Source organism: Thermodesulfobacteriota bacterium, assembly GCA_040753795.1.
In the GTDB taxonomy this organism is placed as follows: domain Bacteria; phylum Desulfobacterota; class Desulfobacteria; order Desulfobacterales; family Desulfosudaceae; genus JBFMDX01.
On record JBFMDX010000015.1, the window covers coordinates 1 to 57,671 of the forward strand.

General features: G+C 54.9%; 48 protein-coding genes, 1 tRNA gene and 2 pseudogenes (1 of these 51 running past the window's edge). 26 read left to right on the forward strand and 25 right to left on the reverse strand.

Features of this window, described 5'->3' with window-relative positions; genetic code table 11:
• Nucleotides 1–75: 75 nt before the first annotated feature.
• Nucleotides 76–669, forward strand: coding sequence for an RHS repeat-associated core domain-containing protein (locus tag AB1724_15285; GenBank protein MEW6079172.1), 594 nt, complete (start codon nucleotides 76–78; stop codon nucleotides 667–669).
• An 824-nt stretch (nucleotides 670–1,493) separates the two neighbouring features.
• On the opposite strand, the pseudogene AB1724_15290 reads toward AB1724_15285, so the two are convergent.
• Together AB1724_15290 and AB1724_15295 are read right to left on the reverse strand one after the other, a co-directional pair.
• A pseudogene (locus AB1724_15290) lies at nucleotides 1,494–1,673 on the reverse strand (transposase).
• A gap of 262 nt (nucleotides 1,674–1,935) precedes the next feature.
• Nucleotides 1,936–3,024, reverse strand: coding sequence for a Fic family protein (locus tag AB1724_15295; GenBank protein ID MEW6079173.1), 1,089 nt, complete (start codon nucleotides 3,022–3,024; stop codon nucleotides 1,936–1,938).
• Between the two features lie 100 nt (nucleotides 3,025–3,124).
• Here AB1724_15295 and AB1724_15300 point away from each other — a divergent pair.
• The 3 genes and pseudogenes from AB1724_15300 (at nucleotide 3,125) to AB1724_15310 (ending at nucleotide 5,712) form a co-directional block, all read left to right on the forward strand.
• Nucleotides 3,125–3,181, forward strand: a pseudogene (locus AB1724_15300) (hypothetical protein).
• 6 nt (nucleotides 3,182–3,187) lie between these two features.
• A complete protein-coding gene (locus tag AB1724_15305; GenBank protein MEW6079174.1) occupies nucleotides 3,188–5,191 on the forward strand; it encodes an RHS repeat-associated core domain-containing protein in 2,004 nt (667 codons plus the stop codon).
• Between the two features lie 14 nt (nucleotides 5,192–5,205).
• Entirely contained in the window at nucleotides 5,206–5,712 is a 507-nt protein-coding gene (locus AB1724_15310) for a hypothetical protein (protein ID MEW6079175.1), read from the forward strand.
• 267 nt (nucleotides 5,713–5,979) lie between these two features.
• On the opposite strand, the gene AB1724_15315 is transcribed toward AB1724_15310, so the two are convergent.
• Nucleotides 5,980–6,573 carry an integrase core domain-containing protein gene (locus AB1724_15315; protein ID MEW6079176.1) on the reverse strand — a complete coding sequence of 198 codons (594 nt, stop codon included), beginning with the start codon at nucleotides 6,571–6,573 and terminating at the stop codon, nucleotides 5,980–5,982.
• A 125-nt stretch (nucleotides 6,574–6,698) separates the two neighbouring features.
• Between AB1724_15315 and AB1724_15320 the strand changes: the two genes are divergently transcribed.
• From AB1724_15320 to AB1724_15330, 3 genes are all read left to right on the forward strand, one after another.
• Nucleotides 6,699–7,298 (forward strand): RHS repeat-associated core domain-containing protein, encoded by a 600-nt coding sequence (locus tag AB1724_15320; GenBank protein ID MEW6079177.1) that lies wholly within the window; start codon nucleotides 6,699–6,701, stop codon nucleotides 7,296–7,298.
• Between the two features lie 345 nt (nucleotides 7,299–7,643).
• Nucleotides 7,644–8,327 carry a transposase gene (locus AB1724_15325; protein MEW6079178.1) on the forward strand — a complete coding sequence of 228 codons (684 nt, stop codon included), beginning with the start codon at nucleotides 7,644–7,646 and terminating at the stop codon, nucleotides 8,325–8,327.
• A gap of 170 nt (nucleotides 8,328–8,497) precedes the next feature.
• The gene (locus AB1724_15330) at nucleotides 8,498–9,256 is read left to right on the forward strand and encodes a zinc ribbon domain-containing protein (GenBank protein MEW6079179.1); all 759 of its coding nucleotides are present in this window, start codon (nucleotides 8,498–8,500) and stop codon (nucleotides 9,254–9,256) included.
• A gap of 100 nt (nucleotides 9,257–9,356) precedes the next feature.
• On the opposite strand, the gene AB1724_15335 is transcribed toward AB1724_15330, so the two are convergent.
• Both AB1724_15335 and AB1724_15340 read right to left on the reverse strand, forming a co-directional pair.
• Nucleotides 9,357–9,432 (reverse strand) — tRNA-Phe (locus tag AB1724_15335).
• A 57-nt stretch (nucleotides 9,433–9,489) separates the two neighbouring features.
• Complete coding sequence (locus AB1724_15340) at nucleotides 9,490–10,251, reverse strand: 16S rRNA (uracil(1498)-N(3))-methyltransferase (protein ID MEW6079180.1); 762 nt, start codon at nucleotides 10,249–10,251, stop codon at nucleotides 9,490–9,492.
• A 350-nt stretch (nucleotides 10,252–10,601) separates the two neighbouring features.
• Here AB1724_15340 and AB1724_15345 point away from each other — a divergent pair, with 350 nt between their 5' ends.
• The 10 genes from AB1724_15345 to AB1724_15390 all read left to right on the forward strand — a co-directional run bounded on the left by AB1724_15345 (nucleotide 10,602) and on the right by AB1724_15390 (nucleotide 25,463).
• Nucleotides 10,602–12,656: a hypothetical protein gene (locus AB1724_15345; GenBank protein MEW6079181.1), complete on the forward strand. Its 2,055-nt coding sequence runs from the start codon at nucleotides 10,602–10,604 to the stop codon at nucleotides 12,654–12,656.
• 334 nt (nucleotides 12,657–12,990) lie between these two features.
• Entirely contained in the window at nucleotides 12,991–15,660 is a 2,670-nt protein-coding gene (locus AB1724_15350) for a valine--tRNA ligase (protein MEW6079182.1), read from the forward strand.
• Nucleotides 15,660–16,496 (forward strand): carboxylating nicotinate-nucleotide diphosphorylase, encoded by an 837-nt coding sequence (gene nadC, locus AB1724_15355; GenBank protein ID MEW6079183.1) that lies wholly within the window; start codon nucleotides 15,660–15,662, stop codon nucleotides 16,494–16,496. Before AB1724_15350 ends, nadC begins: the two co-directional genes overlap by 1 nt.
• Nucleotides 16,497–16,529: 33 nt before the next feature.
• Entirely contained in the window at nucleotides 16,530–17,456 is a 927-nt protein-coding gene (locus AB1724_15360; GenBank protein ID MEW6079184.1) for a rhomboid family intramembrane serine protease, read from the forward strand.
• Nucleotides 17,453–19,246, forward strand: a complete 1,794-nt coding sequence (gene lepA, locus AB1724_15365) for a translation elongation factor 4 (GenBank protein MEW6079185.1) — start codon at nucleotides 17,453–17,455, stop codon at nucleotides 19,244–19,246. The genes AB1724_15360 and lepA overlap by 4 nt, the downstream gene beginning before the upstream one ends.
• A 106-nt stretch (nucleotides 19,247–19,352) precedes the next feature.
• A complete protein-coding gene (locus AB1724_15370) occupies nucleotides 19,353–20,174 on the forward strand; it encodes a cytidylate kinase-like family protein (protein MEW6079186.1) in 822 nt (273 codons plus the stop codon).
• Nucleotides 20,175–20,354: 180 nt separating this feature from the next.
• Nucleotides 20,355–20,912 carry a CBS domain-containing protein gene (locus AB1724_15375; protein ID MEW6079187.1) on the forward strand — a complete coding sequence of 186 codons (558 nt, stop codon included), beginning with the start codon at nucleotides 20,355–20,357 and terminating at the stop codon, nucleotides 20,910–20,912.
• A gap of 62 nt (nucleotides 20,913–20,974) precedes the next feature.
• Nucleotides 20,975–22,450, forward strand: coding sequence for an SLC13 family permease (locus AB1724_15380; protein ID MEW6079188.1), 1,476 nt, complete (start codon nucleotides 20,975–20,977; stop codon nucleotides 22,448–22,450).
• 95 nt (nucleotides 22,451–22,545) lie between these two features.
• Nucleotides 22,546–24,018 (forward strand): ATP-binding protein, encoded by a 1,473-nt coding sequence (locus AB1724_15385; protein MEW6079189.1) that lies wholly within the window; start codon nucleotides 22,546–22,548, stop codon nucleotides 24,016–24,018.
• Nucleotides 24,015–25,463: a sigma-54 dependent transcriptional regulator gene (locus AB1724_15390; protein MEW6079190.1), complete on the forward strand. Its 1,449-nt coding sequence runs from the start codon at nucleotides 24,015–24,017 to the stop codon at nucleotides 25,461–25,463. The genes AB1724_15385 and AB1724_15390 overlap by 4 nt, the downstream gene beginning before the upstream one ends.
• Nucleotides 25,464–25,472: 9 nt before the next feature.
• Here the strand turns inward: AB1724_15390 and AB1724_15395 are convergent, their stop codons facing one another.
• The gene (locus AB1724_15395) at nucleotides 25,473–25,961 is read right to left on the reverse strand and encodes a response regulator (protein ID MEW6079191.1); all 489 of its coding nucleotides are present in this window, start codon (nucleotides 25,959–25,961) and stop codon (nucleotides 25,473–25,475) included.
• A 410-nt stretch (nucleotides 25,962–26,371) separates the two neighbouring features.
• Here AB1724_15395 and AB1724_15400 point away from each other — a divergent pair, with 410 nt between their 5' ends.
• From AB1724_15400 to AB1724_15420, 5 genes are read left to right on the forward strand one after another with little or no spacing between them, the layout of a single operon-like run.
• On the forward strand, nucleotides 26,372–26,779 hold the full coding sequence (locus AB1724_15400; protein MEW6079192.1) for a response regulator: 408 nt from the start codon (nucleotides 26,372–26,374) through the stop codon (nucleotides 26,777–26,779).
• A 10-nt stretch (nucleotides 26,780–26,789) separates the two neighbouring features.
• The gene (locus tag AB1724_15405; protein ID MEW6079193.1) at nucleotides 26,790–28,547 is read left to right on the forward strand and encodes an ATP-binding protein; all 1,758 of its coding nucleotides are present in this window, start codon (nucleotides 26,790–26,792) and stop codon (nucleotides 28,545–28,547) included.
• A complete protein-coding gene (locus AB1724_15410; protein MEW6079194.1) occupies nucleotides 28,544–30,589 on the forward strand; it encodes an SLC13 family permease in 2,046 nt (681 codons plus the stop codon). The genes AB1724_15405 and AB1724_15410 overlap by 4 nt, the downstream gene beginning before the upstream one ends.
• 43 nt (nucleotides 30,590–30,632) lie before the next feature.
• Nucleotides 30,633–31,100: a response regulator gene (locus AB1724_15415; GenBank protein MEW6079195.1), complete on the forward strand. Its 468-nt coding sequence runs from the start codon at nucleotides 30,633–30,635 to the stop codon at nucleotides 31,098–31,100.
• Nucleotides 31,097–32,056, forward strand: a complete 960-nt coding sequence (locus AB1724_15420) for a PAS domain S-box protein (protein ID MEW6079196.1) — start codon at nucleotides 31,097–31,099, stop codon at nucleotides 32,054–32,056. The genes AB1724_15415 and AB1724_15420 overlap by 4 nt, the downstream gene beginning before the upstream one ends.
• A gap of 24 nt (nucleotides 32,057–32,080) precedes the next feature.
• On the opposite strand, the gene AB1724_15425 is transcribed toward AB1724_15420, so the two are convergent.
• From AB1724_15425 to AB1724_15460, 8 genes are all read right to left on the reverse strand, one after another.
• Nucleotides 32,081–32,944 carry a GGDEF domain-containing protein gene (locus tag AB1724_15425; protein MEW6079197.1) on the reverse strand — a complete coding sequence of 288 codons (864 nt, stop codon included), beginning with the start codon at nucleotides 32,942–32,944 and terminating at the stop codon, nucleotides 32,081–32,083.
• Between the two features lie 141 nt (nucleotides 32,945–33,085).
• Nucleotides 33,086–33,844 carry a cytidylate kinase-like family protein gene (locus tag AB1724_15430; GenBank protein MEW6079198.1) on the reverse strand — a complete coding sequence of 253 codons (759 nt, stop codon included), beginning with the start codon at nucleotides 33,842–33,844 and terminating at the stop codon, nucleotides 33,086–33,088.
• Nucleotides 33,845–33,998: 154 nt separating this feature from the next.
• Complete coding sequence (locus tag AB1724_15435) at nucleotides 33,999–36,701, reverse strand: bifunctional acetate--CoA ligase family protein/GNAT family N-acetyltransferase (protein ID MEW6079199.1); 2,703 nt, start codon at nucleotides 36,699–36,701, stop codon at nucleotides 33,999–34,001.
• Nucleotides 36,702–36,728: 27 nt separating this feature from the next.
• Nucleotides 36,729–37,652: a universal stress protein gene (locus AB1724_15440; GenBank protein ID MEW6079200.1), complete on the reverse strand. Its 924-nt coding sequence runs from the start codon at nucleotides 37,650–37,652 to the stop codon at nucleotides 36,729–36,731.
• A 398-nt stretch (nucleotides 37,653–38,050) separates the two neighbouring features.
• Nucleotides 38,051–38,287, reverse strand: a complete 237-nt coding sequence (locus AB1724_15445) for a hypothetical protein (GenBank protein MEW6079201.1) — start codon at nucleotides 38,285–38,287, stop codon at nucleotides 38,051–38,053.
• A 77-nt stretch (nucleotides 38,288–38,364) separates the two neighbouring features.
• Nucleotides 38,365–38,694: a hypothetical protein gene (locus tag AB1724_15450; GenBank protein ID MEW6079202.1), complete on the reverse strand. Its 330-nt coding sequence runs from the start codon at nucleotides 38,692–38,694 to the stop codon at nucleotides 38,365–38,367.
• Between the two features lie 48 nt (nucleotides 38,695–38,742).
• A complete protein-coding gene (locus AB1724_15455; protein ID MEW6079203.1) occupies nucleotides 38,743–39,765 on the reverse strand; it encodes a sulfite exporter TauE/SafE family protein in 1,023 nt (340 codons plus the stop codon).
• A 35-nt stretch (nucleotides 39,766–39,800) separates the two neighbouring features.
• Nucleotides 39,801–40,118 (reverse strand): DVU0150 family protein, encoded by a 318-nt coding sequence (locus tag AB1724_15460; protein ID MEW6079204.1) that lies wholly within the window; start codon nucleotides 40,116–40,118, stop codon nucleotides 39,801–39,803.
• 187 nt (nucleotides 40,119–40,305) lie between these two features.
• Here AB1724_15460 and AB1724_15465 point away from each other — a divergent pair, with 187 nt between their 5' ends.
• Nucleotides 40,306–42,825 carry a sigma 54-interacting transcriptional regulator gene (locus tag AB1724_15465; GenBank protein ID MEW6079205.1) on the forward strand — a complete coding sequence of 840 codons (2,520 nt, stop codon included), beginning with the start codon at nucleotides 40,306–40,308 and terminating at the stop codon, nucleotides 42,823–42,825.
• A gap of 19 nt (nucleotides 42,826–42,844) precedes the next feature.
• Entirely contained in the window at nucleotides 42,845–45,448 is a 2,604-nt protein-coding gene (locus AB1724_15470; protein MEW6079206.1) for a PEP/pyruvate-binding domain-containing protein, read from the forward strand.
• Between the two features lie 10 nt (nucleotides 45,449–45,458).
• On the opposite strand, the gene AB1724_15475 is transcribed toward AB1724_15470, so the two are convergent.
• From AB1724_15475 to AB1724_15510, 8 genes are all read right to left on the reverse strand, one after another.
• Nucleotides 45,459–45,869 (reverse strand): response regulator, encoded by a 411-nt coding sequence (locus AB1724_15475; GenBank protein ID MEW6079207.1) that lies wholly within the window; start codon nucleotides 45,867–45,869, stop codon nucleotides 45,459–45,461.
• A 5-nt stretch (nucleotides 45,870–45,874) separates the two neighbouring features.
• Nucleotides 45,875–46,807, reverse strand: a complete 933-nt coding sequence (locus AB1724_15480; protein MEW6079208.1) for a universal stress protein — start codon at nucleotides 46,805–46,807, stop codon at nucleotides 45,875–45,877.
• 49 nt (nucleotides 46,808–46,856) lie between these two features.
• Entirely contained in the window at nucleotides 46,857–47,984 is a 1,128-nt protein-coding gene (locus AB1724_15485) for a response regulator (protein MEW6079209.1), read from the reverse strand.
• A 71-nt stretch (nucleotides 47,985–48,055) separates the two neighbouring features.
• Entirely contained in the window at nucleotides 48,056–48,466 is a 411-nt protein-coding gene (locus AB1724_15490; protein ID MEW6079210.1) for a response regulator, read from the reverse strand.
• A gap of 7 nt (nucleotides 48,467–48,473) precedes the next feature.
• Complete coding sequence (locus AB1724_15495) at nucleotides 48,474–48,911, reverse strand: response regulator (GenBank protein ID MEW6079211.1); 438 nt, start codon at nucleotides 48,909–48,911, stop codon at nucleotides 48,474–48,476.
• A 104-nt stretch (nucleotides 48,912–49,015) separates the two neighbouring features.
• Nucleotides 49,016–50,707 carry an ATP-binding protein gene (locus AB1724_15500; GenBank protein ID MEW6079212.1) on the reverse strand — a complete coding sequence of 564 codons (1,692 nt, stop codon included), beginning with the start codon at nucleotides 50,705–50,707 and terminating at the stop codon, nucleotides 49,016–49,018.
• 472 nt (nucleotides 50,708–51,179) lie between these two features.
• Nucleotides 51,180–53,180, reverse strand: coding sequence for a transglycosylase SLT domain-containing protein (locus tag AB1724_15505; GenBank protein MEW6079213.1), 2,001 nt, complete (start codon nucleotides 53,178–53,180; stop codon nucleotides 51,180–51,182).
• A 97-nt stretch (nucleotides 53,181–53,277) separates the two neighbouring features.
• Nucleotides 53,278–54,417, reverse strand: a complete 1,140-nt coding sequence (locus AB1724_15510) for an acyl-CoA dehydrogenase family protein (GenBank protein ID MEW6079214.1) — start codon at nucleotides 54,415–54,417, stop codon at nucleotides 53,278–53,280.
• A gap of 333 nt (nucleotides 54,418–54,750) precedes the next feature.
• On the opposite strand from AB1724_15510, the gene AB1724_15515 reads away from it, so the two are divergent.
• Both AB1724_15515 and AB1724_15520 read left to right on the forward strand, forming a co-directional pair.
• Nucleotides 54,751–55,587 (forward strand): cytidylate kinase-like family protein, encoded by an 837-nt coding sequence (locus tag AB1724_15515; GenBank protein ID MEW6079215.1) that lies wholly within the window; start codon nucleotides 54,751–54,753, stop codon nucleotides 55,585–55,587.
• 82 nt (nucleotides 55,588–55,669) lie between these two features.
• Nucleotides 55,670–56,320, forward strand: coding sequence for a hypothetical protein (locus AB1724_15520; GenBank protein MEW6079216.1), 651 nt, complete (start codon nucleotides 55,670–55,672; stop codon nucleotides 56,318–56,320).
• 32 nt (nucleotides 56,321–56,352) lie between these two features.
• On the opposite strand, the gene AB1724_15525 is transcribed toward AB1724_15520, so the two are convergent.
• From AB1724_15525 to AB1724_15535, 3 genes are all read right to left on the reverse strand, one after another.
• Nucleotides 56,353–56,748 (reverse strand): prepilin-type N-terminal cleavage/methylation domain-containing protein, encoded by a 396-nt coding sequence (locus AB1724_15525; GenBank protein ID MEW6079217.1) that lies wholly within the window; start codon nucleotides 56,746–56,748, stop codon nucleotides 56,353–56,355.
• Between the two features lie 110 nt (nucleotides 56,749–56,858).
• Nucleotides 56,859–57,287: a response regulator gene (locus AB1724_15530; GenBank protein MEW6079218.1), complete on the reverse strand. Its 429-nt coding sequence runs from the start codon at nucleotides 57,285–57,287 to the stop codon at nucleotides 56,859–56,861.
• Nucleotides 57,288–57,347: 60 nt separating this feature from the next.
• A protein-coding gene (locus tag AB1724_15535; GenBank protein MEW6079219.1) for a histidine kinase dimerization/phospho-acceptor domain-containing protein crosses the window boundary here: on the reverse strand, nucleotides 57,348–57,671 show its 3' end. 345 nt of this gene lie beyond the right edge of the window; only the last 324 of its 669 coding nucleotides appear in the window; its start codon lies beyond the right edge, outside the window — the gene reads right to left on this strand; the stop codon is at nucleotides 57,348–57,350.

Consider the following 57,671-nt stretch of genomic DNA (forward strand, 5'->3'; position numbering starts at 1 on the left):
TGCAAATGAGTTCTATCGGGGGGCAACAAAACAAGGGGGGTAAAAAAGAGGTCTTTATGGGGGACTCGCATCAGAATATATCCGGGCCAATACTACGATGCCGAGACGGGGCTGCATTATAACGGGTGGCGGTATTATGAGCCGGGGACGGGGAGGTATTTGAGGAAGGATCCGATAGGGATCAAGGGCGGGATAAATCTTTACATTTATGTAAAAGATAATCCCGTAAAGATTATTGACTTCAATGGGGGCTGGAGCGTTTCTGGAGGAGGATATGCTGGCGCTGGAGCTGAGTTCTCTTTTAATTATGACACTTGTTGCGAAGATGGAAAAACAAAAAAGGTCGCTTCTCTGACTTCATGTGTTGGATTCGGTGTTGGTACCTCAGCGAAAACGAAATTTGAATTGCCACCTATCCTCCCGTCTTTGCCACTATCTTCTAATGTTGGTAATAGGGGCAATAAATGCCCGAAGACCGGTGATGTCTATTTAGAAAAATCATTAGCATTAGGTTATTATATAGGCGCTGCAGGTGCAGTCCGAATTGGGCGAGATTTTGTGGAAGCTGAGGCATCAGCTGCTTTAGTAGTTGGAGCTGAAGTAGTTCCGATTAAAGCATGCGCTATTAATGTACTATGGAAAAAGACTATTAATGATTGTTGTAATTAGAATAGAAAATGGCGGAGGCGGAAACAATAATGGTAAAAAATGATGCGGGGAGTATTTATGGGCTATTCTTACTAAGCTATTCTGCTCTTTTGTTTTTGATATATTTAACTATGAGCGCTTTGGGGGTAATAGTTATTTCTGTTTTTAACTCAATGGTTGAGGTTGGTTTCTCAGAGATACTATTCAAGGCAGTATTTTATAGTGCAGTGATAATTTTCATAGTGTATCTCTTATCTAATATCATACTCAATATCTTTTATTATTATAAATACCTTAATAATAAGAAAAAAATGAGTAGTGGAGAAACATTCTTTTCAATAATTATTAAGCATCCTTTTTTTTGTAACACTTACTACTTCGATGAATTTTATGGACGGTATCTCCCATATATTCTATATCGATTTTTGGGGAAGTTCCTTATAGAATCTAGAAATAAGATCGTGAAATAGTTGGTGCGCGGGTGGCACCGGCAGTGTCCTAATCACCAGATCTTAACACAGGTAGTGTCCAGAATTTTTCGCACTTTCTAATGACCATATGATAGCCCAGCATTCTGTTGGGTTGGAGTTTCCAGAGAGCCCCAGGGTGTCATGACACCCTGGGGCTTCGCCGTCAGGCGGCGGCCTTGTCAATTTCCTGTAAACGATCCATATTCAGATATCGAGTGATTCCCCATTTACTCCCGGCAATGTAACGGAGCCGGGCCGCTGGTAGTGTCCAGAATTTTTCGCACTTTCTAATGACCATATGATAGCCCATCATTCTGTTGGGTTGGAGTTTCCAGAAAGCCCCTGGGTGTCATGACACCCAGGGGCTTCGCCGCGTCAGGCGGCAGCCTTTTCAATTTCCTGCAAACGATCCATGTTCAAATATCTTTTGGTTCCCCATTTACTCCCGGCAATGTAACGGAGCCGGGCCGCTACCAGCATCAAGGCTGATTGCCCGTCAGGAAACGCACCGACCACTCGCGTCCTGCGCCTAATCTCACGCATGATCCGCTCCAGAGGGCAAAGAGGATTTCCGGGTTTTCAATCAGAGATTTTGCTTTTGCAGGCAGGTTGAGGGCGGTCGCCGATGGTTTTTCGGATGAGTTGGCAAAGGCCGTCGGCGGTTATAGTTGTTTAGCGGATGTGCGGCTTTTTTTTATGGCGGCTGTTGTCAGGCCGCCTTTTTTACATGGTAGTTGTTGAGCAGGCCGCCGAGCCATGATTCACGGCAAACATCTTCCGGGTCGACAGGTCCCTGCCTCATGAAACGGAAGAGACGTCAGCCCGTTTCCGATCCATTCGGCATTTTTCCCGCAAACGGCCTTTTGCCAAAAGTATAGTAAGTTCCCTTGCCGGCGCCTTGCTGCCGCAGATAATCGTTCGCGACCAACTCGCGCAGCCTGACTTTAATCGTGTTCCGATTGGCCCGGGTAATTGCATGAAGGTCAGAAATCGATGCCCGACCTTGTTCCTTCACAATTTCCAAAATCCGGATTGAAAGCTCCAGCAACTTGCTCAGGGCTTCTTCCCGCTCAACCTTCTGCGCCAGGCTATCTTTCTGTTTCTTGAGGCACTTTAAAAAAAAGAGCAGCCAGGCCGAAAGCTCTGCGTCACCCTTGCCAATAGTTTTCTGGGCTTTCCGTAAAGCCAGATAATACCCTTCCTTGTTTTGTTCGATAACACTTTCGAGCGAGCTGTAAGGGACATAAAGATATCCGTTTTTAAGCAAGAGCAAGGTGGTAAGTATCCGTGCCAGTCTGCCGTTGCCGTCCTGAAAGGGATGAATCGCCAGAAAATGCACCACAAAAATTGCCGTTACCAGGAGCGGGTGCATTCGGTTCTCTTTAAAACAGCTTTTAGCCCATTGAACCAGGGCCTCCATTCTGGCAGGTGTTTCAAAGGGTGAGGCTGTTTTGAAAATGATTCCCAGACTTTTCCCGTTTTGATCAAAAGCTTCCACGTGGTTCGGCAGTTTTTTGTATTCTCCCCGATGCCGGATATCTTTTGAACTGAACTGCAAAAGAATCCGATGCAATTGTTTGATATGGTTCTCCGTCAGCTGTATGTCCTCGTAAGATTCAAAAACAAGGTTCATGGCCGCGGCATATCCGGCAACCTCCTCTTCGTCCCTGCTGCGAAAAGAACGGGTATCAAGCCCGGCCAGCAGGGCTTCGACTTCCTGATCGGTCAGCTTGACTCCTTCGATCCGGGTCGATGAACCGATCGACTCGATGGTGGCTATTTTTTTGAGGGTATTCAGCCGGTCCGGGGCCAGATTACCTATAGCTCGCCATGTCCCTTTAAACTCATCAATTTCAGAGATAAGCCGCAATATATCATTTGTGATATTAACGATCGGCTCTTTCATCTTGTCCCTTTCCAATACCCATAAAGATACCCGTATATACCCAAAAAAACGTGACCTGTCAATATGGCAATAACAACATAACAACCAGCCGGCCGGCAACCTGACGGCCATTGACGAGGCCGCCGGCCACCGCCGGGAATACACCTATGACGCGGCCTGCCAGATGAGCGCCGCCCGGTATTACGGCCCGTCCGACCATACCACCCCGGTCAAAACCGTGACGTTCACCTATGACGCCCTGGGCAACCTGCTCACCTGGGATGACGGCACCTGTTCCGGCGCTTACACTTATGACGCGCTGGGCCGCAAGCTGTCCGAGACCGTGGATTACGGGGCTTTTAGTCTCTCCTACGGCTACACTTACTACGCCAACGGCCTGAAAAAAACCTTCACCGGCCCGGACAACACCACCCACCAGTACACCTATGACGAGAACAACCGGCTGGTCAGCACGTTTATCCCGGGCCAGGGCTACATCACCGACACCTTTGACGCCGAGAACTGGAACAGCCCGGCGGCCACGGCCCTGCCCGGCGGGACCACCGCGACCTTCACCTATGACGGTCTCATGCGGATCAAGTCCATCACCGCCAACGACCCCACCGGCAACCCCCTGATGAGCCGGTCTTATGAATATTCTCCATCCGGCAACCTGACCGCAAAAACCACCGAGGCCGGCAGCCACGCGTTCCAGTACGACCTGCTGGACCGCCTGACCCAGGCTTCCTCGTCATCCTCCGGGGAAACCAGCATCGACGAAGCCTACACCTATGACGCCGACGGCAACCGCCTGACCTCGGCCGACCGGAACGGCGCCTGGGCATACAACGAAAACAACGAACTGTTGTCCATGCCGCCGTCATCTTCCTCCTCTACCGGGGGGGCCAGTTACACCTACGACGACAACGGCAACCTGACCGGCAAGACCGTGGACGGGGTCACCACCGGCTACGTCTATTCTCCGGACAACCGGCTGATCCAGGTCTGGAACGGCCAGCCCGGCTCCGGCACCCTGATCGCATCCTACGGTTACGACCCATTCGGCCGGCGCCTGTGGAAAGAGGTTGACGGGGTAAGGACCTGTTTCTTATACTCGGATGAAGGCCTCATCGGAGAGTACACCGCCGCCGGCGCGGAACAGAAAACCTACGGCTGGCGTCCGAACACCCTCTGGGGCACGGACCCGCTCTTTCTCAAGACAGGGGGCCAGTATTACTGGTTCCAGAACGATCACCAGGGCATCCCCCAGAAACTGGTCATGTCCAACGGGTTGGTGGCCTGGGACGCCCGGTACGACGCGTTCGGCAACGCCCAAATCACCGCCACGGGCCTGGTCAACAACCTGCGCCTGCCCGGCATGTACGCCGACACCGAAACCGGCCTGTACTACAACTACCAGCGCTACTTTGATCCGATCGCCGGCCGCTACATCACCGCCGATCCGTATCAGGACAGCCTCAACCTGTATGTGTACTGCTACAACAATCCGGGGAGATTGATCGACCCGTTCGGGCTGTGCGCGCTGAGGGGGCTGTTCGGTTCGTTTACGCTGGGTTTTATTGACGATGCATTAAACTTCATAATGCGTATCGGGGCAAGGGCCTGGGATTGGTGGAATGACCAGGCATTGATGATCGGCGAGTTTTGGCTTAGCAGGCTGGATAGTGTTCAAGCGTGGCTGGATGCAATTGGATGGTTCGACCCAACCGGTCTTGCGGATGCGACCAATGCGTTTATTTATTTGCTTCGGGGGCAATTTGGGTATGCAATAATATCTGGTATCTCCATTGTTGGCGGAGATATCGTCAAGGGGCTGAAATACGGGGGGAAGGCCGCTAGTGCTTCAAAGAGTGGAGGGCGTTTAGGAAGTCAAATAACCCGCCAGCATGTTTCTGATGTAGCAACAGAAATGGAATCAAGAGGATGGGAAATTACTCATGGCGGCGGACGTTATCCTGAGGAATATTTGCCCGGGCCTGGCGGTGCACGAAAAGGGTCCTCCTATCCTGATATCAGTGCAACAAAAGACGGGCGTACTCTCCGAGTCAATACAGTAGACACATACGCTGATGGTGTAACGCCGACAACGCGGGAAGCCACCAATGCTACTCGCATACGAGAACAAACCGGAGAACACCTGCTACTTGTGCCGAAACCCAAACCTTAATATTAGGTGACCTTATGGCAAAAAATCTTACTCCTTTTTTTGCTACAGAAAACGATTTGAACTCATTACTTGAACGAGTGTCGTCAAAGCGAGCTATTCAGATTATTCCATGTGGTTTATTTGATGCACCTGAGATTAAACCATCAACTGAAGTTTCAAAACTCAATCCGGGCTCGAATTATCTGGTAGCAGATCGTAATCTTTCTGTCGAAATAAGAGCTGTGCCTCAACGCAAAGGTGGAGAGAAGTATGCTGTTGATCAACTATCAAATCAAAAGACTGTAGTATTGCGACCTGGTGGATTAGTTGACGCTCGTTGTTTAATTGCCGGACAAATCGGAACCACAATCGAAGAAACGACTTCATTGGAAATCTACAAATTATTTGTGTCTGAGCTACGCAGGCAATTTATAAAGATTAAATCCTATTATGTCGGGCAGGAAGCTTCCAGTTTACTCGATAAAGGAATTAGGTTGACTGCAAACCCAAAGTCGCCGATGACATATGATCTTGTTCGTTAGTCGTTATTCCCTGTACTATACAAAAATTCATACGGACTAAAAATTAGGCCTATCAAGGGCTTAAGGCAGAAAATCAGATCAGAATCTCATCCGTTTTTGGAGGGCGTGGAGCAGGGCAAAGAGAATTTTCGGGGTTTCAGTCAGAGATTTTACTTTTGCAGTCAGGGCGAGGGCGTTTGCCGATGGTTTTCCAGATAAACTGGCAAAGACTGTCGGCGATTGTCGTTGTTTAATGGATGTGCGGCTTTGGTTATAAAGCGGCTGTCGTCAGGCAGCCTTTTTTACATGGTAGTGATTGAGCAGACCTCCGAGTAATGATTCACAGCAAACATTTTTCGGGTGGGCCGGTTTTTCCGGATAATCAAATCCCTCCGGTATGAGATTGTCGATGCCCTGGTGCGGCCGCTGCCGGTTGTGATGAGTTTCGATACAGCGCAGGACGTGACGAAAATGCTTTCCTCCCAGGGGGATGATGTTATCCAGGGTTTCTCTGGCTTCCCGGACAAACCGTTCCGCATAGGCGTTACACATGGGGGCATGGGGCGGCGTTTTGACGATTTTGATGCCGTCGGTCTTGATGATGAAATCAAACGGCAAAAAACTGGCGTCACGGTCGTGAATGATATAGCGGCAGGAGGCCTTGTCATCGGCAAATTTCATGGACAGGTTTCTGGCCTGCTGCTGCATCCAGGCGGAGTCCGGGTTGGGCGTACAGCCGGCAATATGGACGCGGCGGGTGCCAAGGTGGATGAAAAACAGCACGTAAAAAGTGACCAGCCCGGTTTTTGTCCAGACCTCTTCGGTAAAAAAGTCAGTGGCCCAGGCAACGTTCAGGTTGGATTGGGAGTTTCGGGGACACAATACTAAATTAAGCCCGGCCCGGGGGCGCCGTGCAGCTCTCCTGGGCGGCGGCTACCGGCTTTACCGGGGTACGGTCCACAACACGAATTCCAGTACAATTCCAGTACCAGTAACCGGAATTCCATATCCTAAAAAGTGAGACCGGGCTGCATTACAATAAGTATAGGTTCTATGATCCTGAGGTCGGGAGGTATCTGAGGAAGGATCCGATTGGGTTAGAAGGGGGGATGAATCTTTTTGTTTATGTTTCAAACAATCCAATGAACTTTATTGATCCGCAAGGGACTGAGTCACTAACAACTTACGATCCTATTACAGAACTTTTTATTAAACAAAATAAACCTGAACCGCTTTCACCTGCGCCATCGGCAGGCACCAGAATTCCGGGAGGTGAAGCAGGTAATGCATTGCAGTGCTTAGTAAAATGTTTAGGATACAGTGTCAGTCTAATGGTAACTGGTGGCTCAGAGTGCACACTTCAGGGATTTCATACACCAACCAGTAAGACGCCTAATAGCAAGCATTGTACTGAACAAGCATTTGACCTAAGTCCTAGCTCCGTTCGTGGCCCAGGGGAAAAGAGAGTATTGTGCTGTGCAATAACGTGTGGAATTAAGTATGCTAAGTATGAACCACGACCAGCCCACTATCATTTTCAGACTGTAAAAGAAAACACGCGAGGGATTTTGCCTAAAGAAGAAGAATGTTGTCCAATATATCGTTGAGATTAGTGCGTGATTATCGAAAACACATTGTCTTCAAATCTATTATTATAGGTCAATTCAGATAAGGTTGGTTTGAGAAACAAAAAGGTGAACTTAATATGAAAAAAACGGGGGGGCGATCTAAGGGTAATAGCTGTATTAAACTCTTATTTATTTTAATTCTACTATTGTTATGGATTGTCACTGTTAATGGAGAAACTTCAGATCTACCGAAGGTACCATATCACGACTGGGGAGCAACAGTTTCGGGGACACAATACTTAATTATTAAGCTTTTGCATGTCACCGTTTTTCCCGTTTTTCTTTGATTGACAGTGGCGGGGGCGTAAGGGTACTGTTCATTTCATGGCCAGGATGGCAAGAGTCATAGCGGTAGGGATGCCGCATCATATCACGCAGCGTGGCAATCGGCGCCAGCAAACTTTTTTTTCCAAGGAAGACTATACCGCCTACATCGAGCTGATGGCGGAGTGGTGCGTCCGGCATGCCGTGGATATATGGGCCTATTGTCTGATGCCCAACCATATCCATCTTATCGCCGTGCCTTCAAATTTGGAGGGCCTGCGGCGGGCCATAGGCGAGGCGCACCGGCGGTATACGCTCAGGATCAATTTTCGGAAAGGCTGGAAGGGGTATCTGTGGCAGGGCCGGTTTTCTTCTTTTGTGATGGACGAGCGCTATGTGCTGGCCTGCGCCCGCTATGTTGAAAACAATCCTGTCCGGGCAAGGCTGGTAAAGCAGCCGGAACAATGGCCTTGGAGCAGCGCGGCGGCTCATATCGCCGGGGAAAACGACCAGCTGGTGAATGTCGCACCGATGCTTTCGCTGATCCGGAGCGATTGGCGGCAATTCCTGGCCGGCGCTTTACTGACGGAGGAAATGAGGGAAATCCGGAAACATGAACGAACCGGCCGGCCTCTGGGCAATGCCGGGTTTGTCGAGGGGCTGGAAGAAAAGCTCGGTGTGGCCTTAAAGCCTGGTAAACGGGGGCCGAATCGGGGACATGGCACTTCATCCTCTGGTGACTAATTGGGTTGTCCTTTATATTTTCATATTTACAGAAAGGCCATGATGAACGTCATGAATACCAGGCAGAAATTCTGGCGCCAGGTTTTGAATATCTACGTCGAACAGAGAGTCACAAGAATCCAGGCAAGAGTTCGGCGTAATCATGGCACATAGTCGCCAAAGGTGTTTTGATGATTTGTCCCAAATGTCAGCATGAACAGGATGACGGCCATCGGGAATGCGTGAAGTGCGGCGTCATCTTTGAAAAATACGAGGCTTATCAGCAGGCCCTGCGCCGGCCCCAGTCGCCGTCCCGGGTCACCCTGAATCATCAAATCCAGGAGGAAAGGGACGGTTTCTTTTCCATTATCAACGAAATCCTGTTCCATGTTCCGGATGAGGTGAACGCTATTTCCTTCTGGGCGCGGGCGGTATTGCTGGCGGCGTTGTTTGTCTGGGGCTGGAAACTGATCCTGGCGCCCATTGCCGGCAACACGTCGGGCAATGCTTTCATGCACCTGGTCAATCTGCCGTTCCACGAGGCCGGGCACCTGATCTTCAGTCCCCTCGGCCGGATCATGCGTTCTCTGGGCGGCACCCTGGGACAGATACTGATGCCCGCGGTCTGCATGGTGGTGCTGCTGATCCAGACCCGGGACACTTTCGGCGCGGCGGTGGTGCTCTGGTGGATCGGCGATAATTTCCTCGATATCGCGCCGTATATCAACGACGCCCGGTCCCTGACCCTGCCGCTGCTGGGCGGCAATACCGGCCGGAGCGCCCCCTATGGGTTTCACGACTGGGAGTTCATCTTAAAGGAGCTCCATCTTGCCCAATACGATCATCTCCTGGCTAACACGTCCCATAAACTGGGCGCCCTGATCATGCTGCTGTCATTTGCCTGGGGGGCCGTTGTGCTGTTCCGGCAGTATAAGAATATGGGGCAATGAACAGAAGCGAAACGGGTATGTATTTGATATTAAAGAAAAAAGAACGAAAAAGGGGTTGCCCGGTGAACCGGATAACCCCTCAATCTGACATACTTTTATTTGGTGCCGAGGGACGGAATTGAACCGCCGACACAGGGATTTTCAGTCCCCTGCTCTACCTGCTGAGCTACCTCGGCTTGGCTTAATCGGACAAGTTTGGTTTTTAATCGAACAATTTATCCTTGTCAAGGGAATTAACGCGGAGAGTCTTTTTTTCCCATATCCCCGAACAGGGCCTGGACAATGGCGCAGGCCGCTACGGCGGCGGTGTCCGCTTTGAGAATGCGGGGGCCCAGTCCGGCGCAGAAAAACTCATTCTCCCGGGCCAGTTCGATTTCCCGGGGCGAAAACCCGCCCTCCGGGCCCAGCAGAAGCAGGATGGAAACCGGGGCGGTATGACGCACCCGTTCCCGGATGAGGTGGAGGGCGTCTCCGGCTCCGTCACTGAAGAGGATATTGAGGTCATGACGCCGGCGCAGAACCAGGGCTTCCGAGAACTCGGCCGCCGGGTAAATTTTCGGTATCCGTCCACGCTGGCATTGCTTGACCGACTCCTTAACGATGGTCTGCCAGCGGTCGGTTTTTGACGGTTCGTTTTGACGGTCGATTTTTATGACGGATCGTTCCGTCTGGAGGGGGATCCATCCGTCGATGCCGAGTTCGGTAAGCTGGCGGAGGACTGTGTCGGTTTTTTTGTTTTTTAACAGGGATTGTCCCACGGTGATGCGAACAGGCGAATCGTTCAGGCAGGAGAACGATTCCGTCACTTCAACCGTGACGGTGCCGTCGGATATGCCGGAGACATGGGCCCTGAACTCATGGTCCGCACCGTCAAACAGCCAGATTTCATCCCCCGGCTGCATCCGCAGCACATTGACGATGTGATTGGCGTCCGGATTTTCGATCACAACCACGGCTCCCGGTCCGGCCGGTTGGTTGATAAAAAAGCGTCTCATAAAAGCGCCTGAGATTTAAACGTCTGTTGCTCTTTTTGCAGGGTCCGTCCGAAAACCCATTTTTCTTCTTTCATATCTATCAGTTGTCAGCCGGAAATTCAAACCCATTGAAGACCGTCCTGACGAACGGGCAGGGGGATCCTGAAAGGTAAACACCTTGACATGTTTTGTAAGGGCTGATATTTATATTATATTAAGGTTTAATGGATAAAAATTCCGGTCCCGGGAGCAGCGGGGACGGTTTTTTAAAGAATGGTTTGGGATCAATGCCTTTTGATGGTTTCCGGGAAGGCGGAAAAGAATCAGAAGGCATGATAATGTTGATCACAACGTCGCCTTGAGGGGGAAGCATGGCAGACAAGAAAAAAGCGAATCAGGACGCCGGGTCCGATAAGGAAAAGCCGAAATCCGCAGGTAAGGCAACTCCACTCATGGCGACGGACGCGGACTTGGAAATTCTCGAAATGACGGAACGGACGCTGGTCATTCCCACAGGTGAGGATGAAGAAACCATCTGTCTCAATGATATCATGGATGATGATGAGGGGATCGATGCCGCTGAAGTGGCCGAAATCGCTGACGGTGGAGAAGACATGCTTGATCTGACCGGCTCGTCGAACGGATCCGCCGATGACGACATATTGGATTTAACGGATGAGGTGGAAAACGATGAAGCGGTCGTCGAATTAACCGAAACAGCCGACGATGAAAACGTGCTGGAACTCAGCGATACCGCGGACGGAGAGGACGTTCTTGATTTAACCGGTGATGAGGATGAAATCCTGGACCTGGAGGACGGGGAAGACGGAGACGCTATCCAGCTCGAGGACGCGGCGGACGAGGAAGCCGTTCTGGATTTGACCGATGAGCTGGCCGCGGAAGAGGATGCCCTGGAGTTGACCGATGAATTGATCGAGGGCGAGGATGTGCTGGAGTTGACGGAGGAAGCCGAAGAAGAGCCCCTGGAGCTGACCGCGGAAGCTGAACCGGATGAGGATGTGTTGGAGCTGACCGACACAGCCGAAGAAGATGAAGATGCTTTGGTGCTGACGGAAAACGCCGGAGAGATGGAAGCGGGAGCCGATGTTCTGGACCTGATGGATGAGGCCGAAGAAGAGCCCCTGGAGTTGACTGCGGAAGCCGAACCGGATGAGGATGTGCTGGAACTGACCGATGCCGAGGAAGCGGAGGGAGGTGTTTTGACCCTGACCGACGCTGTGGAAGAAGAGGGCTTGCTGGAGTTAACTGATACCGCTGAGGAAGACGGCCTCGATCAGGCGGGATCAGAAGACAAGACGTTACGCCTGCCCACCCGGGAAGGGGATGTGCTGGATTTGTCCAGTTTTGAGCAGGAGGACGGCGAGGTCCTGGAACTGACGGAGTCGGCCGGCGAGGCGGAAGGCCAGGCGGGTGAGGACGAGGACGGGGAGTTCCTTGACCTGGAAGAGATCGCCATCGATGCGGAAGAGATGGCGGATGAAGCGGTTGATGAGGGCGGGACAGACGAAGAGCTTCTGGAATTATCCGAGGAGGACGAAGACCTGCTCGATATGACCGAAGATGTCGATGATTTTGATGAAGACGAACTGATGGAGGAAGCTGACACTTCCGATGACGAACTTTTGAAAATGTCGGAGACCTCGGAAATATCTGTCGATGATATCGATGAACAGGTTGATAAAACCATCGAAATGGATGATATCGCGGGCGTTAAGGTGGAAGAGACGACTCCCGAAGAGGGCGTCCCCGTCGGAGAAATCCTTGACATGAATGAGGATAACCTGTTCTCGGAAGCGGCTGCCGAAGCATCTGACGATGACATCGGCGGCGTAGCCCTGGATATCGGCGGGGTTCCCCCCGAGGACCAGCCGCAGGAAGATATCGAAGAAAAAGCTCCGGTCGATGAAGAATTGCTGGAACTGGCGGACACGGTGGAGCTTGAGGATATCATGAGCGCCGGTCAGGAGAACCGGGTCGCTCCCAAGGAATGGAAAAAAGCGGTTCCTGTCACGGACCGCGCCCCCGGAAAAGAGGGCGAGGGCGAATTTTCCGAGTCCCTGGATACGGAGCTGGAATCCGCCCTGGATGTTTCCGAAGGGGAATCGGAAATCCAGAAGATTTTGAGTACCGGCAAAGTGTCGGCGCATGTTCACAACCGTCAGGAGATTGATATCCCCACCAATTTTGATTCCGCCACCATTCAGGCCTGGCATGAAGGCCTGCGCAAGAAGATTCTCGAGTCCGGCACGGGACTGCTCTCCGAAGAGCAGCTTGAAAACGCCCTGGTACGGGCGATCAAGGAGACATACGCGGAAAAGCTGGAGAAGCTGATTGAAAAAGCGGTGGAAAAAACCATTCGGCAGGAAATCGACAAACTGTCCAGGCTGTTGTCAGGAGACGATTAATCCCACCATCATGTAGCCGTTCATTGAGCCGCTGCCGGACAGACGGATTATTTCATTTAACCCACATAAAAGAATTGAAAAACAAGAGGGATTTTTTAATAATCCCTCTTTTGTTAATAACGCCCTTTGGAATTAAGGGCATTTCTAAAAATTAGAATCTGGGTTCGAGGTCAAGGCGTGCGAAAATTTTAACCGGAGGAATACCTTGAAGTGTTTCGAGGCTTAAAATTTGAGCACAACGCCGACATCGAGCCAAAGGTCAATTTTTAGAGGTGCCCTTGAGTAAAGGCGAGGGGCGTTTGCTTGATAACATGTCTTCATGGAGTTTTGAAAAATGGAATCCAATGCGTTGGATAAAGGATACGACCCCAACGGAGTGGAACAGCGATGGTATGACTTCTGGGAGCGGGAACATCTGTTCGCGGCGCCTGAAGAAGGCGGCGGGGCCGCCCGGTACGCCATCGTCATTCCTCCGCCCAATGTTACCGGTATGCTTCACATGGGGCACGCCCTCAATGTCACGCTCCAGGATATCCTCTGCCGATATCGGCGGCTGCGGGGGGACAGTGTCCTGTGGATGCCGGGAACGGATCACGCCGGCATCGCTACCCAGAACGTGGTCGAGAAGAAACTGAAGGCCGAAGGAACCGACCGGCATGCTCTGGGCCGGGAGAAGTTTATCGAGCGCGTCTGGGAATGGCGCCGGGAATACGGCGGTACGATTATCCGGCAGTTGAAGCGGCTGGGCGCCTCCTGCGATTGGGACCGCGAGCGGTTTACCATGGACGAGGGCCTTTCCCGGGCGGTGCGTGCGGTTTTTGTCCGCCTTTATGAAGAAGGCCTGATTTACCGGGGCGAATACCTGATCAACTGGTGCCCCCGCTGTCATACCGCCCTGGCCGATATCGAAGTGGAACACGTGGAGCAGAGCGGCGCGCTTTATCATATCCGTTACCCGGCCGAAGACGGCGGCAAAGGCTTTGTCGTGGCCACCACGCGTCCCGAGACCATGCTGGGCGACACGGCCGTGGCCGTTCATCCCGAAGACAAACGCTATGCCGCGGCCGCCGGCCGGAAGGTGAAACTTCCCCTGACGGACCGGATCATCCCGGTCATCAGCGACACTTACGTGGACATGACCTTCGGCACCGGAGCCCTGAAAGTCACACCGGCTCATGACCCCAACGACTTTGATCTCGGCCGCAGGCACAACCTGGACATCATCAAGGTCATCGACGATAACGGCAAGATGACCAGTGAGGCCGGTCCCCGTTTTGCGGGCATGGATCGGCTGGCCTGCCGCAAGGCGGTGGTGGCTGCTCTCAAGGAGGACGGGCTGCTGGAAAAGGTCGAGGATCATGCCCACAGCGTGGGAACCTGTTATCGCTGTCACACCGTGGTGGAGCCCAACCTGTCCAAACAGTGGTTTGTCAACGTCAAACCATTGGCGAAAGTGGCCGTCCAGGCGGTTCAGGACGGGAAAACCCGGATTGTTCCCGGGACCTGGGAAAAAACTTATTATGAGTGGATGGACAATATCCGGGACTGGTGCGTGTCGCGCCAGATCTGGTGGGGGCATCGCATCCCGGCCTGGTATTGCGATCAATGCGGCCGGGAGATCGTGGCCGAAGAGACACCGTCAAATTGCCCGGCCTGCGGGGCCGGGAATCTGCGGCAGGAGGAAGATGTCCTGGATACCTGGTTCAGTTCGGCGCTGTGGCCTTTTTCCACCCTGGGCTGGCCGGACGCCACGCCCCTGCTGAAAGCCTATTTTCCCACCAGTGTTCTGGTCACGGGGTTTGATATCCTCTTCTTCTGGGTCGCCCGGATGATGATGATGGGCCTGCACTTCATGAAAGACGTCCCTTTTCATGACGTTTATATTCACGCCCTGGTGCGGGATGAAGAGGGCAAGAAGATGAGCAAATCCACCGGCAACGTCATCGACCCCATCCAGGTGATCGATGTTTACGGCGCCGACGCCCTGCGGTTCACTCTGGCGGCTTTTGCCGCCCAGGGCCGGGACATCAAACTGTCCGAGAGCCGCATCGAGGGCTATCGTCATTTTATCAATAAGCTCTGGAACGCCGCCCGTTTTTCCCTGATGCACATCGACGAGTCTTCCGCCCGTGGCGCGCTGGATCAGCTCGGACTGGCCGACCGCTGGATCCTGTCGCGACTGGCGGCCGTCCGGGGAGAAGTGACCGACGCCCTGGATCATTACCGTTTCAACGACGCCGCCGGCGCCCTGTACCGGTTTGCCTGGCATGAGTTCTGCGACTGGTACCTGGAGGCGGTCAAGCCGGATCTTTACGGCAAGGAAAGCGACCTCCGCCGGGACGCCTCCCGCCGGGTGCTGTGGCGCGTGCTGCGGGACATGCTGGTCATGCTGCATCCGTTTATCCCCTTTGTGACCGAAGAGATCTGGCATATCCTTCCGGGCACCGGGGGGTCAATCATGTCCGCCGCGTTTCCGCCGGCCGGGGAGGAGAAAGACGGGCTGCAGCAGGAGCCCGGCGCGGAATCCGAGATGGCACTGGTCATGGACGTGATTACCGGCATCCGCAACGTGCGCGGCGAGATGAACATCTCTCCGGGTAAAAACCTGGCGGTGTGCGCCCACGCGGACAACCAGGCCGTGAGCGACCGGATTGCCGCCAACCGCGACATGATCATCAACCTGGCCCGGCTGGAATCCCTGATCATCCAGCCCACCGCCGAGAAACCGAAGTTCGCCGCCACTTCCGTCGTAAGAGGCATAACCATTTACGTGCTCCTGGAGGGGGTCATTGATATTGACAAGGAAAAGGGGCGGATCGGCAAGGAGATGGCCAAGATCGGCAAGGAAATAGAGGCCGCCGCCCGCAAACTGAACAACCACGATTTTCTGAAGAAAGCGCCGGAAGAGGTGATCGCAAGGGCCCGGGAAAACAACCGGGAACTCCAGGAGAGAAAAGACAAGCTCCAGGCCACCCTGGACAAATTGACGGGGCTGACGCCATGATGGACATGTCTATTGTTGCCGTCATCGAGAACGCGCTCAAGGAGGACATCGGCACCGGCGATATCACCACCGACACGCTGGTTTCCGAATCAGCCGAAGGCCGGGGTTATGTCATCGCCAAGGAGGCGCTGGTTCTGGCCGGGATCGACGTGGCCGGTCAGGTGTTTAAGTGCCTGGACCCCGAGGTGACATTTACCGCGCTTTGCCGGGACGGCGACCGCGTTGAACCGGGAACAAGGGTGTTTGAGATCGGCGGCCGACTGCGGGTTCTGCTCAAAGGCGAACGGACGGCCTTAAATTTTTTGCAGCATCTTTCCGGCATCGCCACCCAGGCCCGTTCCTGGGTTGAAGCGTTGAGGGGAACCCGCGTTCGTCTGGTGGATACCCGCAAGACCACGCCCGGTCTGCGGATGCTGGAAAAATACGCGGTGCGCGTAGGCGGGGCCTGCAACCACCGCATCGGACTGTTTGACGGCGTACTCATCAAGGACAACCACATCGTCGCCTGCGGCGGCATTGCCGAGGCCGTGCGGCGGGCCCGGGCCGGGGTCCACCACCTGGTCCGCATCGAGGTGGAGGCGTCCACCCTCCCGGAAGTGGACGAAGCACTGGCCGCCGGGGCCGACGTCATCATGCTGGACAATATGGACCTGCCGCAGATTAGCGAAGCAGTAGCCCGGATCAACGGCCGGGCGACGGTGGAAGTGTCCGGTTCCGTTGCCCGGGACCGGCTGCGGGAACTGGCCGAAACCGGCGTGGATATCATTTCGGCCGGGCGCCTGACCCATTCGGCCAGGGCCGTTGACTTGAGCATGAGGATCGAATCCGGCGCCTGACGCGATGGTCACGGACGACCGATGGGATAATTCATGATACCGATTCGAGACATCAACCCCTCCTCCACCCACCCGGTGATCAACAACGCTATTATTGTTGTCTGCGTGCTGGTGTTCCTGACCCAGGTTACCTATAGCGGCGGGGAGGAGGCTTTCCTCCGGCATTACAGTCTGATCCCGGCCGAGGCCCGGCTGTTGACCCTGTTTTCCTATATGTTCCTGCACGGTGGATTCTGGCACCTGCTTTCCAATATGTGGTTTCTGTACATTTTCGGGGATAACATTGAAAACCGGCTGGGACCGGCGAGATACCTGCTGTTTTACATCGGCTGCGGGCTGGCTTCGGGTCTGGCGCACCTGATTTTCAACGCCGGCTCGACCATCCCCACCGTGGGCGCCAGCGGCGCCATCGCGGGCGTCATGGGCGCCTACCTGGTTCTGTTCCCCCGGGCGAAAATCCTGACCCTGGTGCCCCTGTTATTCATCCCCATGTTTTTTGAAATACCGGCTTTTTTCCTGCTGGGCCTGTGGTTTGTCATGCAGTTGATGAACGCCGCCACTTCCAGCGCCGGTGCCGGCGGCGTGGCCTGGTGGGCTCATGTGGGCGGGTTTGTGGCCGGAATCGCGGTAATGAAACTGTTCGGCGCCTCGGCGGAAACGTCCGCCGACCGCTATCGGCAGGTGGTCTCCCGGAAAACGACTCCGCGCCTGCAGGTGATTCATCCGGCCGTGGGCGGCGATGACCCTCACCTCTATGGCCAGATCGTGATTACTCCGGGGGAGGCATCCGGCGGGACAGTCAAGACCGTGAATATCCCCTGGGGCTTCCATTCCCGGCTTTACCGGGTGAACATCCCGGCCGGGGTCAGCCCCGGTACCGTTCTGCGGCTTCCCGGTCTGGGCAAACGGACGGCCGACGGAACGGCCGGTGATTTATATTTGAAGGTAATGATCCGATGAAACTGATTCGCAACTTTTCCATTATCGCGCATATTGACCACGGCAAGTCCACCCTTAGTGATCGTTTTATCCAGAAGGCGGGGCTGGTTTCCGAAAGAGACTTCCACGACCAGATTCTGGACAGCATGGACATTGAAAGAGAACGGGGCATCACCATCAAGAGCCAGACTGTTATGCTGCCTTACCAGGCTGAAGACGGCCAACGCTATCATTTGAACTTCGTCGATACGCCCGGCCATGTCGATTTTTCCTACGAGGTGTCCCGGGCCATTGCCTCCTGCGAGGGGGCGCTGCTGCTGATCGACGCCAGCCAGGGCGTGGAGGCCCAGACCGTGGCCAACCTTTTTCTGGCCATGGAGCATAATCTGGAGATCATTCCGGTCATCAACAAGATCGATCTGATCACGGCGGACGTTGACCGGACCCTGGAGCAGATCGAGGACGACCTGGGCCTGGATTCCGAAAAGGCCCTGCGCATATCGGCCAAGGCCGGTATCGGCATCGAGACCGTGCTGGAGGCCATCGTCAGCAGGCTGCCGCCGCCCCAGGGCGATCCTGAAGCCCCCCTGCGGGCGTTGATCTTCGATTCCACCTATGATGATTACCGGGGAACCATCATTCACTGCCGCCTGTTCGACGGCACGGTCCAGGCCGGAGACGAGATTCTGCTCATGTCCACCGGCGGGGTATACCGGGTGGAGGAGGTCGGTATTTTCCAGGTGGTCCGCAAGCCGGTCAAACGCCTGTCCGCCGGCGAAGTCGGGTATATCATCGCCGGTATCAAGACCGTCAGCGATACCCGCTGCGGCGACACCATCACCCTCAAAAACAAACGCTGCCAGTCGGCCATGCCCGGGTTCAAGCAGGCCAAGCCCATGGTCTTCTCCTCGCTGTTTCCCATTGCCGCCGACGATTACGAGGCCCTGGCCGAGGCCATCGACAAGCTCCAGCTCAACGACGCCTCCCTGGTCTACGAAAAGACCACCTCCGCCGCCCTCGGTTTCGGGTTCCGCTGCGGATTCCTGGGCCTGCTGCACCTGGAGATCGTGCAGGAACGCCTGGAACGGGAATACGACATCTCCATGATTGTCACGGCGCCGTCGGTGCGCTATGAGGTCATCCGTCATGACGGCACGTCCGTGTTCATCGACAACCCGGACGCCTATCCTGATCCCACCCACATCGCCAGGACCCGGGAACCCTATATCCGGGCCTCCATCATGACGCCGGACCGGTACATGGGCGCCATCATGACCCTGTGCCTGGAACGACGGGGCACCAACACTACCTATCATTATCTGACCGGCAACCGGCTGGAGATGATATTCGAACTGCCGTTAGCGGAAGTGGTCTATGACTTTTACGACCGGCTCAAGACCGTGACCCAGGGGTACGGGTCGTTTGATTACGAGGTCAAGGATTACCGCGACGCCGACCTGGTCAAGGTCGATATCCTGATCAACGGGGAAAAGGTGGACGCTTTCTCGCAACTGGTCCATCGCGGCAAGTCCGTGGAGCGGGCCCGGCAGATTTGCGACCGGCTGCGCGATGAAATCCCCCGGCAGATGTTCAAGATCGCCATCCAGGGAGCCATCGGCGCCCAGATCATTTCCCGCAAGACCATATCGCCCCTGCGAAAAGACGTTACCGCCAAATGCTACGGCGGCGATATCTCCCGCAAGCGCAAGCTGCTGGAGAAACAGAAGCGGGGCAAGAAGCGGATGAAGACCGTGGGCAAGGTGTCCATCCCCCAGTCGGCTTTTCTGGCGGTGCTCAAGACCGACGAGTAGGCGGGAATACAAGGCACCGTTCGGACAAAAATTTTCATTTAATTTCAGTCATAAAGGCAATATATTCCCTTTATCGGACTTGCTTGAACGATACGGAGAGACGGACATGCCGATTATTACCATATCCAGGGGTTCTTACAGCCGCGGCAAGGAGGTCGCGGAAAAAGTCGCAGCGCGGCTGGGATATGAGTGCATATCCCGTGATGTTCTTATCGAGGCCTCGGAGATCTTCAATATTCCCGAAATCAGGCTGGTGAGGGCAATCCATGACGCGCCTTCGGTTCTGGACCGATTCCGCTTCGGCAAAGAACGGTATGTGGCTTTTATCCGGGCCGCCCTGCTGCGGCGGGTGCAGGGGGACAACATCGTCTATCACGGCCTGGCCGGTCATTTTTTTCTGCAGAACATTCCCCACGTCCTGAAAGTACGGATCATCGCCGACATGGAAGACCGGGTCCGGGAGGAGATGAAGCGGGAGGGGGTTGCTGCCGACAAAGCCCGGGACCTGATTCAGAAGGATGATGGCGAACGCCGGAAATGGAGCCTCAGCCTTTACGGCATCGACACCGCCGATGCCGGCCTGTACGACATGGTTCTGTCCATCAGGACGTTGCGCGTGGATGATGTGGTTGAGGCCATCGTGGATGCCGCCGGTCGGCCGTGTTTCCGGAATACCGCCGAGTCCCAGCGGATTCTGGACGACCTGACCCTGGCCGCCCAGGTGGAGATCGCCCTCGTGGACGAGTTTCCCCGGGTGAAGGTGACGGCGGCCGACGGGGTCGTCCATGTTTATATCACGGTGGGGTTGTCCCGTCTCACCAGCAAGAGCGAAAGCGACGTCATCCGCCCGGTGGAGGAAATCGCCAGGCTGATCGGCGGGGCGCAGGAGGTTAGGGTGCACCTCTCCCACAGCGTCATGACCGATTGAGAGATCCTTCCCCCTGGGCCCCCTGGCCCCATAGGCCCTTATCCTTCCGGCTGACCGTATCGTGTACGGCGAGTACATCTATTTTTCTTGCTTATTTAGTTTGTTTGTTGTAAAAATTTTTGCTTTGAATTCGGTTGATTGTTCGGGAAAAACGAATAACCATAAGGAGAGCAGGGCGATATGAAAAAATATGAAATAAAAGGTCTGATGGTGCCGCTTTCGGAGTACGCCACGGTTTCCGAGGATGCCACCCTGTATGACGCAGTTGTCGCTCTGGAAAAGGCCCGGAGTAATTTCCAGTCGGATCGCTATCCCCATCGGGCCATTCTGGTTTACGGCAGGAACAATAAAATTGTCGGAAAAGTAGGGTTGCTGGATGTGCTCAAATCTCTGGAACCGAAATATTCTGAGATGCAGAATCGCCCGGGCGCGAGAGATCTGGGGTTCAGTAAACATTTCATGAAATCCATGCTGGAGAATTTCCGCCTGCTGGACGGGGCCATGGAAAATCTCTGCAAGAAAGCCGGGGGGACGCGGGTCGGCAATATCATGGTCAAGCCTACCGAAGGGGAATGCGTGGATATCGACGCCTCGATCAATGAAGCCATCCACCTGCTGGTCATGGGCCATCATCAGTCCCTGCTGGTGACCGATCATGACGGCGATATCGTTGGCATTCTGCGGCTGACCGACATCTTTTCCGTCATCAGTCAGAATATGCAGGCCTGCGGGCTTTAATAATGGATAAACAAGGACGGGCCTTCCGCCTATCTTAAGAATTCATAAGGAGACCTTCATCCATGGGTAACGCGCAGTCAACGGAAAAGAACTGGACAAAGATCATCGCCCTGTTTACCGGGCTTTTTTTATTCGCCCTGGTCTATTATTCGCCCCCGTGGTTCGACGCCGTGGACCCGGACGGAAAACATTTCGTTTTATCCAAGGAAGGCAAGGGCGCCATCGCTGTTTTCCTGCTGGCCGGCACCTGGTGGGTGTTTGAAGTCATTCCCATCGGCGTTACCAGCCTGATGATCGGCATCCTGCAGGTGCTGTTTTTTATCCGGCCGGCCAACGAAGCCCTCAAGGACTTCATGGACCCGTCGGTCCTGTTTATTTTCGGATCCCTGGTCATCGGTCTGGTCTTTACCCGGACCGGCCTGACCCGGCGGCTGGCCTATAAAATGCTCATCATCGTCGGCGAGCGTACCAGTATGATCTATCTCGGCTGTTTTCTGGTAACGGCCTGCCTTACACTGATCATGGCCCACACGGCCGTGGCCGCCACCATCTATCCCCTGCTGATGGCCATTTACAGCCTGTACGGCGAGGGAGACAAACCCACCAAGTTCGGCAAGGGGTTGTTCATCGGCATGGCCTACGTGGCCGGCGCCGGCAGCATCATGACCCTGCTGGGCGCGGCCCGGGGCGCGGTGGCCGTGGGCTTTTTCAAGGATATCATGCACAAGGAAATCGGGTTCTTTGAATTTTCCTACTATCAGATTCCCATCGGTATCCTGATGACCCTGCTGCTGTGGGGTTTTATGATGATCGTCTGCAAGCCGGAAAAAAAGACCATCCCGGGGCTGAAGGAAAAAGCCCGGGAATTGAACGCGGAACTGGGGAAAATCACCCGCCGGGAAATCATCGCGGCGCTTATCGTGGCGGCCTGCGTTATTTCCCTGGGGGCCATCGCGGTTCTAAAATCGTTTGTACCCGGGTTCAAGCCCCCGGACAAAACCGCCGTCATCCTCCTGTCCACGGTCATGTTCTTCCTGCTCAAGATTCTGACCGTTGAGGACTTGGAAGAAGTTCCCTGGAACATCATTCTGCTTTTTTCCGGCGCCATGAGTATCGGTTTCTGCCTGTGGCAGACCGGAGCAGCCCAGTGGCTGGCCATCAACTGGCTGGTCCTGTTCAAGGCCGCCAACTGGTTCGTGTTCGTCATGGGCATCGCGTTCTTTGTCATGGTCATGACCAACTTCATCATGAACGTGGCGGCCATCGCCATATCATTGCCCGTGGCCCTGGTCATCGCGCCTTACCTGGGGGTATCGGGCGAAGTCATTCTGTTCGCCTCCCTGATGACCGCCGGCATGCCTTTCATGCTGCTGGTGGGCGCGGCCCCCAATGCCATCGCCTATGACTCCAAACAGTTCACAACCGGCGAATTTTTCACTTACGGCGTCATTGCCAGTCTTCTGCTGATGGGCATGGTCGCCTTCGCGGTGCTGGTGGTCTGGCCGCTCATGGGCATGCCGATTCTGCTGCCTAAATAAACCGGCTTTTGTCCGGTTGATCCATATTGCGATGGTTCGGCGGGCCGCCGGCGAATGGCGGCGGCCCGTCATCCTTTTCACGGACTGGCCATACCATGAAGACGATCAGTCTTTCCGTCCGCATCTTTATAAACATATCCCTGCTGCTTTTGTTGACCATCGGCATGGGCGCTACCACCATCTGGTTCGCCGGCCGGTTCAACGGCATGCTGCAGCAGATTTCCCAGGAATCGATCAATCTGGTCCAGGCCTCACGGGAGATGGCCACGGAACTGGCCAATCAGAAAGGATATGTGACCTATTATTTTCTGGACGGTGACGACAAATGGCTCAAGGAACTGTCCAAACACCGTCAGAGCTTCCGAGAGTGGCTCGGCAAGACCTATGCGATAAAGCACAACGCCGAGCAGGCCCGGCTTCGGGATCGGATCGCCGGCCATTATAATGATTACCTCCTGGCCAAGGACAGGGTCATTGAACTGTATCAGTCCGGCGCCAAGCACGAAGGTGAAGTCCTCCACTGGCAGGTCCGCGAAAAGTACTTTCAGCTTTCCGATCTCTGCCGGGAATACATGAACCTGAACGAGCTTCAGATCCGGAGGGCACGGGAAACCAGTCAGCACCATTTCCGCCAGATCACCTCGGTCACCATCACGCTTCTCGTTTGCCACTTTATCCTTTCAGCCCTGCTGATCTTCAACCTGATCAGTCACATCATCATCCCCATTCAACGCCTCTCCCGGGCAGCAGTTCCCGACGGGGTCTGTCAGGAAAACGGCGATGAACTAAACCGGTTGAAAGAGGGCGTACATGAATTGCTGGACGAACGGGATCGCACCCGCAGTGAGCTGGCTCAGAGCAAGGAAATGCTGCTGCACTCCGAAAAGATGGCTCTGGTCGGCCGGCTGGCGCCGGTTGTGGCTCACAGCATCCGTAACCCCATGACCTCCATCAACATGCGGCTGTTTTCCCTGCAGCGCAATCTGGTCATGACCGAAAATCAGAAAGAGGATTTTGAGGTTGTCTGTGATGAAATGCGCCGGCTTGACAATATCGTGCAGAATTTTCTGGAGTTCTCCAAGCCCCATAAACTCAAAAAACAGCGCATCAGCATTTCCAGAATCATCACCACGACCCTGGAATTGCTCTCTTACCGGCTGGACCTGCACAACATCACCATCCGCCGGAAACAGGAAACGGAAAACCTGGAGCTGGACGCGGATCCCGGACTGCTCAAGGAGGTGTTCGTCAACCTTGTCGTCAACGCCTGTGAAGCCATGGAAGACGGGGGGGAAATCATTATCGTGGAGAAAGAGGCGGTGGCCGAGAACATCGGCCAGGCCATTATGATCGAGGTTATCGATAACGGACCGGGCATGTCTCCGGAAATGCAGGCCCGGGCGTTCAAACCCTTTGAGACCACCAAACCGGACGGCACCGGCCTGGGGCTGTTTATCGTGCTGAAAATCATCGAGGAACACGGCGGTACCTTGACGTTAAGCTCCCGGGAAGGGCAGGGCACCACTTTTACGATTACCCTGCCGGGTTATGAAAAGACGACCGCATGAATACCGTTTTGATTATTGATGACGACGATCAGTTGAGAACGAGTTTCGCCCGGCTGCTGACGGACGAGGGTTATACCGTCAGGATCGCCCCCAGCGGCGAGACCGGTGTCGAGGAGGTCGGTCGGGAGATCCCCGATCTGGTCGTTCTGGACGTCAAACTGCCGGGAATGACCGGCCTGGAGACCCTGGGCCGGATAAGGGAAATCGACGGCACCCTGCCGGTGATCATCATGACCGCCTACGGCACTACCGACACGGCCATTGAGGCCACCAAGCTGGGGGCGTTTGATTACATTCTCAAGCCCTTTGACATCCCCTTTATGCTCAAGCTCATTCAGCAGGCCCTTGAAGCCGGGCACCTGATGCGCAGCCGGGTGGAAATGGACGGGACCCCCGAGAACGCGCCCCGGGACGTCCTTATCGGCCGCAGTCCGGTCATGCAGGAGGTCTACAAATCCATCGGGCGGGTGGCGCCGACTGACGCCACCGTGTTGATCCAGGGGGAATCGGGCACCGGCAAGGAACTGGTGGCCCGGGCGGTATACCAGTACAGCAACCGTTCCGATAAACCGTTTTCAGTGATCAATTGCGTGGCCCTGCCTGAAACGCTCCTGGAAAGCGAGCTGTTCGGCTACGAACGGGGGGCGTTCACGGGCGCGACCACCCGCCGGATCGGAAAGATCGAACAGGCCAACGGCGGTACGATTTTTCTGGATGAAATCGGTGATATGCCCCTTTCCATTCAGGCGAAAATTCTGCGTCTGCTGCAGGAAAGAAATATCGAACGGCTGGGAGGAGGCAAACCTATCGCCGTGGATGTTCGTATTCTGGCCGCCACCAACCGTAATCTGGAAAAGTCCATTGCCGAAGGGACATTCCGTGAAGATCTCTATTACCGGCTCAAGGTCGTCACCATCCACCTCCCGCCGCTGCGGGACCGCCGGGAGGATATTCGGCTGCTGTGCGATTATTTCATGGCCCATTTTTCAAGGGAAATGGGCATTGAAAACCCCGGGATTACTGAAGATGCCGGCCGAATTATCGCCGCCGGCAACTGGCCCGGCAATGTCCGGGAACTGGGCAATACGCTGAAAAAGGCCCTGATCTTCAGCAACGGCTATCCCATCCGCCCGGAGGACCTTTCCTACGCCATTTCAAATGTCCGGGAAGAGCCGCCGGAAATAGCGACCGATTCCATTGAACGACTCAGCCGGAAATGGGTTAACAGTATCTTGAATTCCAGTCGTTATGATGACAAATTCAATTTTTTGATGGATACGTTTACCCGGATCGTGATCGGCGAAACATTGAAAATCACCAATGGCAACCGAAGCCAGGCCGCTAAAATACTGGGCCTGGCCAGACCGACCCTGCTGTCCAAGATCGATAAACTCAATCTGACCACCGCCACCACCGTCCAGCATGACGAAGAGGATCCTTCCTGATACCCTCCCTCAGGGGCCTGAGCGGTCGATTTCTTTCAGCCGCTTTAAAATATCTTTTGGAGAATTGGATTCTGACAGCTTCAGCAACTGGTTCATCCGTTTCTCTTCGATCTGATTTTTATTCATCACCTTTTTTTTATAGGCGCTCTTCAGAACATCCAACAGCTCATTCAGTCGGCAGGGTTTCATGAGATAGGCATAGGCGCCGCTTAGCATGGTATCGGCCGCGGCATCAGGGGTACCATGGCCGGTGAGGATTACGATTTCCATCCAGGGATGCTTTTTCTTCAAGGACCTCAGGGTTTCCTCGCCGTTCATCCCCGGCATTTTCAGATCAACCAGGGCGATATCGATTTCCATCTCGTCGGCCGCGTCCAGAGCCTTGTCTCCCCGGTCCACGGCCACCACGTTAAAATCCCTCACCGCCAGCTGTTTGGTCAGAGAAGCCAGAAACTGCTCCTCGTCATCGACGAACAACAGGTTGATTTTGTTTTCCATGAGCGTTTTCCCTTCCAGGCAAATCCTTTTTTCCCCGTTGCCGGGAAAAGCGGCGGTGGCCGCCACCAAACGGTACGGTCCCAAGCCTTATAAAAAGCAAATGCTGTGCCAATGGAATTTTAAACCCCTTCGGAATAAAAATAAGCGAATACGGTCAGTTGAGTCATCATACCGACAACGGCACGGCCCGCGGCCGGGCCGGTCTGATCAATTCATTACAATCTGTCAATTTTTTCGACAAATTTTTCGCCGGGCGTCGCCGCCTCACATGATCCACGGGCCTCCCCGTTTACTATCTTTTATCATAAAAACAAATAGATGTTGAGACAGCGGAATCTTCATCCCGGGAATTCAGGTTGGCATCATGATTGCTCTATGGGAATGGACAGAACACGGAAAGCGGACAAGGGATGCGCGGAAAACACATCATACTCATCGCCGATAGCAATATTCATGTGAGGAGTTTTCTGGCCCGGGAGTTGAACGATCCGGATTATGAAATTATCCAGGCGGCTAATCACATACAGTTATTTGCGAAAGTGTTCGGGAACCAGACCCCGGACCTGATCGTCCTTGATCCGGACATACCCTATATCAGTTGCCTGGATGTTCTGCGACGGCTTCTGGATATCACGCCGCCTATCCCGGTAATCGTTTATACCTATCTTCCGGAATATAAGGATCACCCCCTTGTCAGGAAGACCCGCGGGTTCGTGGAAAAGAGCGGAGACATCAGCGCCCTGCGGGAAAGGATAGCCGAGGCTCTGATCTCCAATGGTCCCGGTCCCGACGGGGGGGCTTATCATTCCGGCAGGTGAAAGACTGGCCATGCCCAACAACGGAAAACGGAAACCCGGAGCAGCCGGCCCGAAGAAGCGGCCGGCTTTCGATGCTGGACATGACGATTCCCGCAATTATTTTCGGAAGCTGAAGAAGCGGGTTCTGTCGATCATGGCTCTCGCCTTTCTGGCTCCCCTGGGGTTGCTCTTCTTTTATTTCCATTTTCAGTTCAATCTGACCATGAAACAAAGCGGCAAAATGCAGCTGCTCTCTCTGGCCGAAAGTCAGCGCAACACTATCGATCTCTTCCTTCAGGAGCGGGTGGTCAACATTTTCAACCTCTTCCAGGGATCGGACTTTACCATCACGCCGCGGCAGGAGGACATGGACCTCTTTTTAAAAAGGCTGCAGGAGGCCAGCGACGCCTTTGTCGACGTGGGTTTTCTGGATGAAACCGGGCATAAAATAGGATATGCGGGTCCCTATCCTTTTCTGCGGAAGAAAAACTACAAGGATGAACACTGGTTTACCACCCTCATGGGGCAACGGTCCAATTATTTCATCAGTGACATCTACCGGGGCTTCCGGGACAAACCCCATTTTACCATTGCGGTCAAGCAGCTGATGAAGGATCATTTTTATATTATGCGGGCGACCCTCGACCCGGATAAATTTTATTATTTTTTAAAAACCATCGGTCAGGGCGAACATGTCAATTCTTCCTTGGTCAACCGTGCGGGAGAGTATCAGCTGGTGGCGCCCGGTTACGGTGAGGTGCTCCAGAAAAGCGCTTTTCTGCCCGAATCATCGGTAGATGACGACGTGGCGGAAGTCTCACTGAACGGACAGGCCGAGCTGATCGGATACGCCTGGCTCAAACAGGTGCCCTGGGCCCTGGTGGTACGGAAGCCGCTTAATATCGCTTACGCCCGGATGTTCGTCACCCGGCGGTATATCTTCATCGGCAGCGGACTGGCCGTCATTCTGCTTTTCACCGCGGTTGTCATGATTACCGGGCGGCTGCTGAACAAGGCTGAAAAAATGGAAAAAGACCGGCATGAACTCAAGTCCCAGCTGTTTCATGCCGCCAAACTGGTCTCCGTGGGCGAACTGGCGGCGGGCGTGGCCCATGAGATCAACAACCCCCTGGCGATCATCTGTTCCCAGTGCGGGGTGATCCGGGACATGTTTGATCCGGAATTCGGCGGCCGGATGGGCCCTGACACGCCGGCCCAGGTCAACCAGGAGTTGGCTGTCATCGACGACGCGGTGACCCGGGCCAAGGGCATCACCCAGAAGCTGCTCATTTCGGCCCGAAAGACCACCCCCCGGATCACCCGGTGCAATGTCAACCAGATTCTGGACGACCTGGTGGGCGGTTTTCTGGAGCGGGAGTTCAAGGTTTCCAATATCGAACTGATCCGGGATTATGAGCCGGACCTGCCGGACATCATGACCGATGCCGACCAGCTTCGCCAGGTGTTTCAGAACCTGATCAATAACGCCGCGGATGCCATTGAGGGGCCGGGCACCATCACTCTGACGACCGGCCTTGCCGACGGTGTGGTCAAGGCTTCCGTCACCGATACCGGCCGCGGCATGACCCAGGAGGTGATGGGCAAGATGTTCATGCCTTTTTTCACCACCAAGGAGGTCGGTAAGGGAACGGGCCTGGGCCTGGGGATCAGCCTGAGTATCGTCGAAGCCATGGGCGGCACTATCACTGTCCAGTCCATGCCGGGGGCGGGCAGTACCTTTACGGTCACGCTGCCGATCAACATCATGGAACAATCGGAATCATCATGACAGACCAGAGCGAAGCCGGAACAGGACAGGAACGGCCGGTCATTTTGCTGGTCGATGATGAAGATCATTTCCGAAACGCCATGAACCGGCGGCTGTCGTCCCGCGGTTACCGGGTATACGACGCCGGAAGCGGAGCGGCCGCGGTCAGGATCGCACGGCGCAGGAAACCGGAGGTCGTCGTGCTGGACCGGAATCTGCCGGACATGGACGACATCCAGGTATTGCGCGAGATCAGGAGGGTTTGCCCGGAATCGCCGATCATCCTCATTACCGGACAGGACCTGATGGAAACGGACCGCCACAACGCCTTCGCCTGCATGTCCAAGCCCTGCGGCATCAATGAGCTGGTGGATACTATCGAAGCTGCCCGGCAGGAACGGGTTTTTGCCATGGCGCGGCGTGAGACGCCTCCTGATCGGCGCCATGGGCTGGGCCGGTGGCTGGCCGGGGTCCATAACGCCCGTCCGGGAGTGATGATACTGGGGGCACTGCTGCTTCTGGTGTTCGCGCTGATGCCGGCACCGGATCGCATGCACCGACTGTTGGCCGCCGTCAAGGGGCCCGGAGGAGATCCGGCCATGACCGCATACGTTTATTATGGAATCATGGGGCCGAATGAGACCATCGCCGGCCGCTCCCTGATGCAGGCGGCGTTCTCCCCCGGCACCACGTCCGTTCCGGATTCCGATGCGAAGGCAACGGATCGGGCCGTGTTCCGGGCCAAGGTCATGACCGGCATACTGGCGGCAACCGTTCTTTTCTGGGCGACGGGCGCCCTCCCTATCGGTATTACCGCTCTTCTGATCGGTATGCTGATGTGTTTTTTCCGGATATTGCCGCCCGAGCAGATCGCCGGGGCCTATGCCGGAGACGTCGTCCTTTTCCTTTTCGGCGTTATGGCCATGACCGTGGCGGTCATGAAGACCGGCCTGGATAAACATATCGGCGCCCTGCTGCTGGGAACCGGCGGGGGGATCGGTCGGCTGGCCTTTGTCTTCTGTCCGCTGCTGGCCATTGCCGCCTCTTTTCTTCCGGAATACGCCCTGGTGGCGTTTCTGGTGCCGGTGGTGACGGCGGCCTGCCTTGATATTCCGCGTCCGGACGGCACCCGCGGGGACCGGCGCCTGGCCGTGATGATGATTTTGATGATCACCTTCGCCGTCAATGCCGGGGGCCCGGGATCGCCCGCCGCCGGAGGCAGAAACGCGCTCATGCTGGATTTCTTGACCGAATACGGCGTACCGCTGTCGTTCGACCGGTGGATCCTGTACGGTCTGCCCTTTGTCCCGGTCATGGGGTTGGTCATCGGTGCGTATTTTTATTTTATGTTCCGTCACCGGATCAAAGATACGACCGCGAATTTACCGGCGGCTATCCGGCAGGCAACCGGAAAAATCGAGCGTTTGTCCCGGGACGGGTATGTGACGGCGGCGGTACTCGCCGGTCTGGTGGTATTCTGGACCCTGGCGGGCGGTACATACGGCCTGGGCGGGCCGGCCGTTCTGGCGCTGGTCATCCTCAATCTGGCGGGTGTGCTGCGCTGGCGGGATATTAATAGAATCAACTGGGACGTGATTGCCATATATGCCGGCGCCTGCGCCATGGGGACCGGCCTGGCGTCGACCGGCGCCGCGCTATGGCTGGCCGACGGTTTCTTCGGTATTCTGCCCGAGTCCTTCCGGAGCGGGCAGGGTTTGGCTGTCGCTTCCAGTCTGCTGGCCGGTCTGCTGGCCAACGTCATCAGTGACGGCGCGGCCGTGGCCGCCCTCGGACCCGTGTTCGTGCCCATGGCCGCGCTTTCCGGCACCCATCCCGGGATGATCGGGCTGGCCGTCGCCTTTGCCGCTTCGTTTGCCCATGTGCTGGTGGTCGGCTCGCCCAACAACGCCATCGCCTACGGTATGGCCCGGGATCCGGAAACCGGGCGGCAACTGCTGACTATGAAGGATTTTCTGGTTCACGGCGGCGCGGTTCTGGGGCTTTCCTTTCTGGTGCTGTGGGGCTGGGCTTTCCGGGGATACTGGCGCTGGATAGGATTTTAACCGGACGGTTGGACATCGGTTCAACGTCCCGAGGAGTGACTTCATGAAGAATCCGCAAGTGCTGCTGGTGGACGGGGATGAACGATTCCGGTCATCCACCCGGTCGCTGCTGGAGGCCAGGGGCGTCGCCGTCTGTGCCGTCGACGGTGGGAAAGAGGCCCTGCGGGAGATGGAACACAGACGGTTTGACGTGGTCCTGCTGGACGCGACCATACCGGACATGGACGGAGCGGAAACCATGCGCCTGATTAAACAGCGCTTTCCGCTGGTCGAGGTGATCATACTGACCGGCCACGATTCGGTGGATGCGGCGGCGGAATGCCTGCGAGCGGGAGCCTTTGACTATATCGTCAAACCCTGTGACATTTCGGCCCTGGTGATCAAAGTCCGGGAGGCCGCCTTGAAGAAAAAGGATATTGAGGATCAGCACCAGAAACGTCGTATCGAACGGATCATCAGCCATCCCATGGCGGTTTTTGAAAGGGACGAAAGAGAGGGGGAATCATCATGATCCTGTCTCTGTTTGAACTGCCGAATGTGTACAAGTATCTGGTCATGGCGACCCTGATTTTCCTTTCCGCCGGCCTGTCCTGCTATTATCCCGGAGTGCTGGGCACCGGAACGGTTTTTACCCACTTTTTTTATTTGCCCATCGTTCTGGCCTGTATCTGGTGGAAAAAGAAGGGTCTGATGGTTATCGTCCTGCTGTCGGCGATCCTGCTGGTCAGTCAGCATTTGTTCCAGGGGGATGAAAGCTATGCCGACAACATCATGCGTATCCTGATTTTTTTCCTGGTCGCCCTGGTCAGTATTCTGCTCAGCGAGGGTATCGAAAAGGCCCGGGAGCGGGCCAATGAGCATCAGCAATGGTATCAGACGATCTTTCACAATGCCGGCGCCGCCATGGCGATCGTTGGGAAAGACGCCGTCATTTCCCTGGTCAACGCCGAATTTGAGCATTTGACCGGATATTCCCGGGATGAACTGGGCGATTCAAAAAGTCTGTTTGAAATCATTTCCGAAAAACACGCGCATAAAGCCAGAAATTACTACTACCATGTGCGCAAGGAGCGGTTTTACGGATATCCGAACCTGATGGTCAAGCTGGACGGCAAGAGCGGCGCCGTCAAGGACGTCCGTCTTACCTTCACGCTCGTTCCCGGCACCGGCAAAATGGTCGCCACTCTGGTGGATTTAAGTCAGCTCAAAAAAGCCATGGAAGAACAGCAGCGGTTGAAGGCGGAACTGGCGGAAACCCTGGCCAAAGTCCTCAGCGGTTATCTGCCGATCTGCTCCCGATGCAAGAAGATCAAGGAGGATTCCGGCCAGTGGAAGGCCGTGGAAACCTATATCCAGGCCCGCACGGCAGCGGATTTCACTCACACTCTTTGTCCGGAATGCGCCCGGGCACTATACCCGGAACTGGTCGGCGACCTGGATGACGATAAGCGGGATATGATCGTATAGAACCCTTAGCCCTTTCTCAACCTGTTACCGGGGCATGATGACCTGGCGCTGAATATTGTTTTTACCATTTTTTTTGGCCCGGTACATCAACTGGTCGGCGGCGTACAGGATTTCATCCACTGAAGACGGGGCCTGCCGGTAGGTAACCACGCCGATGCTGAAAGTGACCGACCAGCGATTGTTGCGCATGACGGTCGTCAGCCGGTCTTTAAGCTTGTCAACGATCGACTGCGCGTTTTTTTCATCCGCTCCGGAGAAAAGAACGCAGAATTCATCCCCGCCCATTCGGGCGGCCATGTCAATCGCCCGGATGTTGACGGCCAGGGTTTCGGCCACGTCTTTCAAGAGCCGGTCGCCGCCATGATGGCCATGCGCGTCGTTGACGGACTTGAAACCGTCCACGTCCATGCAGAGCAGGGTCAGCGGCAGGTTGAACCGCCCAGCCCTCTTTACTTCCAGCGCGGTGAATTCCATAAACGCCCGCCGGTTTGACAATCCGGTCAGAGCGTCCGTTCGGGCCAGTTTCTGTTGAAAAAGAAGAGCGGCTTTGAGCCGCCAGACCAGGACGACGATGATCAGAAAAACCGCCAGGCGCAGGGTTTCATTGATAAACGGCACCCGGAAGGAGGAGAAGGTGCCCATGAATTTAAGATCGGCCATCAGCCAGGACAGGGCGCTGGCCACGGCGAACACGATCCCGGTAACCAGTCCCGCCAGCCAGGTCATGATGGCGATGGGAAAGAAATAAAAAATAGAAAAAGCGTATTCAGGACCGGTCCAGTAACGGGCATAACCGATCATCACGACCAGCAGTATGCAACAGATATAAACCGTCGGTTTGCCGAAGGTCTCCAGTCGTTCGATCAGGCGCCAGGCCGTTGCACGCATTTCCGTCATCTCCGGGACGAAGACCGGATAGTTGCCCAGCCCATTTTCCAGGTCAGGCGCTGCTTCTCCAGTTGAGTTGACGCAAAGGGTTCAAGGGGGTAAGGGCTTATCTTGATCCCTTGCCCCCCTGGCCCTTGAACCCTACCCTTGAACCGGGGTATCCCCGAACTTCATGGCAAAGGCCATGCGCACCAGTTCCGCGGCATCCTTGGCGCTGGTGATATAATCGCGGTTGATCACCATGTCGAACTCATAGGGGGAGGCGTCTTTCTTTTTGAAGTTTTTCCGGAAAAAATCACGCTGCATTTTGTCCTGTTCGTCTATCTCGCGGGCCGCCTGCTTCTCGCTGACGTTGAGGATCTCGGCCACCCGTTTGATGCGATGTTCCCGTGAACTGATAATTCGGACGGCCAGAACATCCTGGCGGGGCAGGATCAGATGGGTGGCCCGTCCGACAAAGATGGTCGGGCCGGTTTCAGCGATTTTCAGAACGGAATCCACCACGTTGCGGAGATAGTCCCCCATGGTGAATGATTTTTCGCCGAACAGCAGGGAGGCGAATTCGCTGATCATGCCCGAATATTTTTCATCGAAACCTGACAGGGTGCCGGACTTAAGCAGCTTTTCTCCGGCGATATACTCCATGACCTGGCGGTCGATGACCTTATATCCGATTTTCTTGCCGACGATATCGGCGATTTCCAGCGCGCCGACGCCGATTTTTCTGGAGAAGCAGATATAATGATACGTTGCCGCGCCTTTTTTGGCGGGCTTTTTCGCCTCTTCCACCTGTTTTTTCATTTCAAATTCCCGGATACATTGATCCACCATTTTTTCCATGCTGGTTCTTTTCTTGGCGTACATCCCGGGAACATATTGCTTTTGACGTGAATCAGCCATTTTCCTCTCCTCAATGTTAGTTACGGTTGATTATCGGTTGGATTCCCCGTGTTGTTTTTAAAAGACCGGTATCCTTATACACCATCATGATGATTTAATCCATATTTTCCTCTGATCGTGATATGCGCCTTTAGCGATTCCGTGTCGAATACGTTCAGGATGATACCTGGGTCAGGCAGTTGTCTTTTCCTTCACAATCCAGGACCAGTTCATAGGTATCCGATCCGGGAACGCGTCTGACGCCGAAACCCAGCTTGCGGCCCAGGGCGATCATTTTGGTGTTGTCCGCCAGCACGATCCCTTTTATTTTTTCAAAATTGAGCGGGCGGGCCACTTCCAGGCACCGTTTCATCAGGGCCGCGCCGATACCTTTGCCGTGCCATTCGTCCGCCACCAGCACCGCGAATTCGGCCTGTTTCCGGTTATGCTCCGGAATGACCCTGGCCACGCCCAGCAGCCGGTCCCGACCGTCTATGGTTTTGATGGCGACAAAGGCGATTTCCCGGTCATAGTCGATTTGCGTGAACCGCGCCAGCATATGATGCGGCAGTGTTTTCAGCGGCGAAAAGAAGCGGAAATAGATGCTCTGGGGCGAGAGGGCGTCAAACATTTCCACTACCAGAGGCGCGTCTTCCGGCCGGATGGGGCGAATCAATACTTCTCCGGCATCCTCAAGTTCGAGCCGCTGTTCATAACGGTTGGGGTAGGGGCTGATGACCAAATGAAAGGGCGGCAGTTTGTCCGGGTGAGAAACGATAATACGGGCATCAAGGGCCAAGGGTTCGCGGTTGACGATGACCAGGGGGTTGATATCGATTTCCTCAATCTGGGAAAAATCACAGACCATCTGGGAAAGCCGGATCATCAACTCTTCCAGCCGGGTTAAATCCGCCGCCGGCCGGTTGCGGAATCCTTTGAGAATATTATATACCTTCGTCCCTTCCATCATGCGTCGGGCCAGCAAGCGGTTTAATGGCGGCAGAGCCAGGGCTTTATCCTGGAAGATTTCCGTGAACACACCGCCCATGCCGAACAGCAGGACCGGTCCGAAATCCCTGTCTTTTTTGGCGCCGGCGATGAGTTCATAGTCCGGCGAGAGCAGCATTTTCTGGATGGTGACGCCATGAATGGTCGCGTTGGGATTATAGGCCCGGCCATTATCCGTTATGGTCCGGAAGGCACAGCGCGCTTTGTCCGGGGTATCGATGTTCAGAATGACCCCGCCGGCATCGGTTTTATGCGTGATCTCCGGCGAATGAATTTTCATGACCACCGGATAGCCGATCTCTTCGGCCCGGGACACGGCTTCCGCTTCGTTAGCGGCCGGCAGGGTCCGGTTGACGGGAATGCCGTAAGCGGCCAGCACGGCCTTGGATTCCGGTTCGGTCAGAATGCCTGATGGGCGCCGCAGTCCTTGATCAATGAGCCCCGCGGCCGTGTCTTTTTCAAAGGTCAGCTGGTAGGGCAGGGCCGGCGGAATCTCCTGAAGCATCTCGATGTTCCGGGAATACTGATAGAGGTCCATGAAAGCGCGGACGGCACGTTCCGGGGTGTCGAAAGTGCTGATTCCGGCCCGGTTGAGCATGTCCCGGCCGGCCTCCACCTCGGCTCCGCCCATCCAGGCGGTGAAGGTCGGGACCTGCCGGCCGCGCAGCGATTCGATCAGCGCTGCCGCCACGTCCGTGGACCGGGACATGGCCTGGGGCGCGAACATGATCAGCAGGCCGTTTACCTCTTTTGCCTTCATCAGGATGTCGACGACCTGGCGGAATTTTTCGGGAGAGGCGTCGCCCAGGATATCCACCGGATTGGACCGGCTCCAGTGGGCCGGCAGAAGTTCGTCCAGCCGGCTCAGGGTTTCCGGATGCAGTTTCACCGGCTCCACCCCGTAGTCGGTCATGGAATCCGCCGCCATGACGCCCGGTCCGCCGGCGTTGGTGACGATAGCCAGCCCCGGTCCCTGGATGAGCGGCTGCTTGGCCAGCAACTCGGAGCAGTCGAACAGTTCCTGGAAAGTTTTAACCCGGATGACCCCGGCCCGTTTCAGGGCCACGTCGTAAACGGCGTCCTCGCTGGCCATGGCGCCGGTATGGGAGGCAGCCGCCATGGCGCCGGCTTTGGTCCGGCCGGCTTTTAAGGCGATAATCGGCTTGATCCTTGAAACCCCGCGGGCGGCGCTCATGAAGTTACGGATCCGGGTCAGGTTTTCGATATACATGACGATGCTGCTGACCTCCGGGTCGGTCCCCAGGTAATCAATGACATCTCCGAAATCCACGTCCAGCATGGAACCGAGACTGACGAAATAACTGAATCCGATATGTTCCTTGATTGAAAAATCCAGGATGGAGGTGCAGATGGCGCCGCTCTGGGAAATAAAGGCCATTTTGCCATGCTTGGGCATCTGGTTGGCGAAGCTGGCGTTCAGGCCGTCCTTGACCGACATGAGGCCCAGGCAGTTGGGCCCGACAATCCGGAACTGATCTGAGGCGCAGGCGGCCCGTATGGCCTCCTCGGCTTCGACGCCGGCGGCGCCGATTTCCTTGCCGCCGGAGGAAATGATCACCGCCGCCCCGCAGCCGGTCTCCCGGCACTGCCGGACGATTTCCGGAACCGTGCGGATGGGCGTGACGATGACGACCAGGTCGACCGGCTGCGGGAGCTGACCGATGGATTTGTAGGCTTTCCGGTCCCACAGCTTGCGATGCCCGGGATTGACCGGAATGACCTCACCGGCAAATCCGCTCATGACCAGGTTGCGCATGACGGCCGTGCCGATGCTGTCTTCTTTTTCACTGGCGCCGACGACCGCCACCGAGGCCGGGTGAAACAGTTTTTCCAGATGATAAACGCTCATGCCTGTCTGACTCCGCCGATGATACGTTTACACCACCCAGACGGTGAAATCCCGGCCGCTGTGGATGACTTTGTAGCTGACCCGTCCCATGAAAAAATCCTGCACCCGGGACAGGCCCCGGCGGCCGATGACGATGGTGCCGAAATTGCCGGCGTCCGCCTCCCGGACGATTTCCTCGGCCCGGCTGGCCGCCCCGGAAACCACTTTTCCGGTAACCTTTTTTTCATCAAAGCCGGCTTTGATCAGCCGCTTTTTGAACTGATCGATTTTCCGGATGACTTCATCCTGCATCAGCGTGATAATTTCCGGCGGCAGGTATTCCGGCGTCATGGGGTTTAACGTGCCCATGCCGCGGATGACATGAAAAAGCTCCGCCGAATAATCGTAGGGGCCGAAGTACCGTCCGATGAAATCAACGGCCTGGGTGGAGGCGGGTGATCCGTCCACGGCGAGCAACAGCTTTTTGTTGTGGGGCCGTCTGCCGGCCAGCATCATCGGCACATCCGGGAATTTGGAGATCAGTTTGGTGGAAACGCTGCCCAGGGTGATGCTTTTGATGGTTCCCATTCCCCGCCGGCGCAGGATAACCGAGTCATATCCTTTTTTGCATTCGTCCAGGATGTCCCGGGCGATTCCTTTTTCCCGCTGATGAATTTTTATTTTTACCTGTTTTTCCTCAAAACCGGCGGCAATCAGACGGCGTTTGGCCTCCGCCATGAATTTTTCAAGTGATTCCAGTTTCTCCTTGCGCCACTCTTCAAAACCTTTCAGGACAGTCGGCCGGATGGGGTCCGTGTCCAGATCCCAGTAACACTCCGGGATTTCGCTGTAGACCTGATACAGCACCAGCTCTCCCTTGCGGAAGGCTTCCACTTCCCTGATATAGTCAATCGTCATCCAGGATCGGTCAGAACCGTCGACTAAAACCAGTATTTTCTGTTTTTTCTTCATGGTTCATCTCCTCCCAATCAAAGTTAACTTACCGTGTTACCTGGCTTCCCCTGTGGTCGGCTACATATCAATGGTTCCGGTCCTGATTCTAATCCGGCCCGGCATCGCCATATATAAAAGCAAATATAGTGCCACCTTATGTATATCCCCGGTCGTTTGACGTGAATCGGTCGCGATGGTAATGGCGTATGATAAAACGTTGCGATTATAGGAGGTTAGTTGCCATCACGGATCCTGTTCCATGGCAGGCATGGGAACGAGGCGAGGCGAAAACAAGGCCTGGTGACGGACCGCCGGAAATAATGCTGAAATTCTTTACAAGATGAAAAAGGTTTTCCCTCTGCGCCGTCCCGTATCCGGCGCGGAGGGACCAATGGAACCGGTGGGGGGAACGATTTTCAGGACAGGGGGAATACCGGCTGAATCTTTTCCGCCTCGGCCGGATCGACGGGACAGAAACGGTTGAGGCATATTTTGCTGATAATGATAGTGACCAGGGCGGTGGGGATATAGACATAGAGGAAGACCGCGGTCATGGAATCGTTAAAACGGCTGGCAATACCAATGGACGCGGTCAACTCCATAAGAACAATTAAATCGATGACAATCATCATCCAGCCTCTTTTTGTTATCATGAGCTTTCTCCTTCCGGAATTCCGGACGGCGGTCGCTCCCGCGCATGGAGAGCGACCGCGCCGGATTGCTGTTGCCGTTATTTTTTCATCAGGTCCTGCTTGGTGACATTCATTACCTTGGTAGCGATCTTGCGGTTGTCCTCATTTCTGTAGGCAATGCGCAGGATATTTCCGGGTTCGGGTTTGGCGCCGATTTTCGCCTGCGAAACATCATATTCGCTTTCAATATTCGTAGCCACCCCGTATTTTGCTTCCTTGCTGAAGTTGGTGTCGTACTCTTTAATTTTAATTATTTTGCTTTCCATATTGTATTCCAGGCATTCTCCCTGGACGACTTCCTCGGCCAAAGCGGAAGTGGTCAGTAACAACCCGAAAATACAGATACCGATGATCAGATATGATTTCATGATTGAATCGTCTCCTTTCCCTTGAAGTTCCTCTGATTGGTCATGGGCTCATATTTCTGCAGCCGCTTTTTTCTCTCTTAATTCCTCGATAGCCCCCGCCAGCATGATCTTGACGATGTAGACGCAGATGGCGCCGATGGTACCCAGAATCAGTACCGCGGCGGCTGAATTGAAACCGAATTCCTTCAGGATGATGGAAATCATGCAGCAGATAACCGCGATACCGAAGGCGATACGAATGCCGTAGCCCTTGGCGTACTTGGTGGCCACCGTGCCGATCTGGGCGCCGATGGCCGCGCCGGTCAGCATGACGAAGACCGCCACGATTTCGATCCGGCCCTTGATGGCGTAGGTGAAGGCACCGTAGAGGCCGGAAATCATGACCTCAAACAGGTCCGTGCCCACGGCGATATGGGTCGGGCAGCCGATCAGGTAAACCAGGGAAGGCATGCGGATCAGCCCGCCGCCGATGCCCAGAAAACCGGCCAGTATGCCGGTGAGCAAGCTCACGGACATGGGCAGCCAGGCGGAGCAGGTAAAACCGGCGTTCTTGAAATGGACCATGGGCGGGATCTTGATTTTATGAAGGCTTTTGTACCAGGTGATGCCTTCGGCCCCGTGTTCGCCCACGTCTCCGGCCGCTTTTTTCCGGGTGGCTTTATAGTAGTCATAGAAGACCAAAAACGCGATCAGGGACAGCAGGCCCACATACACCCAACGCACGACCGTTCCTATATTGCCGGCCTTTTCAAGGTGCATGACAATTTGAGCGCCTATTTCAATGCCTACCATGGTACCCACGACCATCACCATCCCGAGCTTGTAGTCAACATTGCCGAACTTGGAATGACGGATGGTGGATACCATGGATTTGCCGGCGATATGGGCCATGTCCGTACCAATGGCAAAGGCCATGGGAAAGCCCAGAATATTCAGCCCCGGCGTTACCATCCAGGCACCGCCCATTCCGAAAAATCCGCCGATGGTGCCTACGGCAAATCCGATCAACACCAGCCCCGGCCAGAAGATATTCAACCCTGCTATCGGCATATACATGTATAACCAGTCCATATGTCTATTTCTCCTTATTTAAAAAAAATGTTGAATCAATGCTCCAGTATCTTCCGGCTCTTCAGGTCCAGACCGGTTTTCGACATGAGCCAGTCCATTAAAAATCCCAGGAGTGCGCCATAGGCAGCTGTAAGAACCGTGCACCAGGTGGCAAAAATCACCATGTTGTGATTGTATGCGTCGGCCATGTACTTCATAAAGGCGGTATACAGTCCGTCACCCATCAGAACCCTGGTATCCGCGACCACGATCAGCTCGCTTGCTCCGCCGCCTCCTCCTGCCATCGCCATGGACGGTAACAGCAGCGCCAGAACAATGAAACAGCATACTGTAACTCGAATTTTCTTTGCCATGATCTTTTCCTCCTTACAGTTAGTTAGTGGTTTTTAAAATATGTTGACTTGAACTTGGTTTGGTTGCACAATTATTTTGACGAATGAGATAGCAATACCCGTGCCATGATTGTATGGCACCCGGATTGCGATATTTACAAATATTTTATAGATATTTGATTTAAAGAATAATATTCAGGAAATTGTGATGGGTATATTAGATCGGTTTGCTGAAGGAATGGCCAACGCCTCCCCTAATCGTGCAAAAGGGTTCAGCTTGCGAACCCGGCTTCTCATGTACATTATCCCCGCGGTGGTTCTTGTTCTGATGCTGACTGGATATATTAACTATCAGACATCATTAAATTTTATAAACGAAGCCCTGGAGCGGTCCAGCCGTATTCAGGTAAAGGCCATGGCCCACGAGATCGATTCGCTTTTTGCGCGGTGCCGGGAGGATTTGCTTCTTGTCGCGCAAGTTGCCGGTGACGGAAGGGGGTTGCACGAAAACTTTTCACGTCTGGTGGCGACTCGGAAAACAGACTATCATGAATTACTCTTTATCTCGCATAAAAAAGGCCATCATATTTTTCTTCTGGCAAAAGGGAATCAGATTTTTCCGGTTTCCCAGGAGGCCATCGCTGATATTACACCCGATCCGTTTGTTACCATCGGCTATCTGGAAAAACTGAATGCCGGAGATGTCTGGATTTCCCCGGTTACGGAAGTACAGGAACCCTTTCCCACTGACAATCATCCGGACCAGAAGATCCGTTCCCATGTCATTTATTTTGGAACGCCCTGTTATTCCGATAATGGAGAAAAGTCCGGTTATCTGCTGTTGTCTCTGGATGTCCGTTTTATCCGTAATCTCCTTTCTGTTTTAAATTCGCCCCGTTCACCTCTGTGGGCTTTTTCACGGACGTCAGAAACCCGTTTTATCTATCTGTTCGATCTGGAAGGATGGATTCTTTTTCAATCAGAAGATCCGGAAGCGGTGGATCTGGATCTGACCACTCATCTGGCCCGGATGGATTACAGCTATGGAACCCTGGGAAAGCCGGGGCTGCCCTTTGCCTACAGGCCCGGATCGATTTATCAGCCGTTCTGGAAAATGGTGAAAGACGTCGAGGCTGGTAAACACGAACTGATTGAGTTGAAAGCCGCTCCTCATGAGGGGCAGACCGTGCGGGACTATTACCTGACGTATACCCCGGTTTCTTTTGAAGGCCGGGTATACGCCGGTCTGGCTTATATCGATCGTTCCCGGTTTGCCCTGCTGGCCCAGTACAAGCATTTGGACACCATGCTGATTCTATCCCTTATCACCATCCTTGTTATCTCTTCGGTGATTTTCGTTCTTTCTCATATGATTACCAAACCCATTTACAAACTGGCCGGAGCGGTGGCTGATACGCAAAACCGTCCGCTTGAGCCGATCCGGATTAAATCGTCGATTTACGAGGTCCGGATGCTGCAGCAGGCCATCAACGCCATGATCGAAGCGATCAAGGCCCAGATCGTCGCCATCCGGGAACAGGAAAAACGGATCCGGAGTGTGGAAAACAAGGAGAAAATCAATCTGGAGGAAGCGTTCCCCGCGGTTACGCAACCGACATCCGCGGATGACCTGCCGGAGATCGTCGGATTCGGCAGCCGCATGGAACAGTTCAAAGCTTCTATCCGCAAAGCGTCCCGGGCCGACGCCGATGTCCTGATTATCGGTGAAACCGGCACTGGCAAGCAGCTGGCCGCCGAAGCAATCCACCGGCACAGCCGGCGGTCCGGCCGGCCGTTTATTTCGGTGAACTGTGGTGAACTGTCGGAAAACCTGCTGCTGGACACCCTTTTCGGTCATGTCAAAGGCGCCTTTACGGAAGCCCGGACCGACCGCCGCGGCGCTTTCCTGGAAGCCGACGGCGGCACGATTTTTCTGGACGAAATCCAGACCGCTTCACCCAACGTGCAGCAGGCGCTTCTCCGGGCGGTGGCCATGCGCACCATAAAGCAGCTGGGCTCCGATCAGGACATCGCCATGGACGTGCGGGTAATCTGCGCCACCAATGAAGACCTGAACCGGATGATCGAAAAGCAGCAGTTCCGGGCCGACCTGTATTACCGGATTAACGTGATCACCATCAATACCCCTCCTTTGCGGGAGCAGAAGGAAAATATTCCGGTGCTGATCAACCATTTCCTGGAACAGGTCAGGACATCAACCGGACGCAGGACGCTGGGGATCAGCAAAGGAGCGCTGGAAAAGATGAAAAATCATGACTGGCCGGGCAATATCCGGGAACTGAAGAACGCCATTACCCGGGCTGGAGTCATGTGCGAAGGCAATACCATTCAGGCCGGTGATATCCTGATCGAAGGCGGCGGTTATCCGGACGCGGACATGGATATCTCCGCCGATCCTGAAACAAGGCTGACTTATCCTTCCCTGCTGTCGGAAGAAAATATTGCCGGCAACGGAAACGGCAGTCGTTCTCAACGGGCGGTGTCAATAGCCGGATTTCAGAACGGTATTCCTCTCAATGAACGCCAGAAGCGGGTTTATCCCTATATCCTCTCCCGGGGGACTATCACCCGCAGCGAGTATCAGGCCCAGGCCGGGGGAAGCATTTCTTCCCGGACCGCCATTTATGATCTTCAAGACCTGGTGCAGAAAGGGCTGCTGAAGAAAGAGGGCCTTGGCCCGGCCACGCGATACCTGACGCCGGATTGATCCGGAGGAGCGACGACCCATGTGGAAACAGATCAAAGCGCTGCTGAAAAAGAAGTCCGGGCCGGGACATGATCCGGCCGGGATGATGAATATTTTCCGGAAAAAATACGTCAATTTCAAGGCGCTGCTGGAATCCAACGCCGAACTGCTGAAGATCATCGCCGGCATGGAGGAGAAGCTGACCGGCCAGTATGTTTTCGGCATGTCCTATATCCGGTCGGAGATGGTGCGGGTTGTTTATCATGCCTTCCGGATGGTCAAGAGTTTTGAGGATCTGTCCGGGCGGACCTATCCGGATCTGCATGGGACGCTGAACGGCATCCAGGCGGCCGTGAATCAGGAACTGGAACTGAAGAACGTTCCCCGGTTGCCGGACGTGGTTCTTCCCTACACGCGCATCACCCACGACATGGTGGATTATGTCGGCGGCAAGAACGCCAACCTCGGGGAAGTGAAGAGCCGCTGTCATCTGCCGATTCCCAGGGGGTTTGCCATTACCACCACCGCCTTTGACGAACTGATCGAGTATAACGATATCATGGATGAGATCCGCAAGCTGAAGATGGAAATCAGCGGTGAGGATCCCCAGTCCCTGATGCGGGTCAGTCATGATATTCAGCGGCTGATTATCGAGGCTGAAATCCCGAAGGCGGTAGAGGAGGCGATCCTCAAGGCGTATGAACAGGAGATCAGCCCGGAGCGGTCGGTGCCGGTGGCCCTGCGCAGCAGCGCCATCGGAGAGGACAGCGAACTATCCTACGCCGGACAGTACCAGAGTTTTCTCAATGTTCCCGCCGGGGACCTGATCGGCAAGTACAAGGCGGTGCTGGCCAGCCTGTTCACGCCGCGGGCCGTTTCCTACCGGCTGCACATGGGGATCCCCTTTGAAGAAGCGGCCATGAGCGTGGCCTGTCTGGAAATGATCCGGGCCCGGGCCGGAGGGGTCGTCTATACCCGCCATCCCTTTCAACTGACGGAAAACAACATCATCATCAACGCCACTTGGGGGCTGGGGTCCTATGTGGTGGACGGCACCGTTTCGCCGGATGCCTTCGAGGTGTCCAAGACCTCACCGCCGGCGCTGCTGAAAAAGACGATTGCTTCCAAATCCGTAGAACTGACGACCAACCCGGACGGGTATCTCATGGAAACACCCGTCAGCGGGGATATCCGCCAGACGCCCTGTCTGACCGATGAGCAGGCCCTGCGGCTGGCGGAATACGCCCTGAAACTGGAAGCGCATTTCCAGGGCCCCCAGGATATTGAATGGGCGCTGGACGGCGACGGGAACCTGATCATTCTCCAGAGCCGGCCCCTGATGATCGAGCGGTGCGGGGATGAGACCTGCGCCCCGCAGCGTTTCGAACAATACCCGGTGCTGGTCGAAGGCGGTGAAGCGGCCAGCCCCGGCGTCGGATGGGGTCCGGCCTGTATCGTCCGTTCCGAGGAAGACCTGCTTTCCTTTCCCGAAGGCGGCGTGCTGGTCGCCGCCAATTCCTCCCCCGAATACGTCATCGTCATGCCCCTGGCCCGGGCCATCGTTACCAACCTGGGCAGTATTACCGGCCACATGGCCTCCCTGGCCCGTGAATACAAGATTCCGGCGCTGCTCAACACCAAGAACGCCACCCAGGCCATTCAGCCGGGGGAGATCGTTACCGTCGATGCCTTCGGTTCCCGGGTTTATGCCGGCAAGGTGGAGGAACTGCTGGATGTTCAGTGGCATCGCGGGGCCTTCATGAAAAAGACGCCGGTGTATCAGGTCCTGGAAAGACTCGCGCAACATGTCGTTCCGCTGCATTTAAAGAATCCCCGGTCCCGCAGGTTCACGGCCGGCAACTGCCGGACCATCCATGACATCGTGCGGTTTACCCACGAGAAGTCTTACGGCGAGATTTTTCACATCAGCGATTTTACCTCGGATCACGGCCACATTTCCGTCAAGCTGTCCGCGCCCCTGCCCATTGATCTGTATGTGATCGACCTGGGCGGCGGACTGGCCGCCCCGGAAAAGGCGAGAAAGATCACCGTCGATCATGTCGTTTCGACGCCCTTCAGGGCTTTGCTGGAAGGCATGCTTCACAAGGACCTGAAACCCCTTGAACCCCGGCCCATCGACGTGCGGGGATTCCTTTCGGTCGTCAGCCAGCAGATGCTGGCGCCGCCGAATCCGGTGGTTGAACGTTTCGGGGATCGGAGCTACGCGATTATTTCCGACAAATACGTGAACTTCAGTTCCCGGGTGGGCTACCACTATAGCATCCTGGATACCTTCTGCGGGCAGACGGCCATGAAAAACTACATTCATTTCCAGTTCAAGGGCGGGGCCGCCGACAACGTCCGGCGAAACCGGCGGGCCCGGCTGATTCGCAACATTCTTGAAGCCAGGGATTTTCTGGTGGAGGTCCAGGGAGACCGGGTCACCGCCCGTTTCAACAAGCAGGCCATGGAACTGGTCCTGGAAAAGCTTGACGTCCTGGGAAGGCTGCTCATCTTTACCCGGCAGATGGACATGCTGATGAACACGGAGCGAAGCGTTGACGATCTGTCCGCCCGGTTTCTGGATGGCTGCTACGACCTGGAAAAACCCCGGGCCTGTCGGGCGGAACCGGAAAAAGGTTGACCGCGCCGGTCTACCGGACCTTTTCCTTTTCCTTCTTCTGATCGAACGCGCCGGATATTTTCAGCAGGATTTCGTCCACGGCGCTGGGCTTGAGGAGATAGTCATAGGCCCCGTATTTGACGATCTCCACGGCCGTTTCCAGGGAGGCGTGACCGGACAGTACCACTACCTCGGCGGTAATGCCGCGGCGTCTCATTTCCTGCAGCACCTCGATGCCGTCGAGACCGGGCATTTTCACGTCCAGCAGCACCACGTCGTACATCCGGCGGGAAAGTTCTTCCAGGGCCTCCCGGCCGTCGTTGACCGCCTGCGCCGGGATATGGCGCACGTTGAAAATTTTCAGCATGGACCGGCACAGGGCTTTATCGTCATCGACGATCAGCACGGCTGGTTTTTCCGATGGGAACAGATTTTCGCTCATGGGTCTTATACGATCCAGACGGCCCGCTGGGTGCCCATGTGCAGGACCTTGCGGCTGACGCGGCCCATGAGAAACTCCTCCACGGCGGAAAGACCGCGGCGGCCCATGACGATGGTGCCGTACCCGCCTTCCCTGGCCGCCTGGACAATACCGCCGGCGCGGGTGATTTTGTTTTCCAGAATCTGTTTGCAGGTCCGGCCGGGATGAAAGCCGGCGTCGATCAGTTTCTGCTCCGCCTCGAGCATGGGCTTTTCCACCGCCTGGCGGGTTTCGTCCAGCCACAACTTTTCTTCTTCCGACCCGAAAATCTGCTGATCATTGAGAAAAATGTTCAGCGACCTCACCACATGGCAGAGCATGACGTCCCGTTCGTCCGAGGCCATCAGGTCGCAGACGCAATCCACCGCCTTGAAGGCGCCTGTGGAACCGTCAAAACCGATCAGAATTTTTTCGGTTTCCGGGCAGCCGCCGATAACAGCCATGGGCAGATGGTCGGAGACGGACAGGAGTTTGTTGACAACGCTTCCCAGGACCACTTCCTGAATGCGGCTGATGCCGCACCGGCCCACCACCAGCACATCGTATCCGTTGCGGGATTCAGCCAGGATATCCCGGGCCACACCGGCTTTGCGGTGATGGTAAGTCGCTTTGATCGCCTGAACGGGGAACCCCTCATCACGCAGGATGGTTGTCGCCTTGGTCAGCGCGTTGGTGATGTTCTGCTTGATCCCCGCGGCCCAGGCGGTCACCGAGGAGATCGCGCGGCTGGCGACAGGATCCCGGCTCAAATCCAGAAAGGCTTCCGGAACTTCCGTGGCGACGTGAAAGAGGTTGACATGGGTGGTGTTTTCCGGGAAAAAGCGGCTGATGTACCGAACCGCGTCCATGGATTGGTCGGAGCCGTCAAAAGCCATTAATACGTTCAGTTTTTTAGTCATGGTGTGCCTCCTTGTCTGGATAACTGTTTGGTCATGGTTACTATGCGCCTCAATTTTCACGGATGCGCGGCAGCGTCAATTGGAAAACTGTTCCCTGCTTGACCCGGCTGGACACAGCAATATTTCCACCCAGGCGGTCGACAATAACGGACGTCACGTAAAGCCCGAGCCCGGGACTTTCTTCCGGCCGGGTGGTGAAAAACGGTTCGAAAACTTTTTCCAGGTCATCCCCGGAAATTCCACATCCGTCGTCTTTTACCGAAAGTCGGACGCCGGCGTCCGTATCGGTCAGTTCGACCGTGATGGTGCCGTCCGATTCAACGGCGGTAATGGCGTTGGCGATCAGGTTGCCGATAATCTGGCGCACGTCGTCCGGATCACTCCAGATGACGCCTTCGGCCCGGTCCAGGTCGAGGACGATGTCGATATTTTTCCCCTTGGCCTGTTCCAGTGCCGACTTTACGCAGACCGATACCAGGCTCTTGAGATTGGTTTGTTCGGTGACCGTTTCGGTCTGCCGGGTGAAGCCGAGCAATGGATGAACAATGCGTCCGATCCGGTCACTGGCGGCTTCCATTTTGCTGATAATGATGTCAATCTCTTTTTTCCAGGGGATGGCCGTGTTTTCCGCCCTGCCCATCATCAGCCTTAAATATTCTGTGCATTCGATGATAACGGACAGCGGCCTCTCAATTTCTCTGGTGATGCCGGTGGACAGGGTGCCAAGTGAGGCGAGACGCTGGGCGGCCGCCAGTTGCTGTGTCATCCGGTGCCTGAATTCCGCCTCCTCCTGTTTTGTTTTTTCGTGTTTTGTTTTTTCAGCCGCCTGAATGATTTTCTGCGTCAGGTGTTCAAAATCCACCGGTTTGGTGAGGTAGTCAAAAGCGCCTTTTTTGATTCCCTCTACGCCGTCGGCGGTACTGGCATGGCCCGTGAGGAGGATGGCCTCCGTTCCGGGAAAACGGTCCCGGATCCACCGCAGTACCTCCAGACCGTTCATGCCGGGCATTTTCACGTCCAGGATCACCACGTCCACGGGCTCTTTTTCCATAACGGCCCGGCAACGGTCGCCGTTTTCAGCCTCCAGGACAAAAAATCCCTTTTTCTGGAGCCGTTTTTTCAGCGGTGCCCTGAAGTCGGTCTCGTCATCCACCAGCAGCAGGCGTATGGATTCCATATATCCGCGCTCCTAGTGTTTCGTTTCCTGATATTGTCCCGGGGAGGAATCAACCGGTCGATCACTGATACTCACGGAGTGTTCGCCGTATTCCGATACGCCTCATCAATTTTCTGGATCAGTTCCTGGAGTTCGCAGGGCTTGGTCAGATAGTCAAAGGCCCCCAGCTTCAACCCTTCCCGGGCCGCCTCCTGGGAGCCGTGCCCGGTCAACATGATGACTTTCATGGACAGCCCCATCTGGTTGAAAATTTTCAGGACCTCAATGCCGTCCATGTCCTCCATTTTCAGGTCCAGGATGGCCACGTCAAAATCCTTTCCTCTTACCGCCCGGATGGCCTCTCCGCCGCTGTATGCCGATGTCACGTCAAAGTTTCTTTTTCTCAAGCGGTTGGCCAGCACATTGACATATCCCTCCTCATCATCGACCAGAAGGAGCCGGACAGGTGCGGCCGGCAGGTCTGTTTTGGTTTTGCTGTCCATGATGGATTTAGTCATACCCGCGGTTGAGGATCAGTTTGTCGATTCTGGCTTTTTCAATCTTTTCGTCATGGGAATGCTTCTTCCTGACGGCTTCTTTTACCTTGGTGATCAGGGTATCGATGTCGCAGGGTTTCATCAGATAATCAAACGCACCCAGCTTCATCCCTTCGATGGCGGTTTCTACGGTGGCGTGGCCGGTCAGCATGATAACTTCCTTCAGCGGATGACGTTTTTTAATCTCCCGCAGGGTTTCAATACCGTCCCTGCCGGGCATTTTCACATCCAGAATGATCACATCCACGCTACCTTCCCTGTCCAGAAGGGTCAACGCTTCATCACCGCTGTGGGCGGCAATGATTTTCAACCCCCGTTTGTCCAGGCGCTTGGCCATGGTCTCTACAAAGGGAACCTCGTCATCCACCAGCATGATGGAACTCGTTGCCATTGAATGCTCTCCTTTCTTATATGGTACTGAAAAAACCGTTATTATTATTTTACTTATATTTGAAGCACGGAAAAAAATCAACCGGCGTTCCCGCGCCGCGCCAGTTACTGCTGCTGGAAGGGGACCCAGATCCGGAAGCGCGCTCCTTTTTCCACGGCGCTCTGAACGTCAATTTTGCCTCCCATTTTATTAATGATCCCGTAACAGATGGAAAGTCCCAGGCCGGTTCCCTTGCCTACGGGTTTAGTGGTAAAGAAGGGGTCGAAGATGCGGGGAAGATTGGCCTCGGGAATACCGGGTCCGGTGTCCTCCACGACAATGACGATATGGCCGGGCTTGATCTCGCTGACTTTGGTGGAAATGCGGATGACGCCGCCGGTTTTTTCCATGGCATCCAGGGCGTTATTGATCAGGTTCAACAGCACCTGCTGCATTTCGGAGGGAGAGATCATGATGTAAGGCAGATCTTTCTGGAGGTCGGTCTCGATGACGACTTTGTTGTATTTGGCCATCTGCCGGGAGAGATTGACGATCTCCACCACCAGGTCGTTGATCTGAACGTCCTTGGTGGTGGAATCCGTTTTTCTGGCGAAACTTAAAAGCTTGTGGGTGATCTCCTTGCATCTTTTGCCCTGGGTGTTGATCTGGGCCAGCGCCCGTTTGAACTCTTTCAGGTTGGCGCTTCCGGCCAGATCCTCTTCCTCCAGCAGATCGCCGATCCATCCGGCTTCCTCCACCATGATGGCCACCGGGTTGTTGATTTCATGGGCAATCCCCGCCGCCAGTTCGCCGATGGAAGCCATTTTGCCGGTTTCGATGATCTGCTGGTTCATGCCTTCCTTGGCGATATCGGCCCTGCGGATGCGCCGGACCATGCGCTGGGATATATATATGGCCATGAACACAATGGCGGCGCCGCCGAAAAGAAAAATAATCAGCGAAATTATCCGCATGCGTTTCAGGTCGGAAAAGGCGTCGGCGCTCTGCTGCTTGACGATAAGCAGCCAGTCCCCGTTTTTGAGGCTGCCCACGGCATATAAATTATCCATGTCCGTATCATCGGCCAGGCGGGTGATCAGGATGTTGTTATGCGCTTTCTCCACCTCTTCCCAGAAGAACATGTACTCGCTGGGCTCAATGGTAATTCCCGCCGTCGGCTGGGTCTGGAATTTGCCGTCCCGGTTGAGGATAAAGGCGTAACCGGTCTTGCCGATCCGCAGATTCTGAACCAGGGAATTGAAGGCCATGAAATCGATGGTCGCCCGGATCAGAAACGGGCGTTCGTCGTCTTTGTGCTTGACGGTGATGATGAAATGGGGTGTTCCCCGGAAGCCCAGGAACACATCGCTGATATACGTGTCACTGTCCCAGGCGTTTTTGAACCAGTCGGCGCCGGCATAATTGACGTTGGCCAGGCCATGGGGACCGGCGTAGGCCACCTGGTCTCCTTTTCCATCCACAATGCCCAGATCGACGAACACATTGCCGTAGTCTTCACGGAGATAAAACAGCTTTTTTTCGAGAAAATCGTTGTCGTTCAGGGTCTCATAGGTTCTGGTGATGGCCAGAAAGCGGATATTGGCCAGTTTTTCATTTAAAAACGTGTCAATCTGCTGCTTGTGCTTCTGCACCAGTTCAGTCAGGTGGGCATAGGTTTTTTCATGATAGGCCGTGCTGAATTGATGGAGCAGGATGAAAATGACCAGCAGCATCGGAGCGAAAGAAACCGTAATCACGCTGACGATCATGTTCCGGGAAAGCGACTGGTAGTAATTTTTCTGTTTGCCGTTGGTCATCTCGCGCACTCACTGTTTTTCGTTGGGTTATCCGCAGAGAGGGGATCGTCTTCGCAACAACATCCGGGTGTTGTCGCTACTCACTGCCGATGGGCTACTCCAATTATCAGGATTCATGAAGTATGCCAACAACGCTGGAGTTTTCAAAACCGTCCGCGAAAAACAAGGTTTTCCGATGCCGGCCCGGCCCTGTTTCCGATTATTATTTTTTTTCAATAAGTTGTATCACAATCTCGGCGGCGAACGCTACCAACAATTTTATACCGATCTACATTTTTAGCCCGCATCGTGATCTGAATTCAGCGGGGGGGCAAAACAGATTTTTTTTATTTGATTGTTTTTACAGGTTGTAAAGAAAATCGGCAGGCGTGTTTTGACCTGATATCGCGTCTGCGACAGGCGTGGGGAAGAACCGGAAAATGGCGGAACGAGTCATGCCTGATGCAATCCCCATTTCCCGGCCGGCAGACGGTTATTTGCCTGTCAGACAAATGGACACTTTTTCGAGTTCTCCCGCCTTGGCCATACTGTATTTATCCCAGAAGAGCTTGTCGCTTTCATAAAAAGTCTGGGTCTGGTTACGCTGGAGAAATTTTTTGAAATCCCCCGGGCCTCCGTTATACATGGCGTATAAGGCCCGGCTGAGTAAATCGTGGCTCAAGGGGTTGGCCGGATCCATTTTTTTCAGGGCGTAATCTTTCAGATAGTGAGCCAGGATTTCCGCGCCGGCTTTGGCATTATATTCGATATTCCACCGCAGGCTTTCGACCTTGTAGAATCCCCGCCAGATGCGCTGGTTGATCTGCATCAGTCCCACCGAGGACTGGTTATAGGAAAGGAGCGGCGTCATATTGCCTTTGACCGTGATAAACTGCCGCCAGCAGCTTTCCTGCCAGGCGGTGGCCATGATCATCAGCCGGTACATGGGCTGGAGAGAGGCATCGAGCTTGTTGTTGGCCAGGGCTTCGTCGGCGGTTTTTTCCAGTACCTGTCGAACCCGGGCCAGATAGGGTCCCAGATTGTCTTTGGGAGCGAGCCACTGTTTGAGCGCCTCCAGGTCCGGTGGAGCGGGAGCCTCTTCCGCGTATGCCGGGGCGATGAGAAGTCGCAGGATAAAACCGGTAATCACCTCCACCGGCGGAGCGGGCGCTGTTTCCTGAGGCGGAGTCGGTTCTACTTCCTGAGGTGGTGCGGGCTCACCTTCCTGCGCTGGGGCAAGTTCGTCTTTCTGCGGCGGAACGGGCTCGCCCTCCTCCGGCAACGGGATTTCCAGACCATGATAGGCTGGACCGCTTTCATCCATGGACGGGGCGAACCCCATCAGTTTCCGGAGATTGTCGTCCACCGCCAGGGAATATCCCAGGTCGATTTCCTGGTCGCTGATTAACTGGGCCATGCGGATCAGGCCGTCCCGGCTGATTTCAATGCCCAGGGTCGGACCCAGCTTGTCCAGGGCGGACAGGACGTCGGCGGCAGTAAAGAACGCCAGATATTTCACCATTTTCCCCTGGCCGGATATCCCGCCCAGGCGGTTTCTCAATATGCCGGATAACTGCTCCCAGGCGTAGACAAACTGCTGTCTGACCAGATCATTACCGGCGGTTTTATCGTTCACCGCCCGGACAAAACCATAGCGGAGCTCCAGCAGGGTTTCCAACAGGCGCTGCCGTTCTTCGTCCGTCAATTGCCCCTGCAGAAGTGTTCCCATCTGGTAGATCAGAAAAGCATCCCATAACTCCCAGAGTTCCGACACCCGTTCCATCTCCTCGGCCGACAGTTCCAGGGGCGGTTCTTCCGCTGCCGGCGGCGGTGTCTCAATGATCATGGACAGCGTCAGGCGGATCGCGTCCGGGTCCACGCGCAGGTCGCTGACTTTCAGCGACGACAACAGTTGATCCAGTTGCGCTTTGTTTTCCCGGGCAAAGAAAGAGGGCAGGATCGCCCTGATTTCATCCATGGGAAGATCCAGATCAAAGGCGAGGTCACTGAAAAAGTCCCGGATATGGTCCTGAATCATTTCAACAACGGCCGGGTCAATGGCCACCGGTTTGCGGCTGGCGGCATACAGGCGCGAATCCACCACTTTCAGACGGACGCTGGTTCCTTTTTCGTCCAGGATGACCCGCTGATACAGCTCGATGTACCCCTCCCATTTGAACACATCTATGGGGGCGCCCAGCAGGCGGGCGCCCTGCTTGACCTGGATACTGCTGCCGGTGACGATTAACCCGTTTTCGGAACGGATTTCCGGATTCCAGATGGCGATGTAGGTGGAGTTTATCCCCGTCTTTTCGTCCACGATAACGGCCCGGCCGCCCGGCTGGTCATAGAGCTGCTCATTCAAGGCCATGCGGATAAGGGCGTAATCCAGGGTGAGGGGGATCGTCACGGTTTCCGCGGCGGCCCGGGCGGTGCCGGGGATAGTCATCCACATGAAAAGCGCCAGGTTGAGGAGAAGGTATTTGTGTTTCATCGCTTCAGTTTTCTGCCTGATAATGCAGGGGCGTCCTTCAGGCCGCGCCTGCTACGGCCTTTCCTTGTCGAAAAAAAGGCAATCCGGTTTGACCGGTTTAAAATCCTTCCAGTTTGGAAATGATCTCACACATGATTTCGTCAGCGCCGCCGCCGATGGAAATCAGCCGGGAATCCCGGAAGGCCCGTGAAATGGCCATTTCATTCATGTAACCCATGCCGCCGTGCATCTGCAGGCAGCCGTCCATGACCTTGTTGAGCAGCCGGGCGCCGAACAGTTTGGCCATGGAAATCTCTTTGGTGACGTCCTGGCCGGCTGTTTTCAATCGCACGATATGATAGGTCAATTGCCGCATGGCCTCTATTTCGGACAGCCACAGGGCCAGGCGATGCTGCAGGACCTGCTTCTTGATCAGGGGCTTGCCGAAAACAATTCGCTGCTTCAGAAATTTCACGGTTTCATCGATCACGCGTCGGGTTGAAATATAGCAGCCGGGCAGGGCGGAGAATCGTTCATGCTGAAACTGCTGCATCTGGTAAATGAACCCTTCCCCTTCCTGGCCGATGAGGTTTTCAGCGGGAATCCTCAGGTTGTCGAAGAAGAGCTCGGCCGTGTCGCTGCTGCGCATGCCCATCTTGTCCAGTTTCTTGCTGACATGAAAACCCGGCAGGTTGGTGGGCACGACAAACAGCCCGAAGGAATGGTATCCGGGCGTTTCGCTGGTCCTGGCCAGCAGGGTCAGAAAATCGGCCTGGGTGCCGTTGGTGATGTAGGTTTTGGAGCCGTTGATGACGTAAGAATCGCCGTCTTTTCTGGCGAAGGTTTTTATGGCCGCCACGTCCGAACCGGCATCGGGTTCCGTCACCGCGATGGACGCCACCATGTCGCCGGCGATGGCCGGTTTTAAATACGTTTCCTTGAGATGTTCGCTGCCGAACTGATCAATCGCCGGGGTGGCCATGTTGGTCTGAACCAGGATGGCCATGGGAACGCCGCCGCAGTTGATCAGGGACAGCTCTTCGATGAAGACCAGTTCGTACCAGTAGTCCAGTCCCATGCCGCCGTATTTCTGATCGTAACGGATTCCCAGAAAGCCGAGATCGCCCATTTTTTTAAACAGCTCATGAAGGGGAGCAATCCCTTTTTCCTCCCATTCGTCCACGTAAGGATTGATCTCCTTGTTCACAAAATCCCGAACTGCCTTGCGGACCATTTCGTGATCCTTGGTGAAATACATCTCGTTGCCCATGGGGTTCCCTTTCTGTATTTGGTTTAACGTATAAAACCAACATCACTTTCCGGTGAGGCGGTCTTTCCAGACGTTACGGTCATTATATATATCCGAATACCGCGGATCATCAAGCTTTTTAATGCCGCTCAACCCTCAACCCTGAATCCTAAACCCCAAGCCTTAAACCCTGCACCCTACACCTCTTAACCCCGCAACATCACGAAGCGACCTGTTCAAGCCCTGAATTTTACAAATAACCCGGTTTTGTTTTTCCTGGAAAGTATGGTAATGTCCGGCCAGTAATCGTTTCAGCAACCAAATCGGAAAAAGGAACACGTCATGCCTGTGATCACCATCTCCCGGGGCTCGTACAGCCGGGGAAAAGAAGTCGCCGAAAAAGTCGCCGCCAGACTGGGTTTTGAATGTATATCCCGGGATATCCTCCTGGAGGCCTCTGAAGAGTTTAACATACCGGAAATCCGTCTGGTCCGGGCGCTTCACGACGCCCCGTCGGTCCTGGACCGGTTCACCCACGGCAAGGAACGATATATCAGCTATATCCGCAAAGCCCTGTTAAAACGTGTTCAGAAGGATAACGTGGTGTACCACGGCCTGGCCGGCCATTATTTTCTGCAGCATATTCCGCATGTGTTTAAAATAAGAGTGATCTCCGATATGGCCGAACGCGTGAAAGAAGAGATCAAAAGAGAAAACATCACCGGGGAAAAAGCGCTTTATATTCTTAAAAAGGACGATGATGAACGCCGGCGCTGGGGCCTTCAGCTTTATGGTATTGATACCTGGGATAGCCAGCTTTACGATCTGGTACTGCATGTCAAGACCATCACCGTGGACGACGCCGTGGACATCATCTGCCGCATGGCTCAGGCTCCGATCTTCCAGGCGACGCCGGAGTCCAGGCGGATACTGGACAACCTGCTGCTGGCGGCGGAAATAAAGGCGGCCGTGGTGGAACTCGAGCCCATGCTGAAGGTGACGGCCGAGGACGGTGTGGTTCATATCAGCGGTATCGATACCGTCAGAAAGATCAAACCCCAGGTGCTGGCGGAAATCAAGGCGGTAGCGGCGGTCCGGGAAGGTGTTCGGAAGGTGATCCTGGACGGTGATTTGACGGACAGCGAACATCATGCCGTCAATCCTTTTCATAACTTGTAAATCCGTTCGTTCCCGGGGTGTCTCCGGATTGAGAAATTTTCCCCGGGCCACCCGGGAATGATGACGGGGACAGGAGTCAGTCATGACAGCGGAATCAGCGCTTGCCCTTGACGGCCTCAGGCATTTATCCGCTCTCAAGTGGTATGTCATCCCCCTGCTGGCGATGGTTCTTTATATTTATGTCCTGGAAATCAAGAAAGCCCGGGAGACGGGCAACTGGGATGCCGTTTTCGCGGGGCTGACCCTGTTTGGCACCGATTTTCTGTTTGAAACCATCAACGGCTGGATTTTTCGCTTTTCGCGGTACTCGGCGCTCTGGACCACGCCGGGAGAGACAGCCTTAAGGACCATGGTCGGATGGAATATCGAGATCATGTTCATGTTCATGATCGCCGGCATCATTTACACCCACACCCTTTCCGGCGACAAAACAGCCAGAATTCTGGCGGTGCCGGAAAAATTCTTCTGGGTTGTCGGCTACGCGGTTTTGTGCGTTTTCGTGGAAGGTCTGCTGAACATGGGAGGGCATCTGGTCTGGTCATATAAATTCTGGAGCCTTACCCCCACGGGCGTGCTGCCGATCTTCTGCGCCTATTTCTTCCTTTTCTTAAGCCCCATGCTGGTCATCAGTCTGAAAACCATACGGACCAGAATCCTTTATTCGGGGGCGATATATGCGGCGGCTGTTGTCATGAATATCTTCGCCTTCGGCGTCATGAACTGGCAGTATTGATTTTCGGGGCTGCCCCCCGCGTTCCGGCGCACTTAACGGCGAATGGTCTTGGTATATACGCCGTCTTTCCATCCCGCCATTTTTTCCTGATAGCTGCGTGAACACCTTCCGGAGTCGTCCTGGACCGTAATCGTAATGCACAGATTGGGGTCGGCGGAAATAATATCCCAGGTGGCATTGGTAAGGGGGGTGGGCGCAATCTGGCTTTTATCGATGGTGGTATGAGACGGAATAGCGAAATAGGACGCGATCTCACCGGCAATGATGGACGCGTCCGCCTCGGCGTGACTGCAAAAGGCTTTATTGCGGTAGGAAATATAATTCGGTATGGCCATGATCGCCAGCAACCCGAGAATGGCGACAACGATCATCAGTTCGATCAGCGTAAATCCCTGCCTCCCCGTTCCTGGATAATGGTTTTCCGACATGGCCCCCTCGATTGTAACTTTCTGTTTTTTCAACTATATAAACGAATGAGCGCCTCATGTCAATAATTAATTGTCACGGGCAATGAGCGATGGGGTCTTCCTTCCGGGCCCTACCAGGCTTTGCGGGTCAGGATGTCACGAATGCGCTGCTCGCTCTTTTTTTCCACCAGAATGATCTTTTCCGCCTTGGCCCGCTTGATGCGGTCGATGATGGTGGCCAGATCCGCCGGTTTTTCAATCAGATCCATGGCGCCGAGCTTCATGGCCTGGACCCCTTTTTCCACCGTGGCATGTCCGGTCAGCAGGATGACCTGCACGTCGGGGTTCTTCTCCTTGATCCGCTTGAGGGCCTCCAGGCCGTCCATTTCCGGCATCTGGAGATCCAGCACCACCGCGTCATAGGACTCCTTGTCGATCAGGGAGATAGCGTCCCTGGCGTTGGTAACGGTAGACACGTTCATGTCCCGCGTTTTCAGCCGCTCGGAAATAAGATCCAGGAAATCTTTTTCATCATCCACAATCAGAACCTTGTCTGTCATGATACGCCTCCTTATGACGTTAGTAATTACCAGATAATTTATTATAGTGCCGGCGCTTTTTCAAGGCAACGCCGGACAGCCGGCCGGAAGGGACACGATCAACCGGCCTTCTTCTTCGATCGCCCGCAGTTTCGCACCCAGTGCATGCAGCAGCGGCGCCGTTTTTCCGTTCAGAAGCTCGTCGGCCTGGGATCCGGCCAACTCCATCAGCCCGGAAAATACGATTTCCGCGCCGGCCCCGGATCGTTTGGCGCTTACGTTTATCTTTTTTGTCGTTCCGCACGTATCCATGGACAGGTCCAGCAGAAGCCAGATCAGGGTTTCCAGAAAGAAAGGGCACGTGTTGATGGAAATCGGGTCTTCCCCTGTCGTGGAGCTGATTTC

What these genes read in the sequence shown, in the direction of transcription:
- AB1724_15410 (MEW6079194.1), top strand. Translation starts at nt 28,544, where the DNA reads ATGACAGACCAGAGCGAAGCCGGAACAGGACAGGAACGGCCGGTCATT.
- AB1724_15295 (MEW6079173.1), bottom strand. Translation starts at nt 3,024, where the DNA reads ATGAAAGAGCCGATCGTTAATATCACAAATGATATATTGCGGCTTATC.
- AB1724_15455 (MEW6079203.1), bottom strand. Translation starts at nt 39,765, where the DNA reads ATGGACTGGTTATACATGTATATGCCGATAGCAGGGTTGAATATCTTC.
- AB1724_15350 (MEW6079182.1), top strand. Translation starts at nt 12,991, where the DNA reads ATGGAATCCAATGCGTTGGATAAAGGATACGACCCCAACGGAGTGGAA.
- lepA (MEW6079185.1), top strand. Translation starts at nt 17,453, where the DNA reads ATGAAACTGATTCGCAACTTTTCCATTATCGCGCATATTGACCACGGC.
- AB1724_15445 (MEW6079201.1), bottom strand. Translation starts at nt 38,287, where the DNA reads ATGATAACAAAAAGAGGCTGGATGATGATTGTCATCGATTTAATTGTT.
- AB1724_15480 (MEW6079208.1), bottom strand. Translation starts at nt 46,807, where the DNA reads ATGACTAAAAAACTGAACGTATTAATGGCTTTTGACGGCTCCGACCAA.
- AB1724_15340 (MEW6079180.1), bottom strand. Translation starts at nt 10,251, where the DNA reads ATGAGACGCTTTTTTATCAACCAACCGGCCGGACCGGGAGCCGTGGTT.
- AB1724_15330 (MEW6079179.1), top strand. Translation starts at nt 8,498, where the DNA reads ATGATTTGTCCCAAATGTCAGCATGAACAGGATGACGGCCATCGGGAA.
- AB1724_15475 (MEW6079207.1), bottom strand. Translation starts at nt 45,869, where the DNA reads ATGAGCGAAAATCTGTTCCCATCGGAAAAACCAGCCGTGCTGATCGTC.
- AB1724_15500 (MEW6079212.1), bottom strand. Translation starts at nt 50,707, where the DNA reads ATGACCAACGGCAAACAGAAAAATTACTACCAGTCGCTTTCCCGGAAC.
- AB1724_15360 (MEW6079184.1), top strand. Translation starts at nt 16,530, where the DNA reads ATGATACCGATTCGAGACATCAACCCCTCCTCCACCCACCCGGTGATC.
- AB1724_15440 (MEW6079200.1), bottom strand. Translation starts at nt 37,652, where the DNA reads ATGAAGAAAAAACAGAAAATACTGGTTTTAGTCGACGGTTCTGACCGA.
- AB1724_15525 (MEW6079217.1), bottom strand. Translation starts at nt 56,748, where the DNA reads ATGTCGGAAAACCATTATCCAGGAACGGGGAGGCAGGGATTTACGCTG.
- AB1724_15450 (MEW6079202.1), bottom strand. Translation starts at nt 38,694, where the DNA reads ATGAAATCATATCTGATCATCGGTATCTGTATTTTCGGGTTGTTACTG.
- AB1724_15430 (MEW6079198.1), bottom strand. Translation starts at nt 33,844, where the DNA reads ATGGCTGATTCACGTCAAAAGCAATATGTTCCCGGGATGTACGCCAAG.
- AB1724_15435 (MEW6079199.1), bottom strand. Translation starts at nt 36,701, where the DNA reads ATGAGCGTTTATCATCTGGAAAAACTGTTTCACCCGGCCTCGGTGGCG.
- AB1724_15380 (MEW6079188.1), top strand. Translation starts at nt 20,975, where the DNA reads ATGGGTAACGCGCAGTCAACGGAAAAGAACTGGACAAAGATCATCGCC.
- AB1724_15420 (MEW6079196.1), top strand. Translation starts at nt 31,097, where the DNA reads ATGATCCTGTCTCTGTTTGAACTGCCGAATGTGTACAAGTATCTGGTC.
- AB1724_15310 (MEW6079175.1), top strand. Translation starts at nt 5,206, where the DNA reads ATGGCAAAAAATCTTACTCCTTTTTTTGCTACAGAAAACGATTTGAAC.
- AB1724_15425 (MEW6079197.1), bottom strand. Translation starts at nt 32,944, where the DNA reads ATGCGTGCAACGGCCTGGCGCCTGATCGAACGACTGGAGACCTTCGGC.
- AB1724_15465 (MEW6079205.1), top strand. Translation starts at nt 40,306, where the DNA reads ATGGGTATATTAGATCGGTTTGCTGAAGGAATGGCCAACGCCTCCCCT.
- AB1724_15515 (MEW6079215.1), top strand. Translation starts at nt 54,751, where the DNA reads ATGCCTGTGATCACCATCTCCCGGGGCTCGTACAGCCGGGGAAAAGAA.
- AB1724_15485 (MEW6079209.1), bottom strand. Translation starts at nt 47,984, where the DNA reads ATGGAATCCATACGCCTGCTGCTGGTGGATGACGAGACCGACTTCAGG.
- AB1724_15375 (MEW6079187.1), top strand. Translation starts at nt 20,355, where the DNA reads ATGAAAAAATATGAAATAAAAGGTCTGATGGTGCCGCTTTCGGAGTAC.
- AB1724_15305 (MEW6079174.1), top strand. Translation starts at nt 3,188, where the DNA reads ATGAGCGCCGCCCGGTATTACGGCCCGTCCGACCATACCACCCCGGTC.
- AB1724_15345 (MEW6079181.1), top strand. Translation starts at nt 10,602, where the DNA reads ATGGCAGACAAGAAAAAAGCGAATCAGGACGCCGGGTCCGATAAGGAA.
- AB1724_15505 (MEW6079213.1), bottom strand. Translation starts at nt 53,180, where the DNA reads ATGAAACACAAATACCTTCTCCTCAACCTGGCGCTTTTCATGTGGATG.
- AB1724_15400 (MEW6079192.1), top strand. Translation starts at nt 26,372, where the DNA reads ATGCGCGGAAAACACATCATACTCATCGCCGATAGCAATATTCATGTG.
- AB1724_15510 (MEW6079214.1), bottom strand. Translation starts at nt 54,417, where the DNA reads ATGTATTTCACCAAGGATCACGAAATGGTCCGCAAGGCAGTTCGGGAT.
- nadC (MEW6079183.1), top strand. Translation starts at nt 15,660, where the DNA reads ATGGACATGTCTATTGTTGCCGTCATCGAGAACGCGCTCAAGGAGGAC.
- AB1724_15390 (MEW6079190.1), top strand. Translation starts at nt 24,015, where the DNA reads ATGAATACCGTTTTGATTATTGATGACGACGATCAGTTGAGAACGAGT.
- AB1724_15325 (MEW6079178.1), top strand. Translation starts at nt 7,644, where the DNA reads ATGGCCAGGATGGCAAGAGTCATAGCGGTAGGGATGCCGCATCATATC.
- AB1724_15490 (MEW6079210.1), bottom strand. Translation starts at nt 48,466, where the DNA reads ATGGACAGCAAAACCAAAACAGACCTGCCGGCCGCACCTGTCCGGCTC.
- AB1724_15405 (MEW6079193.1), top strand. Translation starts at nt 26,790, where the DNA reads ATGCCCAACAACGGAAAACGGAAACCCGGAGCAGCCGGCCCGAAGAAG.
- AB1724_15460 (MEW6079204.1), bottom strand. Translation starts at nt 40,118, where the DNA reads ATGGCAAAGAAAATTCGAGTTACAGTATGCTGTTTCATTGTTCTGGCG.
- AB1724_15370 (MEW6079186.1), top strand. Translation starts at nt 19,353, where the DNA reads ATGCCGATTATTACCATATCCAGGGGTTCTTACAGCCGCGGCAAGGAG.
- AB1724_15530 (MEW6079218.1), bottom strand. Translation starts at nt 57,287, where the DNA reads ATGACAGACAAGGTTCTGATTGTGGATGATGAAAAAGATTTCCTGGAT.
- AB1724_15520 (MEW6079216.1), top strand. Translation starts at nt 55,670, where the DNA reads ATGACAGCGGAATCAGCGCTTGCCCTTGACGGCCTCAGGCATTTATCC.
- AB1724_15395 (MEW6079191.1), bottom strand. Translation starts at nt 25,961, where the DNA reads ATGGAAAACAAAATCAACCTGTTGTTCGTCGATGACGAGGAGCAGTTT.
- AB1724_15470 (MEW6079206.1), top strand. Translation starts at nt 42,845, where the DNA reads ATGTGGAAACAGATCAAAGCGCTGCTGAAAAAGAAGTCCGGGCCGGGA.
- AB1724_15495 (MEW6079211.1), bottom strand. Translation starts at nt 48,911, where the DNA reads ATGGCAACGAGTTCCATCATGCTGGTGGATGACGAGGTTCCCTTTGTA.
- AB1724_15415 (MEW6079195.1), top strand. Translation starts at nt 30,633, where the DNA reads ATGAAGAATCCGCAAGTGCTGCTGGTGGACGGGGATGAACGATTCCGG.
- AB1724_15385 (MEW6079189.1), top strand. Translation starts at nt 22,546, where the DNA reads ATGAAGACGATCAGTCTTTCCGTCCGCATCTTTATAAACATATCCCTG.